General features: G+C 43.0%; 51 protein-coding genes (2 of these 51 cut by a window edge). 20 read left to right on the top strand and 31 right to left on the bottom strand.

The window, feature by feature from the left end; all coding sequences use genetic code 11:
- From cas8c to dksA, 8 genes are all read right to left on the bottom strand, one after another.
- Nucleotides 1–1608, bottom strand: the 5' portion of a protein-coding gene (gene cas8c, locus ABH008_RS07525; RefSeq protein ID WP_347989236.1) for a type I-C CRISPR-associated protein Cas8c/Csd1. 378 nt of this gene lie to the left of the window's left edge; the window shows 1608 of its 1986 coding nt (coding positions 1–1608); it begins with the start codon at nt 1606–1608; its stop codon lies off the left edge, out of view.
- Complete coding sequence (cas5c, locus tag ABH008_RS07520; RefSeq protein WP_347989235.1) at nt 1605–2312, bottom strand: type I-C CRISPR-associated protein Cas5c; 708 nt, start codon at nt 2310–2312, stop codon at nt 1605–1607. Before cas5c ends, cas8c begins: the two co-directional genes overlap by 4 nt.
- A gap of 9 nt (nt 2313–2321) precedes the next feature.
- On the bottom strand, nt 2322–4715 hold the full coding sequence (gene cas3, locus ABH008_RS07515; protein ID WP_347989234.1) for a CRISPR-associated helicase Cas3': 2394 nt from the start codon (nt 4713–4715) through the stop codon (nt 2322–2324).
- Between the two features lie 337 nt (nt 4716–5052).
- Nucleotides 5053–6123, bottom strand: a complete 1071-nt coding sequence (locus ABH008_RS07510) for an alkene reductase (protein ID WP_347989233.1) — start codon at nt 6121–6123, stop codon at nt 5053–5055.
- A gap of 180 nt (nt 6124–6303) precedes the next feature.
- Nucleotides 6304–7185, bottom strand: a complete 882-nt coding sequence (locus tag ABH008_RS07505; protein ID WP_347989232.1) for a DMT family transporter — start codon at nt 7183–7185, stop codon at nt 6304–6306.
- A gap of 3 nt (nt 7186–7188) precedes the next feature.
- Nucleotides 7189–9126, bottom strand: a complete 1938-nt coding sequence (gene acs / locus ABH008_RS07500) for an acetate--CoA ligase (protein WP_347989231.1) — start codon at nt 9124–9126, stop codon at nt 7189–7191.
- A gap of 32 nt (nt 9127–9158) precedes the next feature.
- Complete coding sequence (gluQRS, locus tag ABH008_RS07495) at nt 9159–10025, bottom strand: tRNA glutamyl-Q(34) synthetase GluQRS (protein WP_347989959.1); 867 nt, start codon at nt 10023–10025, stop codon at nt 9159–9161.
- 26 nt (nt 10026–10051) lie between these two features.
- Nucleotides 10052–10474, bottom strand: a complete 423-nt coding sequence (dksA, locus tag ABH008_RS07490) for an RNA polymerase-binding protein DksA (protein ID WP_347989230.1) — start codon at nt 10472–10474, stop codon at nt 10052–10054.
- A 107-nt stretch (nt 10475–10581) separates the two neighbouring features.
- Here dksA and ABH008_RS07485 point away from each other — a divergent pair, with 107 nt between their 5' ends.
- The 11 genes from ABH008_RS07485 (at nt 10582) to ABH008_RS07435 (ending at nt 23033) form a co-directional block, all read left to right on the top strand.
- The gene (locus ABH008_RS07485) at nt 10582–11745 is read left to right on the top strand and encodes a pyridoxal phosphate-dependent aminotransferase (protein ID WP_347989229.1); all 1164 of its coding nucleotides are present in this window, start codon (nt 10582–10584) and stop codon (nt 11743–11745) included.
- Nucleotides 11736–12059 carry a rhodanese-like domain-containing protein gene (locus tag ABH008_RS07480; RefSeq protein ID WP_347989228.1) on the top strand — a complete coding sequence of 108 codons (324 nt, stop codon included), beginning with the start codon at nt 11736–11738 and terminating at the stop codon, nt 12057–12059. The genes ABH008_RS07485 and ABH008_RS07480 overlap by 10 nt, the downstream gene beginning before the upstream one ends.
- 18 nt (nt 12060–12077) lie before the next feature.
- Entirely contained in the window at nt 12078–12812 is a 735-nt protein-coding gene (locus tag ABH008_RS07475; RefSeq protein WP_347989227.1) for a DUF3581 domain-containing protein, read from the top strand.
- Nucleotides 12813–13260: 448 nt separating this feature from the next.
- Nucleotides 13261–14430, top strand: a complete 1170-nt coding sequence (locus ABH008_RS07470) for an EAL domain-containing protein (RefSeq protein WP_347989226.1) — start codon at nt 13261–13263, stop codon at nt 14428–14430.
- Nucleotides 14431–14930: 500 nt separating this feature from the next.
- Nucleotides 14931–15407: a formate dehydrogenase subunit gamma gene (locus ABH008_RS07465; protein WP_347989958.1), complete on the top strand. Its 477-nt coding sequence runs from the start codon at nt 14931–14933 to the stop codon at nt 15405–15407.
- Entirely contained in the window at nt 15407–16951 is a 1545-nt protein-coding gene (locus tag ABH008_RS07460) for an NADH-quinone oxidoreductase subunit NuoF (protein WP_347989225.1), read from the top strand. The genes ABH008_RS07465 and ABH008_RS07460 overlap by 1 nt, the downstream gene beginning before the upstream one ends.
- A 21-nt stretch (nt 16952–16972) precedes the next feature.
- On the top strand, nt 16973–19831 hold the full coding sequence (gene fdhF, locus ABH008_RS07455) for a formate dehydrogenase subunit alpha (RefSeq protein ID WP_347989224.1): 2859 nt from the start codon (nt 16973–16975) through the stop codon (nt 19829–19831).
- 8 nt (nt 19832–19839) lie between these two features.
- On the top strand, nt 19840–20676 hold the full coding sequence (fdhD, locus tag ABH008_RS07450; protein WP_347989223.1) for a formate dehydrogenase accessory sulfurtransferase FdhD: 837 nt from the start codon (nt 19840–19842) through the stop codon (nt 20674–20676).
- A 3-nt stretch (nt 20677–20679) separates the two neighbouring features.
- On the top strand, nt 20680–20895 hold the full coding sequence (locus ABH008_RS07445) for a formate dehydrogenase subunit delta (RefSeq protein ID WP_347989222.1): 216 nt from the start codon (nt 20680–20682) through the stop codon (nt 20893–20895).
- Between the two features lie 420 nt (nt 20896–21315).
- Complete coding sequence (locus tag ABH008_RS07440; protein ID WP_347989221.1) at nt 21316–22173, top strand: formyltransferase family protein; 858 nt, start codon at nt 21316–21318, stop codon at nt 22171–22173.
- A gap of 62 nt (nt 22174–22235) precedes the next feature.
- Nucleotides 22236–23033, top strand: a complete 798-nt coding sequence (locus ABH008_RS07435) for a transglutaminase family protein (protein WP_347989220.1) — start codon at nt 22236–22238, stop codon at nt 23031–23033.
- 209 nt (nt 23034–23242) lie between these two features.
- Here ABH008_RS07435 and ABH008_RS07430 read toward each other — a convergent pair whose 3' ends face one another.
- The 5 genes from ABH008_RS07430 to ABH008_RS07410 all read right to left on the bottom strand — a co-directional run bounded on the left by ABH008_RS07430 (nt 23243) and on the right by ABH008_RS07410 (nt 27806).
- Nucleotides 23243–24007: an inositol monophosphatase family protein gene (locus ABH008_RS07430; RefSeq protein WP_347989219.1), complete on the bottom strand. Its 765-nt coding sequence runs from the start codon at nt 24005–24007 to the stop codon at nt 23243–23245.
- A gap of 155 nt (nt 24008–24162) precedes the next feature.
- Nucleotides 24163–25440, bottom strand: coding sequence for an ammonium transporter (locus tag ABH008_RS07425; RefSeq protein ID WP_347989218.1), 1278 nt, complete (start codon nt 25438–25440; stop codon nt 24163–24165).
- A 132-nt stretch (nt 25441–25572) separates the two neighbouring features.
- Nucleotides 25573–25911, bottom strand: coding sequence for a P-II family nitrogen regulator (locus tag ABH008_RS07420; protein ID WP_347989217.1), 339 nt, complete (start codon nt 25909–25911; stop codon nt 25573–25575).
- A gap of 149 nt (nt 25912–26060) precedes the next feature.
- Nucleotides 26061–27422 (bottom strand): ammonium transporter, encoded by a 1362-nt coding sequence (locus ABH008_RS07415; protein ID WP_347989957.1) that lies wholly within the window; start codon nt 27420–27422, stop codon nt 26061–26063.
- Nucleotides 27423–27467: 45 nt separating this feature from the next.
- Nucleotides 27468–27806 (bottom strand): P-II family nitrogen regulator, encoded by a 339-nt coding sequence (locus ABH008_RS07410; RefSeq protein WP_347989216.1) that lies wholly within the window; start codon nt 27804–27806, stop codon nt 27468–27470.
- Nucleotides 27807–28501: 695 nt separating this feature from the next.
- Here ABH008_RS07410 and ABH008_RS07405 point away from each other — a divergent pair.
- From ABH008_RS07405 to ABH008_RS07385, 5 genes are all read left to right on the top strand, one after another.
- The gene (locus ABH008_RS07405; protein ID WP_347989215.1) at nt 28502–29917 is read left to right on the top strand and encodes a porin; all 1416 of its coding nucleotides are present in this window, start codon (nt 28502–28504) and stop codon (nt 29915–29917) included.
- A 151-nt stretch (nt 29918–30068) separates the two neighbouring features.
- Nucleotides 30069–31481 (top strand): glutamate--ammonia ligase, encoded by a 1413-nt coding sequence (glnA, locus tag ABH008_RS07400; RefSeq protein WP_347989214.1) that lies wholly within the window; start codon nt 30069–30071, stop codon nt 31479–31481.
- Nucleotides 31482–31915: 434 nt separating this feature from the next.
- Nucleotides 31916–32290 (top strand): hypothetical protein, encoded by a 375-nt coding sequence (locus ABH008_RS07395; protein WP_347989213.1) that lies wholly within the window; start codon nt 31916–31918, stop codon nt 32288–32290.
- Between the two features lie 5 nt (nt 32291–32295).
- The gene (locus tag ABH008_RS07390; RefSeq protein ID WP_347989212.1) at nt 32296–32874 is read left to right on the top strand and encodes a hypothetical protein; all 579 of its coding nucleotides are present in this window, start codon (nt 32296–32298) and stop codon (nt 32872–32874) included.
- A gap of 61 nt (nt 32875–32935) precedes the next feature.
- Nucleotides 32936–33328, top strand: a complete 393-nt coding sequence (locus ABH008_RS07385) for a hypothetical protein (RefSeq protein WP_347989211.1) — start codon at nt 32936–32938, stop codon at nt 33326–33328.
- Between the two features lie 42 nt (nt 33329–33370).
- Here the strand turns inward: ABH008_RS07385 and ABH008_RS07380 are convergent, their stop codons facing one another.
- The 6 genes from ABH008_RS07380 to ABH008_RS07355 form a co-directional block, all read right to left on the bottom strand.
- Nucleotides 33371–34267 (bottom strand): phosphoribosylaminoimidazolesuccinocarboxamide synthase, encoded by an 897-nt coding sequence (locus ABH008_RS07380; RefSeq protein ID WP_347989956.1) that lies wholly within the window; start codon nt 34265–34267, stop codon nt 33371–33373.
- A 278-nt stretch (nt 34268–34545) separates the two neighbouring features.
- Complete coding sequence (locus tag ABH008_RS07375; protein WP_347989210.1) at nt 34546–34707, bottom strand: hypothetical protein; 162 nt, start codon at nt 34705–34707, stop codon at nt 34546–34548.
- Nucleotides 34708–35193: 486 nt separating this feature from the next.
- Complete coding sequence (gene pqqA, locus ABH008_RS07370; protein ID WP_347989955.1) at nt 35194–35268, bottom strand: pyrroloquinoline quinone precursor peptide PqqA; 75 nt, start codon at nt 35266–35268, stop codon at nt 35194–35196.
- A gap of 97 nt (nt 35269–35365) precedes the next feature.
- Nucleotides 35366–36436: a cytochrome c gene (locus tag ABH008_RS07365; protein WP_347989209.1), complete on the bottom strand. Its 1071-nt coding sequence runs from the start codon at nt 36434–36436 to the stop codon at nt 35366–35368.
- A gap of 27 nt (nt 36437–36463) precedes the next feature.
- On the bottom strand, nt 36464–37321 hold the full coding sequence (locus ABH008_RS07360; protein WP_347989208.1) for a quinoprotein dehydrogenase-associated putative ABC transporter substrate-binding protein: 858 nt from the start codon (nt 37319–37321) through the stop codon (nt 36464–36466).
- 21 nt (nt 37322–37342) lie between these two features.
- Nucleotides 37343–39529, bottom strand: coding sequence for a PQQ-binding-like beta-propeller repeat protein (locus tag ABH008_RS07355; protein ID WP_347989207.1), 2187 nt, complete (start codon nt 39527–39529; stop codon nt 37343–37345).
- 676 nt (nt 39530–40205) lie between these two features.
- On the opposite strand from ABH008_RS07355, the gene ABH008_RS07350 reads away from it, so the two are divergent.
- Entirely contained in the window at nt 40206–40664 is a 459-nt protein-coding gene (locus ABH008_RS07350; protein WP_347989206.1) for an EVE domain-containing protein, read from the top strand.
- A 164-nt stretch (nt 40665–40828) separates the two neighbouring features.
- On the opposite strand, the gene ABH008_RS07345 is transcribed toward ABH008_RS07350, so the two are convergent.
- Nucleotides 40829–44215, bottom strand: a complete 3387-nt coding sequence (locus tag ABH008_RS07345) for a mechanosensitive ion channel domain-containing protein (RefSeq protein WP_347989205.1) — start codon at nt 44213–44215, stop codon at nt 40829–40831.
- 33 nt (nt 44216–44248) lie between these two features.
- On the opposite strand from ABH008_RS07345, the gene ABH008_RS07340 reads away from it, so the two are divergent.
- Both ABH008_RS07340 and grxC read left to right on the top strand, forming a co-directional pair.
- Nucleotides 44249–44914, top strand: a complete 666-nt coding sequence (locus ABH008_RS07340; protein ID WP_347989204.1) for a class II aldolase/adducin family protein — start codon at nt 44249–44251, stop codon at nt 44912–44914.
- A gap of 35 nt (nt 44915–44949) precedes the next feature.
- Complete coding sequence (gene grxC, locus ABH008_RS07335; RefSeq protein WP_347989203.1) at nt 44950–45204, top strand: glutaredoxin 3; 255 nt, start codon at nt 44950–44952, stop codon at nt 45202–45204.
- A gap of 243 nt (nt 45205–45447) precedes the next feature.
- Here grxC and nqrM read toward each other — a convergent pair whose 3' ends face one another.
- From nqrM to ABH008_RS07295, 8 genes are all read right to left on the bottom strand, one after another.
- Nucleotides 45448–45687 carry a (Na+)-NQR maturation NqrM gene (gene nqrM / locus ABH008_RS07330; RefSeq protein ID WP_347989202.1) on the bottom strand — a complete coding sequence of 80 codons (240 nt, stop codon included), beginning with the start codon at nt 45685–45687 and terminating at the stop codon, nt 45448–45450.
- Nucleotides 45688–45865: 178 nt separating this feature from the next.
- Entirely contained in the window at nt 45866–47086 is a 1221-nt protein-coding gene (nqrF, locus tag ABH008_RS07325; protein WP_347989201.1) for an NADH:ubiquinone reductase (Na(+)-transporting) subunit F, read from the bottom strand.
- Between the two features lie 10 nt (nt 47087–47096).
- Nucleotides 47097–47705, bottom strand: a complete 609-nt coding sequence (gene nqrE, locus ABH008_RS07320; RefSeq protein WP_347989200.1) for an NADH:ubiquinone reductase (Na(+)-transporting) subunit E — start codon at nt 47703–47705, stop codon at nt 47097–47099.
- Entirely contained in the window at nt 47705–48373 is a 669-nt protein-coding gene (locus ABH008_RS07315) for an NADH:ubiquinone reductase (Na(+)-transporting) subunit D (protein WP_347989199.1), read from the bottom strand. Before ABH008_RS07315 ends, nqrE begins: the two co-directional genes overlap by 1 nt.
- 10 nt (nt 48374–48383) lie before the next feature.
- Entirely contained in the window at nt 48384–49247 is an 864-nt protein-coding gene (locus ABH008_RS07310) for a Na(+)-translocating NADH-quinone reductase subunit C (protein ID WP_347989198.1), read from the bottom strand.
- On the bottom strand, nt 49240–50439 hold the full coding sequence (locus ABH008_RS07305) for an NADH:ubiquinone reductase (Na(+)-transporting) subunit B (RefSeq protein WP_347989197.1): 1200 nt from the start codon (nt 50437–50439) through the stop codon (nt 49240–49242). Before ABH008_RS07305 ends, ABH008_RS07310 begins: the two co-directional genes overlap by 8 nt.
- A gap of 3 nt (nt 50440–50442) precedes the next feature.
- On the bottom strand, nt 50443–51789 hold the full coding sequence (locus ABH008_RS07300) for a Na(+)-translocating NADH-quinone reductase subunit A (RefSeq protein WP_347989196.1): 1347 nt from the start codon (nt 51787–51789) through the stop codon (nt 50443–50445).
- A gap of 267 nt (nt 51790–52056) precedes the next feature.
- Nucleotides 52057–52785 (bottom strand): metallophosphoesterase, encoded by a 729-nt coding sequence (locus tag ABH008_RS07295; protein WP_347989195.1) that lies wholly within the window; start codon nt 52783–52785, stop codon nt 52057–52059.
- A 110-nt stretch (nt 52786–52895) separates the two neighbouring features.
- On the opposite strand from ABH008_RS07295, the gene ispG reads away from it, so the two are divergent.
- A complete protein-coding gene (ispG, locus tag ABH008_RS07290) occupies nt 52896–54116 on the top strand; it encodes a flavodoxin-dependent (E)-4-hydroxy-3-methylbut-2-enyl-diphosphate synthase (protein ID WP_347989194.1) in 1221 nt (406 codons plus the stop codon).
- A 63-nt stretch (nt 54117–54179) separates the two neighbouring features.
- Here the strand turns inward: ispG and ABH008_RS07285 are convergent, their stop codons facing one another.
- The 3 genes from ABH008_RS07285 to nhaD all read right to left on the bottom strand — a co-directional run.
- The gene (locus ABH008_RS07285) at nt 54180–54881 is read right to left on the bottom strand and encodes a response regulator (protein ID WP_347989193.1); all 702 of its coding nucleotides are present in this window, start codon (nt 54879–54881) and stop codon (nt 54180–54182) included.
- Between the two features lie 9 nt (nt 54882–54890).
- Nucleotides 54891–56426, bottom strand: coding sequence for a DUF4118 domain-containing protein (locus ABH008_RS07280; protein ID WP_347989192.1), 1536 nt, complete (start codon nt 56424–56426; stop codon nt 54891–54893).
- A 137-nt stretch (nt 56427–56563) separates the two neighbouring features.
- A protein-coding gene (nhaD, locus tag ABH008_RS07275; RefSeq protein WP_347989191.1) for a sodium:proton antiporter NhaD crosses the window boundary here: on the bottom strand, nt 56564–57671 show its 3' portion. Its footprint extends 344 nt past the window's final position; the window shows 1108 of its 1452 coding nt (coding positions 345–1452); its start codon lies beyond the right edge, outside the window; the stop codon is at nt 56564–56566.

Below are 57671 nucleotides of genomic sequence, written 5' to 3'. Positions count from 1 at the left end.
ATCACGAGATTGGTAAGTTTCTTCTATTGCCATAGCGTATTCTCTCCGTTCAGTTACATTAGGGTGTCGCATGTGATAGCCTTTATAAAGTGCACAGGCTATACCTAAATTTTTTTCCCATAACCACTGGGCATCACTCGCATAGCCAACTCGATTGGTTGCTTTACGAACACAACTATTCACCAGATCCAAAGGAAATGGCTGACTATCAATAATGCAAGGTATCAGTCGTTCAATGACTTTTTTCTTTAAATTGTCAGTGACATTTTCACCATAAGCTGCTTTGGCAATGGCTGCAGGTACAGGCGAACTAATCGGCCAAATGACGTTGGTTTTATGCTTTTTGCCTGCAACATTGACTATTTCTTTTGTATGGCGCTGTGGCCAAGAAAATTGGTAATGCCAGTCTTCTAGCCGCCTAATAAAGTCATGACTAAATAACTCGCGGTAATAGATGACACCCATCCGCCCCGGTGTTGCCGAATCAATACCCATGATAATAATTTGCTCATTCGGTTTTAATTTAGCTGCATAACCAGCCATATAGTTTTTAAGCTTTAGTGCAAACGACTGTCCTAAATTAATTGCGTGATCTAGACCTGCTTCAGGCAAGTCGCTACTATTTTCGTCTTCATCAAGCTCAGGGCTTTCAAGAAATGCCCATGTATCGACTAAGGGATCAGGTATCGGCTTACCGGAAACAGCCCAAGACACGAAGGCTTGATCGCCATTTCTAAATCCCTGTCGGGTAATTAGCCAACGTAAAGCATTATGGGCTTTTTGAGAAACGTCAAAACCGATTACACAGGCTTGCATATCATCAAAAAATCTACCGCGATAAGTATATCCACTAGCATCATTGGATGATATTAGTTTAGCTTTGTCTCCAGAATGGCGTATTTTAGCTGGATGATTGGTTGAGATCGATTGTTCATATCCAGTGATAAAACATATTTCCATTTTATTCGCATCTAATGTATCGTAGGAAATCCAGCTCAATTGGATTGAAATATCTTTCCAAGTATCTGCATTAGGGTCTGAATATTTTTCTACCGACCAACATACCAAAGCAGAACCTTGATCTAAAAAGCCTTTTTCTTTTGGCAACACCTTAAATAAGGCAGGTATATCGCCATTATCACCATCCCATTTTGTTAAAAGAATATTATCGGCGTCCACAATGACAATATTATTAGCAATTAAATCTCGAATAACATTACCTTGGCTGATATATTTAAATATAGCTTTCACTTTTTGATGTGCGTACTCCGATGAACACCACCCCTGTAACTGCTTTTTATATCCATCAAAATACGCCTTTTTCTTGCCACCAAACTCTTCATAATCCTTGGCAACATATTGCAATTTGTCAGCTAAGGGATGTGGTGCTTCACCACTGCTTCTACTGGCAGAACTCTCAGTTGCAGGCAAAATAATCTGCGATTTTTCTAGAACACATGCCCGTTTAAAATTACCATCTATATCAATAACTATATTGATATGCGCATTCTGAAGCGTATGACTGGTTGGCATTGGCAATTGCTCTTGAGGTAAATCAAGTAAAACACCTGCTTCATAGGTTTGATAAAGCTTCTCCATCCAGCTCATATTGACGCCTCTTCATCAGCAACTGCCAATAAGTTCTCTCCAATCCCAAATTGTTTAGCCGTCATAGGACGAACTAAACGATTGACTGTACAGATTTCAGGACGTGGAAACTCTAAAATACCTTTTCTGAGTTTAGCCTGCCAAAAATGACTATGTAATTCGTCTTTGCCTGTTTCGTCAGGATAGGCAAAACTATGAAACATCAATCCAAAAGCCAATTCATCAAGATTATCGTAAGCCCCCTGTCCTGAACCAAACTCGCAAGGTTCTACATATCCTTGACAATCACGCGTTCCTAAAAAAATATCTTGTCTACCACCTTTTTCTAAGGTGCGATTAAAGATACTGAAATGTTTGCCATCAATTCTGTCGGATACTAATTCTGGACGATGTTGATTCCATTCAAAATGAGCTTGAACCTGATATTCTACATCCCGTAAAAAAGTATAAATTGCCAAACTATTACCACCATTCCATACTAACGGCTTAGTACCTTTGGTTTGGGTACGAAGTGGTTTTATAACTCTAACTTTATCGACATACCAAATCAGTGTAGGCTTCCAGTAAATAGATTTGAGTACACCTTTAATTGCTTCATAAGTTGGCAACTGATACGAACATTTTTCACCTCCCACTTTTGTAATAGGATCGGTAAATAATGCATACTTGCCCCATAATCGAAAACTGATACTATTTTTTATCATGATTTTCCTTTATAAAATGATTACTTCTGCTTTACCAACTGCCTCAGTGGACAATCCAAATGCTTTGCTATAATAGTTTTTTTCAAGATAATAAACATCCGCACCTTGATGAATTTCGAATACAGCATTTTGTTCCAACAACTTTTTCCATACATTTGGAAACACGTTAACGCTAAACTTTTGCGCTTGTTTTAAACAAGCATAATAACTGGCAGCATCAAATTCTCTAGCAATTCCACAGAGTTCGACAATTAGCTTTTCACCTTGTTGGTAAGGAACAATCACAGCTTGAGTCGGTGCATCTATAGCTTTAAAGACATTGCCTGCCGTCATAAAAGATTGTTTTAAATACAAAGAAGCAGAGTTCCCAATATTAAGATTATTTTCACTGAGCAAGTTGAGCAACGTGTCTGTACTACCTATCTGTTTTTCATTCAAGGGATAGCACATTTCGTTACTCCTATCATAGAAGTAATAGCTAAAATACAACGCCATATTTTCAGGATCTAACAATGCTTTATCTTTGACTTCGCTGAAAACGCGTGTGCTTTTTTCTTTTCCGATTTTAATATCTACGAGTTGGTTAATAGTTTCCAGTGCAGGGTTAACCACATGAACAGTAGCGGTAGCTAAGCGACCATTTCTATTGCAGCGACCAGCGGCTTGAGCGATAGAATCCAATCCGGCTAAAAAACGTATCACACTAGAAAAATCAATATCGACGCCCGCCTCAATCAATTGTGTACTGAAACATAACACTGGTTGACCATTAACCAATCTTATCCGCATGCGTTGAAACAATTCGCTTCTATGGGCGGAACATTGATTAGTGCTTAAATGAAACAAAGCATCTTGTTCGACAGCTTCTGAACACCTTACATACAATGCTTGAGCCCAAGCTTTAGTATTCACCACCACTAAGCAATTACCTTTGCTATTTAGTTCGCTAATTGCTAGTTCGGCAATTTCTTCTTCCGACCAACCTTCAGATTTGATTTTATTGCTAATTTCAACACGCTTTAACTGATCAAATAATAGTCCGACATCATCAATAAGATGGTTTTCTTTGGGAATAACCAATTGCCCTTTATCCGGTGACTTTAATTGATCAAGTAATGGCTGGGTAGCTGTACACAAAACCGCCGTGGTTTTAGTATGAGTCGTTAAAAAATTAAGAGCATTACAAAACAAATGAGTGCAGTTAATCGGCAAGGTCTGTATCTCATCAAAAATGATGACGCTATTCGCAAGCTGATGTAAACGACGCACACCTCTTGTACCACCGCTAAACAATGTTTCTAAAAACTGTACCATTGTGGTCAAAATTATTGGTGCATCCCAATTTTCAGCTGCTAATTTACTATGCCAAGTTTGGTTTTCTGGCTCTAAATTAGAATGATGTTCAAGTACCCAAGGACAATCTCCCTCTTGCTCAATAACTTTCCGTATAGCTTCTGCATTTTGTTCAATGATCGAGGTGTAAGGAATTATATAAATAATCCGCTCTAATTGATGGGCCTTTGCATGATGCAAAGCGTAACGGAGACTAGCATAGGTTTTACCTCCTCCCGTAGGTACCGTCAGAGTGTAAATACCTTGATTATCTTTAGCTCTATTTTTGCAAGTATCAGAGATTCTCCGCCGCATTGCATTAATTTGCGTATCATTATTATTTATTGTCTGCTGTTCGGCTAAAAAACACTCGATCCGCTGAATAGCAATATCCCAAGATACATCTTTATTTCGAAAACTAGCATTGTTTAAATTTTCGAAATCAGCACTATTGATACGATCTGCATCAATCAGGCAACTGAACAAAAAACGCGTCAAAAATCCTATATAAAAGCATTTAACAGTTTCGTGCGTCTCATTGTTAGTGATCAGTCTAAGCTGTTTCAGCATAGCTAATAACAAAGGTTTATCAGCCAATTGCCTAGCTTGTTCCAGAATAGAGGTATCAGCATTTTGTTTACATTCAGCTAGATGCGTTCGGTCATCGTTTTTATTGATACGCACATTAAAACTATTCACACCATCTGGCGTCAGACAGTCAATTAATCCACTGTGATGAGAGGCAATACAAATAGCTAGTATTTGTCCGCATAATCTACCTTCGCCATTTTTGCCAAATTTGCTCAGTTCTTCCCATACCCACTGAGCACCCGCAGTCGAGTGATCTATTTTACCTTTTAGGGCAACTGCATTAACGTAATCCGAGTCAATATCGGGATTAAGTAATCCGGTACCCGATTGAATGTAGTTTTGGAAAACCGAGCTATATTTACCCAAATCATGCAATAAACCAATCAATTCACCTGCTTCAGGTATATTGATTTTTTGGGCCAGTTTTTTGGTAATTTCAGCCACTTCTTGCAAATGCGTAGCAACTGTTTGTTGTTTCATATCCGATGTACGAACATGAGCTATGTAATGCTGGCTTTTTATCATTGGTTGTATTCTAGAAAAATCCGAAAAGGTTCCCTGCTTCACCAAACATGATTATATAACACACAGAATTAGTTGCCTAGTTTCTTAATCTAATCCATAAACCTAGAAAAAACTTAAAATTAAAACAATACCTTAAACATTGCGTAAGAATTATAGATGCTAGCGCATAAATACCCTACCAACCACTATTAGTAATTAGAAACACGTCAAATCGCACATTGGATTCATGTGTAGAACGAACTGACCACAAATAGAATGTGCGATGAAATCGTATTAATTTTGTGTAAACTGTTTACGGCATCAACACAGGATAATCCGTATACCCCTCAGCCCCCGGCGAATAATATTTGGCCGGATCAGGCTGATTCAACGCCGCCCCTGCCTTGATACGGGCAGGCAAATCAGGATTGGCCAGAAAGCTGTTACCGAAAGCCACTGCATCCACTTTACCATCGGCTATGGCTTGTTCTGCCTCTTCTGGACTATAACCCATATTGGCAACCAACACACCATGGTAATGTGCTCGTATGGGTGTCATTACATCGCCAGTTTGCATGCTAAAAAAGTCGCCGCGCATGACATGCAGATAAGCCAGATTAAACGCATTTAAGCGCTCTGCCAACCAAGTGGACAATGCGACTGGGTCGCTATCTATCATGAAGTTATAGCTATTTAATGGCGAAATACGCACACCCACTTTATCAGCACCCCACACTTCGCTGACTGCGGTGATCACTTCCAACAGCAAGCGCGCCCGATTTTCGATGCTGCCACCATAAGGGCCATTGCGTGTATTAGCACCGTCGCGTAAAAATTCATCTAGTAGATAACCGTTGGCACCATGAACTTCCACACCATCAAAACCCGCAGCTTTTGCATTTATTGCTGCTTGTTTAAAACCTGCTACGATGCCGGGCAATTCTTCATCTGCCAGTTCGCGCGGGACCACATAAGGTTTTTTACCCTCTGGGGTATGCACTTCATCATTTTCAATTCTCAAAGCACTAGGGGCGACAGGTTGCGCACCGTTATTCAGCAAAGGATGACAAGCACGACCACCGTGCCAGATTTGCAGAAAAATTTTACCGCCTGCTGCATGTACTGCATCGGTAGTTAGCCGCCAGCCTTCTATTTGTACCTCAGAGTAGATACCCGGCACCATCCAGAATGACGAGTTGCCTTGCATAGCCATAGTGGCCTCAGCAATGATTAATCCAGCACTAGCACGTTGTGCATAATATTCGGCCATTAACGGGGTGGGATTATGTTCGGCATCTGCACGGCAACGGGTTAGCGGTGCCATAAAAATTCGATTTGGAACAGTCAATGCCCCTAGTTTTAGCGGGCTAAATAATGTAGACATAAATTTTTACTCCAGATGTGGTTACGTGGTAATTAGGTTTTATGATTAAATGCAGCTAGAAGCGTAATATCTTTTAACTATCATAAAGTTACAAGAAGTACCGAATGCTCGTGAGGCGCATCCAATACACTTATGCAAATTGAGTCAGTTTACTGCACTAATATGAATAATTTATGTACTCTATATGGTTTTTTGCCGCCGTTCTGCCAATTGATTCAACAGCAGTGCAGTCAAAATTAATCCAGTTCCCAAGGCTACTTTCAAACTGAGTGGTTCGTGATTAATGGTATGACCCAACAACAAGGATAATAAAGGCGTCATCAGGCTTAACATGGCAACCTGAGTGGCAGGTAAATGTTTTAGGATGTAGTAGTACCAGGTAAAACCTAGCGTAGTGGCAATAATACCCAGATATAAAATGGCATACAGGGTTTTATCAGAAGGGATAACGGCGGGCAGTTGCGCATCGGTCAGCACATACCAGGTTAAGACATACATGGGTAGAGAATAGAATAATCCGCCTGTTAATAGTTGTAATGGACTTAAGCCTGCATTGATACGCTTTACCCAAACCGCACTACCACCTTGCAGGAAAGTAGCCAGCAAAACGCCCAGCATACCCAACAAAGCCTGTTGGCTTAAATCCAGTGCTGACATAAACATCACCACCAATCCGGCGACACCCAGCAGATATGACGACACTTTTCGCCAGCCCAGACTCGCTTCTTTCAGAAAAATTGCAGCCAGAATGGCAGTTAAAAACGGATTTAGACCAAAGATGACCGACATCCAACCAGAGGGCAAATATTGTGCCGACCAGTAAGTGACCAGCAAACCTAGATATAGATGTGCAGAAGCGGCCAAATAGGTCTGTCTGGCCTTACGATGAAACACCAGGGGCTGACGAATCAGCAACATGACCAACAACAGGCACAAACAGCCGATACTCATGCGGGCGGTAGCTCCCAGTACATAGTTTATGCCTTCGCCAGTCCATTTAATCGCCAATGGCGTAGTAGTCCAGATTAAAACTACCCCCGCATATGCCAGCTTGATTAACACAACCTATAAATGCAGGCGGTGAGCGATAATCTCCTCAACCACACCGGGATCAGCCAATGTGGAAATATCACCCAGATTTTCAAATTCATTCGCAGCAATTTTGCGTAAAATACGTCGCATGATTTTACCGGAACGGGTTTTAGGTAAACCCGGAGCCCATTGGATAATATCGGGTAAGGCAATGGCACTCACTTCTTCTTTCACCAAGTTTGCCAAGGCTTTTTTAAGCACATCACTACCTTCAACCCCCACATTCAAGGTCACATAAGCATAGATGCCCTGCCCTTTGATTGGATGTGGAAAACCTACCACCGCAGCTTCTGCAACCAGCTCATGCATGACAAGGGCGCTTTCAATTTCAGCAGTGCCTAAACGGTGACCGGATACGTTTAATACATCATCAATACGCCCAGTAATCCAGTAATAGCCATCGGCGTCGCGACGCGCTCCATCTCCAGCCAAGTAATAGCCGGGAAATCTGGCAAAATAGGTATCGACAAAGCGCGCGTGGTCCCCATAAACGGTTCTGGCTTGCCCTGGCCAGGGCGCGCACATTACCAGTATGCCTTCGGCTTCTCCTTCCAACACCTGACCATCTGCATCTAATATCGCTGGTTGTACACCAAAGAACGGCAGTGTGGCAGAGCCTGGTTTTAAGTCAGTAGCACCGGGTAATGGTGTAATCAAAATACCGCCGGTTTCGGTTTGCCACCAAGTATCGACAATTGGGCAGCGGGCTTCGCCCACCACATGGTAATACCATTCCCATGCCTCTGGATTAATGGGTTCGCCTACACTACCTAAAATACGTAAAGAACTGCGACTGGTACGGGTTACAAAATCATCACCTTGCGCCATTAAGGCGCGGATGGCGGTAGGGGCCGTATAAAAAATATTGACTTGATGCTTGTCTATCACTTGCCAGAATCGATCGGCAGCAGGAAAAGTCGGCACCCCTTCAAACATCAGCGTGGTGGCACCATTACACAACGGACCGTATAACACATAAGAATGACCGGTTACCCAGCCTATATCAGCCGTACACCAATAAATATCACCATCTTGGTAATCAAAAATGTATTTATGCGTCATGGCGGCAAACAGTAAATATCCACCGGTAGTGTGTAACACACCTTTGGGCATACCGGTAGAACCGGAGGTGTAAAGAATAAACAGTGGATCTTCAGCATCCATCATTTCCGCAGGACATTCAGCATCTGCCTGTTGCATGGCAGTATGGTAACAAACGTCTCTTCCCTCAACCCAAGGTATGTTGTGTCCGGTATGTTTTATAACGATAACAGTGTGTAAATTAGGACATTGCTGGGCAGCTTTATCGACATTCAATTTAGAATGCACCAGTTTGCCACCACGATAACTTTCGTCAGCACAGACTAAATGCTGGCAGTCGGCATCAAGTATCCGATCACGCAACGCATCAGCGGAAAAACCGCCAAACACAATGGAATGTACCGCACCAATACGAGCACAGGCTAAGATCACCACCGCCGCTTCGCTAATCATGGGCAGATAGATACACACCCTATCGCCTTTTTTTACACCGTAGCTTTTAAGTACATTTGCAAATTTACAAACCTGAAGATGTAATTCTCTGTAGCTAATATGCTGATGATGGGCTGGATCATCGCCCTCCCAAATAATGGCAGTTTGCTCGCCACGCTCGGCCAAATGTCTGTCCAGGCAATTGACACTGACATTCAGTTTCCCGCCACTAAACCATTGTATTTCGCCTTTTGGATAGTCGTATTGCCTAACCTGCTGCCAAGGCTGTTGCCAATCCAGAAAAACCTTTGCCTGTTCTGCCCAAAACACTTCAGGTTCATTGATAGATTGTTGGTAAAGACGCTGATAGCTTTCGGCATTAATGTGCGCGGTTTTGGCAATTTCAGGTTTAACGGGATAAAGGTGATGATCTGCCATGGGCTTGTCCTTAACTATAGTTTTGAATTAAGTTACTCAATTGTGTCCTGAATTGCACTTATTTTTTTTAAATTTTGGGGTTGCCAATGTTCGACAGCCCACTCCAGTAGTTCCGCAACACTTGCTTGATCCAACTGGACGGGTGGATTTTGACCCAGTAATGCCAATAATCGCCATAAAACAGGACCAGGATTTAGAAAATTTATAGCAGTTGCATAGCTTTGCTTGCTAAGTTTTTGACCGTGGGTATCAACAATAACTGGCACATGCATGTATTCTGGATGATGATAGTTTAACAAATTTTGCAGAAACCATTGCTTAGGGGTTGAGCTCAGTAAATCAAAACCGCGTACCACATGATTAATCCGTTGAGCATGATCATCCACCACGACTGCTAATTGGTAAGCAACAATGTCATCCTTACGCTTAACGACAAAATCACCGTGCTGAATAGCTAAATTTTCAGCAATTGGGCCTTGTAATGCATCTGTAAATGCTATCAAATGCGACTGGGTTTTAACTCGTAGCGCCTGTTGGCGCGCACAAGGTGGTGCATCGCGGCAAAAACCAGGATAAACACCCGGATATTGATCAAGTATTTTACGACTGCACACACAGCCATAGATTTGTTTTTGAGCTTGTAATACGGCAAGGGCATCATCATATGCCTGAATATGTTGGCTTTGATAATAGATTTCACCATCCCAATACAAGCCAAAAGCCTCTAAACAGGCCAGTATGGCTGAAACAGCTCCTGGCCTGTTGCGTGGTGTATCCAGATCATCAATGCGTAGCAGCCAGTAACCGTTATGCCAACGGGCATCCAGATAGCTGGCTAGCGCAGTATACAACGACCCTAGATGCAGCGGACCGGTAGGCGATGGAGCAAACCGACCGATATAGGGTAAGACGCAATCAGTCAGGATTAGCCCAATTGTTTTTCCCTGATTTCATCCAGGGTTTTACAGTCTATGCATAAGGTTGCAGTAGGACGCGCTTCTAAACGACGAATACCAATTTCAATACCACAGGTTTCGCAATAACCGTAATCGCCAGATTCAATGTCTCTAAGCGATTCATCAATTTTCTTGATCAGTCTACGTTCACGATCACGGGTACGCAATTCCAGGCTAAACTCAGACTCCTGCGTGGCTCTGTCATTTGGATCTGGAAAGTTAGCGGCTTCATCTTGCATGTGATGCACCGTACGATCCACTTCCTGCATTAATTCAGATTTCCATTTATTGAGTATGTTTATGAAGTGCTGTAATTGCGCTTCATTCATGTATTCTTCACCTTCCTTTTCGACGTAAGGTTTGAAGATATATTCTGACGTGGAACTATTCATCCCTTGACTCCTGGTCAACTTTAAAAAACGGGGCTTTTTAACAGAATGCCGAGGGACAAGCAAGAAGTTTGTTATTATGACTCGGTTTTCAATAACCACTTTCAGCTATGCATCCACATATTGCACATAGAATGCAAGGCATAACTCCCTTTTATGTCATGGAGTTACTGCAACGCGCCCAACAATTGGAACAACAGGGGCGTGATATTATTCATATGGAAATTGGTGAACCCGACTTCACCACACCCAGCGCGGTTTTGGCGGCAGGAAAAGACTGCCTGAACACGGGAGAAATTAAATATACTGCTGCGGCAGGTCTACCCACATTACGCACGGCTATTGCCAAATTTTATCAACAACAATACGCTGTCAACCTAGACCCACGCCGCGTAATCGTTACTCCGGGCGCATCTGGCGCTTTTCTACTGGCTTTTGGCATCAGCCTGAATCCAGGAAACAGTGTATTAATGGCCGACCCGTGCTACCCTTGCAACGATAATTTTGTCCGCCTTTTTGATGCAGAAACGCAATTTGTGCCAGTGGGGGCTGATACGGATTATCAACTGAATGCTGAATTAATCAACAAACATTGGCGCAAAAGCACCAAAGGTGTGTTGATTGCATCACCGTCCAATCCTACTGGCACACTGATTGGAAATGCCGGGTTGCAAACGGCTATACAACAGGTTGACACTTTGGGTGGCTGTTTTTATTCAGATGAAATCTATCATGGCCTAGTATATGGGGATCAAGCGCAAACTGCGCTGGCATATAGCGATGACGCTTTTGTTATCAATAGTTTTTCCAAATTTTTTGGCATGACAGGCTGGCGCATTGGCTGGCTAGTGGTACCAGAAGCCTTTATCAATGTTGCAGAAAAATTAGCGCAAAATATTTTTATAGCCACTCCGACACATTCTCAATATGCTGCTTTAGCAGCGTTTTCCAGCGAAAATTTGCAGGAATTGTTTAGCCGCCGTGATGAATTAAAATTACGTAGAGATTTTTTATACGAAAATTTATTGCGTTTGGGGTTTAGAATACCCTGTAAACCCGAAGGCGCTTTTTATGTGTATGCCGATTGCAGTGCTTTTACCAACGATAGCTTTCAATTTGCCAAAGATTTATTGGAAGTTGAAGGCGTGGCTGTTACACCCGGCAAAGATTTTGGCTACAATCAACCCGAAAAACATATTCGGTTTGCGTATACCGCATCTATCCCTAGAATGACAACCGCTATAACCAGATTGGAACGTTTTATATGTCGATAAACCAATGGTCACCACAACAACTACAACTTAGTTTGACCGAAAACCAACCCTTGCTACTGCTGGATGTGCGAGAGCCACATGAGTATGCTTATGCCCATATTCAAGACAGTATATTAATGCCTTTGGGTACTTTGCCACAGAGCAGCGATTCTTTACCCAAGGAACAAGCCATTGTGGTAATTTGTCATCACGGGGTACGTAGTCTGCAGGCTTGCCTATTTCTTGAGCAAGCTGGCTTTAGTCAGCTTTATAATTTACAAGGCGGAATTGATGCATGGTCTGTTACTTGCGACCCTTCTATTTTACGTTATTAAAAAATAAGAATAAAAAATATGTTTCTAAAAGAATATTACGATGTTCAGGACAACTGTGTTTGTATAACTGCCGAACAAGCCAGTATATTTGCCAAAGAAGTTGCGCATGATTTCAACCCCTTACATGACGTTGATAATAAACGCTTTTGTGTGCCTGGAGACCTGCTATTTTCGTTGGTTTTGGAAAAATACGGCCTTAGTCAAAACATGCATTTTATTTTTTCCGGTATGGTTGGTCATGCGGTTTTATTAAATTTTCCCACTACAGATGCTGAACACATTGATGTGACTGACCAGCAAGGTAAAACTTATTTACAGATAACCCGTTCTGGACAACTTACCCGTAGCCAGGCCTTGATTGAAACCCTGATTCGTGATTATGTGGCGTTTTCAGGTCAAAATTTTCCCTATGTGCTAGTGCCCTTGCTTGCCAAAGAAAATGTCATGTTCAATATTGATAGACCACTGGTTATCTATGAAAGCATGACACTTAACTTACAAACGGTTGATTTCGAACAACCTAGCCTGGAAATGCTGGATCCCACCATGGAAGTAAATGGTAAACGTGCCACGGCTTTTTTACACTTTCAAATTAAGTCGGGTACCAAGGTAGTGGGTACTGGCTTTAAAAAATTGACAGTCAGCGGGCTGCGCGATTATGAAGCTGAGCCTATGCGAGTATTTGTGGAAGAGTATTTAGCTAGAAAACAAAGTTATCTGGTGGATATAGAGGTTGCCGCGTTTAATTATTAAGCTCACTGCCAATTTGCACTGTATCAGCATACCTCCGGCTTTTAGGCTTTGGTTTACTTTCGCAGATTATCTTAAATTGATGGCACTAATCCCCTTAACACGCGACCAATAAAGGGTCTTAGAAGACGGGACCCTTTAACTGTGTATTAGAAATGCGTTAAACAGCCCACAACTCTCAACTGTAATTCATTAATATCGAAGTGTTGTACTTCACTTTTGAATCCACTCTATCTATGCGACTATCGAAAACAGGCTGTTTACGCTAAACTAGTCGGTTTGCAGAATATAGGGAACTTGCCTTCCCAAGCTAACATGCTAGCGGTAAACTGCTAATATTAAGTAAAAGTTAGAAGTATGCGTTTCAACCTGACTGGACAGACTCACTTGCCTAACTCTCCTCAGCTATTTGAGCATTTCTGTCAACCCGCCCTAAGAGAATCGAATCGGTATGGATGAAAAATTTGAATTATTCCCGTATTTCCAACCTATAGTCAGTGTTGCCAGTGGTCGCATCATCGGATATGAAGCTTTAGCTAGACAATATGATAAACAAGGCAGAGTTGTATCAGCGGGTCATTTATTTGCCTCCCCCAAACTGGACACCAAACAACGTTTAGAGCTCGATCGCAAATTACGCCGACTGGCACTGCAAAAATTTTCTGAAATTGATAACAGCACCTATTTAGCCATTAATATTTCTGCAGCCTGGATCAACAATCTCAGACAATTAAATGCCTTACCAACATTAAAGATGCTGGACGAACTGAATATAGACCGGCAACGCATTATTCTGGAAATTACTGAAGCACATGCAGACATCAATAAACTGCGTGAAATTGTCAAACGTTATCGGCAACAAGGTTTGCGAGTCGCTTTAGACGACTTTGGCTCTGGCTCATCCCAACTGGAACGGGTTCTGGCCATCCATCCTGATATCATTAAAATTGATATGCAGTTGTTTAAAAAAGCCAGCAAAGGTGGTATTGCCAGCGATATTGTGCACATGCTTACCCGACTGGGCAAACGTACCGGTTGTCAGATCATTTGTGAAGGCGTGGAATCGGACAACGAATTTTTATTTGGTCTAAATTGTGGCGCACAATTTATGCAAGGTTACCTATTCTCTCCCGCGGCAGCAGAATTTAAAGCACCTAATCTTTATGAACAACATATCGGTTCATTACGCAATAAATATTTTAGAAATACCGTCAGCAAGGTACAAAAAAATATTGAAGCTATAAATGCTATTAAATCTTTCATCTATAAACTTAAAGATACCTTACAGGCCGATTTTAACCTAAATGAGCTAGCGAAATGGAATTTCAGCGAAAGCAACATTGTACGGTTTTATCTGTGTGACAATGAGGGTAAACAAATTTCCCCCAACTTTAATTTTACCGAAAACCACTGGTTTACTGACCCGCGCAAAATTGGCTTTAACTGGTCTTGGCGACCTTATTTTTTCCAGCTAATTGCTCTGGAAAGCACAGGGGATTGCGGCCGGATTGTCACCTCAGAACGTTATCACGATTTTGATACGGACTTACTTTGCAAAACACTGTCGTTACGCCTGGATGCTCAGCGAATTTTATTGACCGATATTATTGTGGGTGACTAATAGAAACTTTTGTGTTTATTAGCAATTTTAATGGCTTTTGATCACAACCCCACAAAAGACTGGTAGGCTACAACAAACGAATAAATATCCGCAATTTTGCCTAAAAGATCTCACTAATCAAAAAATTATTTAATGAAAACGATTTTCATTTAAAATAGGATCACTCCTGTTATTTTAATTTCGAACTTAGTGCGCCTTTAGTAATCAAAACAGTAACTCTCTGATTAACCCTAGAGATTTTGCGGCATACAGCTGTTAGTTATCATTGCAAAGCGCTGTTTGTTCGTGATTAAATAACAGATTACATAGTTAAAACTCAATTGAGGCTAAGAGCAAACGGAAGTAACACCTATCGTTATTGATATAGGTAAATAACCAAGGTAATCGTTACTAAAACCCCGTTAAATAGCCTATCGTTGCACGCACATTTTTTACGTAAACGATGATTGTTTTTTTACTGAATTTACCTAAATTTTTCGTCATTTTATACAGAGCTGATGATGCACGACTATCAAGATCAAAAACCCACCGTATTGGCGATACTGGATGCCCATGTATCCATGCCCGGAAATCTGTTACCGATTCTGCACGCTATACAGGATAATCTGGGTTACATTCCTACGGAAGCTGTAGCAGATATTGCCAGTACACTGCACCTTTCAAAAGCCGAAGTACATGGCGTAATCACTTTCTACCATTATTTCCGTGAAACCCCTCCTGGTCAGCATACCATCCATATTTGTCGTGCAGAATCCTGCCAATCTATGGGTAGCAAAGCACTGGAAAATCATGCCAAACAAACATTAGGAATTGATTATCACGAAACCACTGCAGACGGCCAATTCTCTTTAGAAGCTGTCTATTGCTTGGGAAACTGTGCTTGCTCGCCATCCATCACTATCGACAATGATGTTTATGGACGCGTCAGTCCCGAAAAATTCGATCAACTATTAGCCACACACCAAGGTGCCGAATAATGACCCGCCTATTTATTTCCCGTGACTCAACTGCAATATCATTAGGTGCTGAACAGGTGGTTAATGCGGTAAAACAACAAGCTGCCGCCAAAAATCTGGATATTGAAATTGTACGTAATGGTTCTCGCGGCCTATTTTGGCTAGAGCCTTTACTGGAAGTAGAAACCCCTACCGGACGCGTGGCTTATGGACCAGTACAACCAGAAGATGTGGGCTCGCTTTTAGACAGCGGATTAGTACAAGGTAAACAACACGCTTTGTATCTGGGTAATATTGAAGAATTAGCCTATTTTAAAAATCAAAACCGCCTGACATTTGCACGTGTTGGCTTAACTGATCCGGTTAGTCTGGACGATTATTTGGCTCACGACGGTTATCGTGGCCTAAAAAATGCGTTAGTCATGCAACCAGCAGAAATCGTCAAACATGTCAGCGACTCCGGCTTACGTGGACGGGGTGGTGCTGCGTTTCCGACCGGTATTAAATGGAATACCGTGATGAATGCACCAGCCGATCAAAAATACATCGTCTGTAATGCTGACGAAGGTGATTCCGGCACATTTTCTGACCGTATGATTATGGAAGGTGATCCATTTGTGCTGATAGAAGGCATGACAATCGCCGGCTTGGCAGTGGGCGCCACCCAAGGCTATATTTATTTGCGAGTAGAATACCCCCATGCAGGTATTGCCCTTAATCAAGCCATTGAAGCCGCTAAGCAACACGGTTATTTAGGCGAAAATATTCAAAATAGCGGGAAAACCTTCCATTTGGAAGTACGGCGTGGTGCGGGTGCTTATATCTGCGGTGAAGAAACTTCGCTGCTGGAAAGCTTGGAAGGCAAACGCGGACTAGTGCGATTCAAACCCCCGCTTCCGGCCATTGTCGGTTTATTTGGTAAGCCAACCATCGTAAACAATGTCATCTCGCTGGCCTCGGTTCCTATCATACTGGACAAAGGCGGTGACTATTACCGCGATTACGGCATGGGACGATCACGCGGCACTCTGCCCTTACAACTGGCTGGCAATATCAAGCATCCCGGTTTATTTGAAGTAGCGTTCGGCATGACCTTACGTGAATTACTGTATGAATATGGTGGTGGCACAGCCAGTGGCCGACCCATTCGTGCGGTGCAGGTGGGTGGTCCACTTGGCGCTTATATGCATCCAGGACAATTTGATACTCCACTGGACTATGAAGCGTTTGCCGCCATTTCTTCGGTATTAGGCCACGGTGGACTTGTGGTACATGACGATACTGTTGATATGGCAGAAATGGCACGATATGCCATGGAATTTTGTGTTGAAGAATCTTGTGGCAAGTGCACACCTTGCCGGATTGGATCAACGCGTGGCGTGGAAGTCATCGACCGGATTGTTGCTGGCATTCAAAAAGACAAAAACACGGTGTTGTTGCGGGATTTATGCGACACCATGACTTTCGGTTCTCTGTGTGCGATGGGCGGCATGACACCTTTTCCTGTGTTAAGCGCGCTGAATCATTTTCCTGAAGATTTTGGCCTTTCCCCTGCCAAACCTTAATCAATTACCTGGAGATAGCTTATGTCAGCCAATAATGAAATAGATTACGGAACCCCCGCCAGTGCATCTCAGGAAACCGTTAGCCTGAATATCGACGGGCAAAAAATCACCGTTAAAGCTGGAACTTCGGTTATGCGAGCAGCCGCAGAAGCCGGTATCAGCATCCCCAAGTTATGCGCCACCGATCACCTGGATGCTTTCGGCTCCTGTCGTATGTGTCTGGTACAAATTGATGGCGCACGAGGCTATCCTGCTTCGTGTACCACACCAGTTGCCGAAGGCATGAAAGTCTGCACCCAGAACGAAAAACTTGCCAATATTCGCCGAGGCATAGCAGAACTGTATATCTCCGATCATCCACTCGACTGCCTGACTTGTGCAGCGAATGGCGATTGCGAATTGCAAGACACCGTGGGCGCAGTCGGTCTACGCGAAGTACGTTATGGTTATGAGGGTCATAACCACCTGGATTCAGAAAAAGATACCAGCAACCCCTATTTCAGTTTTGATCCTGCAAAATGTATTGTCTGTTCGCGCTGTGTAAGAGCGTGTGAAGAAGTGCAAGGTACTTTCGCCCTCACCTTGGATGGTCGTGGTTTTGAATCCAAAGTATCGCCAGGACAAAATCAACCATTCATGGAATCGGAATGTGTGTCTTGTGGAGCTTGTGTGCAAGCTTGTCCGACCGCCACTCTGATGGAAAAATCAGTGATTGATCATGGTCAGCCAGAACATAGCACCATTACCACTTGCGCTTATTGCGGGGTAGGCTGTTCATTCCGTGCCGAAATGAAAGGTGAACAACTGATTCGTATGGTTCCGGATAAAAACGGCTATGCAAATCATGGACACTCTTGTGTAAAAGGCCGTTTTGCCTTTGGTTACGCCACACATAAAGATCGTATTACCACTCCTATGATTCGGGAAAAAATCAGTGATCCCTGGCAAGTGGTCAGCTGGGAAGAAGCGATACTACACGCCGCGAATCGTTTGAAAGGCATTCAGGCAAAATACGGTCGTGATTCTATCGGCGGTATTACTTCATCTCGCTGCACGAATGAAGAAACCTATCTGGTACAAAAACTGATCCGCGCTGGCTTTGGTAATAATAATGTTGATACCTGCGCCAGGGTTTGTCACTCACCGACTGGCTATGGTTTAAAAACCACCTTTGGTGAATCTTCGGGCACCCAAACCTTTGACTCAGTAATGAAGTCTGATGTGATTTTTGTGATTGGAGCCAACCCAACTGATGGTCATCCAGTATTCGGCTCGTTGATGAAACGTCGTTTACGTCAAGGCGCAAAACTAATCGTAGTTGATCCACGTAGCATTGATCTGGTCAGCAATAGTCCACATATCAAAGCAGATTATCATTTGAAATTACGTCCCGGCACTAATGTTGCTGTGGTCACTGCTTTAGCACATGTCATTGTTACCGAAGGTTTGGCTGATGAGGCGTTCGCATTAGAGCGCTGTGACGTAGAGTCTTACCAAAAATGGAAAACCTTTGTATCGCTACCGCAAAATTCACCGGAAGCCATGGCAGAAATCACAGGTGTAGATCCAGAATCCATGCGTGGTGCGGCACGTTTGTTTGCTAATGCGGCAAATGGTGCAATTTATTATGGCTTGGGAGTTACCGAACACAGCCAAGGTTCAACCACCGTTATCGGTATTGCCAATCTGGCTATGGCTACCGGTAATATCGGTCGTGAGGGCGTGGGCGTCAATCCACTGCGTGGACAGAACAATGTGCAAGGCTCTTGCGACATGGGTTCTTTCCCGCATGAATTTGTTGGCTACCGTCATGTTTCCGATACCAATACTCGCCATCAATTCGAAGCGGCTTGGGGAGTACCACTTCAGTCTGAACCCGGCTTACGCATCCCTAACATGTTTGCCGCCGCCATAGATGGCAGCTTTAAAGGTTTGTATGTGCAAGGTGAAGACATCGCCCAATCAGACCCAGATATCCACCATGTGCATCATGCCTTACGGGAACTGGAATGTCTGGTTGTTCAGGATATATTCCTGAATGAAACTGCTAAATTTGCACATGTATTTTTGCCAGGTTCTTCGTTTCTGGAAAAAAATGGTACATTCACCAATGCTGAACGCCGTATTTCACCAGTCAGAAAGGTAATGACTCCGCTGGCTGGCAAAGAAGATTGGGAAGTGACACAGGATTTATCTAATGCACTAGGTTATCCAATGAACTATAGTCATCCTTCAGAAATCATGGCGGAAATAGCCCGTCTGACACCTCAATTTGCGGGTGTTACTTATGAAAAAATCACGGAAATGGGTAGTATTCAATGGCCCTGTAACGATGACGCACCTGACGGTACGCCCATCATGCATACCGAGGAATTTGTGCGTGGCAAAGGCCGCTTCCTGTTGACGGAATACATCCCAACAACAGAGCGTACCAATAGTAAATATCCTTTGATTTTGACCACGGGTAGAATTTTGTCGCAATACAATGTTGGCGCACAAACCCGTCGTACGGAAAATGTGGCTTGGCATGGTGAAGACAGACTGGAAATTCATCCGCATGATGCCGAAGTATTGGGCATTGCTGATGGCGACTGGGTTGGCGTAAAAAGCCGTGCGGGTGAAACAGTGATGCATGCCTTAATTACTGAGCGCATGCAACCAGGTGTCGTTTATACCACTTTCCACTTCCCGCATTCAGGTGCCAACGTCATTACCACTGACAACTCTGACTGGGCAACTAACTGCCCCGAATATAAAGTGACTGCTGTCCATGTTGCTAAAGTAGCGCAACCGTCAGAATGGCAAAAAGAATATCAACACTTTAGCGATAATCAGCTGTCTTTATTGGAAAACCGTATTCCAGCTGTAGAAAAGGTCTAAAACTACCTATGGACGAGTTTGGTGAGTTGGGCTGGAGCAGTTATCGAAAAGCAACTTTCGATTACTGGCGTGGCTCAACTCATAGCCAAAAAGAAGATTGTGTAGCCGAAGAAGTGCCGGTGGTATTGGTCTACAATAACCAACCCCATGTAGTGATGTTAACTACTCCGCTAAATTTGGAAGATTTTGCATTAGGTTTCAGTTTAACAGAAGGCATTATTCAACACCCTGCTGAATTGCAAACTGTCAGGGTGGTACAACGCTCAAAAGGTGTAGAAGTTAGAATAACCATACCAGAACTACGTTTTGAAAAGTTACCTGGTAAAGGCCGAAATATGACCGGACGCACTGGTTGTGGCTTATGCGGTGCCAGCACATTAGAGCAAGCCATTCGCACACCAAAACCTGTTGGCAAGGGATTATTACTTGACGCAACACACTTAAGTACAGCGATGGCTGCGATGCATAAACAACAGACTCTGAATCAGCTAACGGGTGCGGTTCATGCGGCAGGCTGGCTAGACCCCGAACGTGGGGTTATAATGGTACGTGAAGATGTGGGCCGCCATAATGCACTGGATAAATTAATCGGGGGACTCGCTAAAACACCCTGCAATTTTGAAGCGGGCTGGTTATTGGTTACCAGCCGTGCAAGTTATGAAATGGTTCAAAAAGCAGCCAGTGTCGGTATTACATTACTGGCTGCCATTTCTGCCCCCACAGCTCTGGCAATCCAGCTTGCTACAGAATGCGGATTAACTTTAGTGGGTTTTACCAGAAATGAAAATCATGTTATTTATACCCACCCGCAACGTTTACAACATTATCAAGACTCAGCTACATAAATCATGGATAACAGCAATTTAGTTAAAATGGCCAATAATATCGGCGCTTTTTTCAGATCCGAACCGGATCGGGATATGGCTATTAAAGGCGTGGAACAACATATCAGAAATTTCTGGGAACCACGCATGCATCGGCAAATTATCGAATATAGCCAAACCCACGATAACGAATTAATGGATATCGTGGCGGAAGCAATACACAATATTGCTAAATCCTAAACCGACTTTAACCAGTCATGCTATGCGTATTAGTCATTCACAAAGCAGTGACCTGCCACTAAACTGACATAAAAACAACGCCCTAATATGCTGAGAATGTCGGCATATTATAGGGTTTTGTTAAGTTTTGCCGACCTCAGATCGTAGGTTTAGGTAGGCGTAAGCCGTAACGCAACATATCTGCTTACCAATAGTGTACTGCATCGATTGTTGGGTTACGCTCTGTGGAACTAACTCAACGCCAGTTACAAGTTTTTCGTAATACTTTGATTTAAATAATACACACTTAAGCAAGTGCCATTCACATCAGCCACCTTTCTGCTTTACGCAGACAGATGTGAAGAAGCTATCAGGCTTAGTTTGAGTTTGGTAGCACATACAACAATTGGTTAGTGACCAAGGAAATACTCTAAATAATTCATGAAATTTGCCATAACTGCTACAGATCGTTTTCTTGGGGTGTTTGAAGCGTTTGTCAGCGCTGGCTGGGAACCGTTGAAACTATTTACCGTCCCCATGAGCCATCCGCTTTCCAATCAGCAGGCTGTGATTAATTTCGCCCAGCAACAACAGGCTGCAATTCAGTTATCGCGCATGAGTATCCGAGACTTGGCGGACTTGCAGAGCCAGGGTTGTGAAGCATTAATCGTCGCCAGCTATGATTGGAAAATACACGATTGGCGACCCTATTTACGCTATGCGGTCAATTTTCATTCGTCACCACTCCCAGATGGACGCGGCCCCTACCCTGCATGTCGCGCTATTTTAGAAAACCGCCCCACATGGGGGATTACTTGCCATCAAGTTTCATCAGAAATTGACCAGGGTGATATTCTGGCTTCCGAACACTTTCCGTTACAAGCGGATGAATGTCACGAAAGTATGGATTTGAAAATTCAAATGGCTGCCAAAACCTTGGCTAGCCGGGTGGCTAGAGACTTTGTGCCACTATGGGAACAAGCCCAGCCACAAGCTGCAGGTCACTATTGGCAAAAAATCAGCTTTCAAGATAGATGTATTAATTTTAATCAACCTGTCGAACAGGTTTTACGCCATATTCGCGCTTATGGCAGCACAGAAAGTATGGCGAATCTCAACAATAACTGGTTTGTGGTGAAAAGAGCAGTCGGCTGGCCGGAAGTACATCATTTCCCTCCGGGCCACGTAGTCCATGTTTTTAACAGAACACTAGTCGTAGCAGCGGTCGATGGCTATCTGGGGTTGCTGGATTGCGAACATGTTCCCGCGCATATTATTGCCACTGCCATGGCGAATTAGCTCTATTAATTGCTATTAAGTAACTACAAACCACTGATTTTAACTACAAAAGGAATATAACTGTGTGGCTCCGCACTGGATGTACTATAAACTTTGATGTTTCAGTTCCAACGCCATTTATTCTAATGCTGAGACCACGTAGTGGTGATCAGCAATGGGTAGCAAGAGAATCATACACTTTTAATCCCAGTGTGCTGCCACTCGAATATACGGATAGTTATGGCAACCTCTGCCAAAGACTGATAGCCCAACCCGGTGAATTTAGCATCCGTACCTCGGCAGATATTCTAACTGCAGATAATCTGGATGTTTGTCCAGGCGCACCTTATGTTGATGTACAACATTTGCCCGACCATGTGTTGACGTACTTGTTACCAACCCGTTATTGTGAATCGGATAGATTTATAGACCTTGGTCAACAAATCGTAAATGGAGTAAACCCAGGTTACGATCAGGTTGCCGCCATTAACGAATGGATACGCAGTAATATTCGTTTCAACCCTGATTCTATGCATTTCCAGTTGTCCGCTGTTGAAGTGAATCAACAACAAGAAGGCGTGTGCCGAGAGCTGGCGCACCTAGGCATCGCTTTATGCAGAGGCTTGTGCATTCCCGCACGCATGGTCGTGGGTTATTTATATGGCCTAAAACCCATGGATTTCCATGCTTGGTTTGAAGCCTATGTAGGTGGTCGCTGGTATAGTTTTGATCCCACCCAAGCGCAACCAGTAGGTGGCAGGGTAACCATTGCCTATGGTCGTGACGCCGCTGATGTCGCAGTTTTTACACAATTCGGCCCCGCTCTGTATCCATTGAGCATGCAGGTAACTGTAGATAAATTGGTTAACGGCCCGGAATGATTCAGCAAACCTAATTGATCATCAATCGCAAACACGCGTATAACAGGGTGCGGAACACGCATCATGGTAAATCGTTAATATTGCTTGAATCGCGTAAGATACAGTTTGTTACCTACCATCCTACGCATCCTAAATCAGAAGCAGTTAGCAAACAAGAAAGTTCACTCATCCCTAAACAGACTAAGGACGAACGAACTTTCTGATGCTTATCACATTAATGGCAATAACTCAGCCAATATCTTACCGTTAGTAGCCAAAATTTGTTTAGGAAACACACCTTCCTGACCAGTAAAATCGGTAATACTGCCGCCCGCTTCTCGCGCTATCAAAGCCCCGGCAGCCACATCATACAAATTAAGCTCCTGCTCCCAAAACGCATCAACCTGACCATCGGCTACCAAACATAAATCCAACGCGGCGGAACCGAAGCGCCGTTGCCCGGTGGTCAGTTGCGCAATACGACAAAAGCGCTGTAAATTGTTTTCTTGCAAATAAGAGCGTAAGCAGGCAAAACCAGTAGAAATCATGCTATTAGCCAATTCGGTTTCTGTTGAAACATGAATGGGGCGACCATTTTTCCAACTACCCTGGCCTGCTTCTGCCGCGTAATAGTCATCCAGGGCTGGCGCATACACCACTCCTAGCTGCAAATTACCGGCAATCTCCAACGCTACACTGATACTCCAGAAATACTGGCCTTTCGAAAACGAATGTGTACCATCAATTGGATCGACGATCCAGCGGTTAATCTGGTTGGCACTTTGTCCGCTTTCCTCACCCCAAAAACCATATTCGGGACACTGATCAGCCAACGCAGACTTCAAATATTGCTCTACAGCTACATCAGCGTCAGTGACTAAATCACGAGCACTTTTTTTATTGATGGCCAGTGTGTTTAAATCCCCGAAATAAGTCATTGCCACCTGACCGGCGGCACGTACTATTTTTTCAAGTTCATTCAGAGTAATAGGCATAGTTTTTTCTTGAATCAGCAATTATGATCATAACACTTCAAATTTCGGCAGAGGTGTCGCCAGCATGGAGCTGGCGTCAAACCTGCACGGATGTATTTACGGCGTCCTCTGAGGGAACACCCCAACGCCAAATTTAATGGGCCGAGAGTATATTATTATAAGTTGTAATATCCGGTTTCCTCATGCAGAGCAATGTCCAGACCCTGTACTTCTTCATCGGCACTCACACGTAAGCCTATAAATTTATCCAGTGCTTTTAGAATCAGGTAACTAAACAAACCACTCCAAACTACCGTAACCAGTACCCCTAGTAACTGTATTTCCACCTGTTGAAATATGGATACACCATTAAGCCCCAAACCGCCCAGACTTTCTGCAGCAAACACGCCGGTCAATACCGAGCCGATTGCTCCACCTACGCCATGTACAGGAAACACATCCAAAGTATCGTCAATTTTTAAAACGCGTTTTATGTATTGGGTGGCACAAAAGCAGGCAGCGCCCGCAATTAACCCAATAACCAAGCCCCCCAAAGGCCCAACATAACCCGATGCAGGTGTAATAGTACCTAGACCTGCCACCATACCAGTCACAATACCTAACACGCTGGGTTTGCCAAATCGCACCCACTCTATGGCCATCCATGTCAATGAACCCGCTGCGGCAGCGATATGCGTTACAGCAATGGCCAAACCCGCCGAGCCATCAGCTTTAAGAGCACTACCACCATTAAAACCAAACCATCCAAACCACAACATACCCGCTCCGGTAACGACCATGGTCATATTATGTGGAGCCATTTGCGTGGTAGGAAAACCGTTACGGGAACCCAATACCAAGGCGGAAACCAGTGCGGCAACTCCCGCATTAACATGTATGACAATACCACCAGCAAAATCCTTTACCCCAAGTTGCGCCAGCCAACCATTTCCCCAGATCCAATGACAAATAGGCATATACACGATAATCAGCCATAAACCGCTAAACCAAAGCATCGCCGAAAATTTCATGCGCTCAGCAAATGCACCAACAATTAAGGCTGGGGTAATAATGGCAAACGTCATCTGAAACATAAAAAACACAGATTCAGGAATATCACCAATCAAAGCACCGGTACCCATACCGGGCAGAAAAGCTTTACTGGCTCCGCCAATAAGATTTTGTAACTCTCCACCATCGGCAAAAATAAAACTATATACACCAGCCAACCATAACAAGGAAACCAGACATGTAATAGCAAAACATTGCATCATGACAGATAGTACGTTTTTACTTCTTACCAAACCGGCATAAAATAACGATAACCCAGGCAGGGTCATAAATAACACCAGAGCTGTAGCGGTTAATACCCACGCAGTGTTAGCCTGATTAATTTCTTGTGCTGAGCTTATTGTGGGCATTAATAACAAACCCATCATTATTATTATTTTCATACTTAAATCCATATACTGAATGTTGCGTCCATTATCTGACAGCTAAAACAACAAAATCGCCGATGCCAACGGGAACGCCGCAGGCATCGGCGATTTTAATCAATCGCTCTCGAAATGGATCGAAATAAAAGATTAAATTGCTTCTGGGCCAACCTCTCCAGTTCTAATACGTATGACTTGATCCAGATTGGTAATAAAAATTTTACCATCCCCAATTTTTCCAGTATTTGCTGCTTTAACGATAGTTTCGACGGCCTGATTAACAATGTCATCAGTTACCGCTATTTCCAACTTAACTTTAGGCAGAAAATCCACCACGTACTCAGCTCCTCTATAAAGCTCGGTATGGCCTTTTTGTCTGCCAAATCCCTTAACTTCGGTAGCAGTTACACCGGCAACGCCAATTTCTGATAGTGCTTCCCGCACATCATCCAATTTAAATGGTTTGATAATCGCTGTGATTAATTTCATGTAGTCCTCTAAATAATGATAATTGTGTCGTAGTCATCTTATAATAATAAAGAATTATTACTTAAAACGCACAACTAATGTAGTAATAAATAAAAACAGCGGGGCGTCTTCCAACGAACCCGCTGCTAATTCAGGCCTAATGAAACAGCTTATGAATGATAAGCTGATTCGCCGTGTTCGTTAAGATCGAGACCTTCACGTTCAACCATTTCTGTCACTCTCAAGCCGATAGTGATATCAATCAGTTTAAAAGCTATAAAGGAGACCACAGACGACCAGACCAGAGAAATACCCACACCCCAGACTTGACTGGTTAATTGTGCAGAAAAATTATATTCAGCTACAGCATTAGCGACATAGTCCCAAACGCCAGTACCGCCAAACGCAGGGTTGGCAACCACTGCAGTACCTAATGCGCCAAAGATACCACCTACACAGTGTACACCAAACGCATCCAGTGAATCATCATAACCCAGCAGGTTTTTCAAACTGCTGACAGACCAGAAACAAATCACACCGACAGCCAGCCCCAGAAAAATGGAGCCCATAGGGCCAGCCCATCCACAAGCAGGGGTGATGGCAACCAGACCAGCTACGGCACCAGAAGCACCACCTAACATACTCGGTTTGCCACGCGCCACCCATTCAGCAGCAACCCAAGACAAGGTGGCTGCAGCAGTTGCTAACAAGGTGTTTACGAACACTAATGTTGCCAAACCATTAGCTTCCAAATTGGATCCTACGTTAAAGCCAAACCAGCCTACCCACAATAAAGAAGCACCAATCATACTCATAGTAACGCTATGTGGCGCAAAAGACTCTTTTTTAAAGCCAATACGTTTGCCCACAACCAAGCAGCCAACTAAACCAGCAATACCGGCGTTGATATGTACAACGGTACCACCCGCAAAGTCCAATGCGCCTTTCTGAAAAATAAAACCAGCAGTGGCTGTCGCTTTCTCGGCAGCAGCAGCATCGGTATAAGCATCAGGACCAGTCCAATACCAAACCATATGCGCAATGGGCAAATAAGAAAATGTAAACCATATAATGGTAAATACCAGGATGGCAGAAAATTTAACCCGCTCAGCAAAAGCACCAATTATTAATGCAGGTGTAATCGCGGAAAAAGTTAACTGGAATGCGATATAAGCATACTCAGGGATGGCAACACCTTTACTAAAGGTTGCAGCCATTGAGTCAGGTGTTACTCCTTTTAGGAATAACTTACTTAAGCCACCATAAAACGCATTACCTTCTGTAAAGGCAATACTGTAACCATAGACAGCCCATAAAATTGAGGTTAAAGCAAAAATAACAAACACTTGCATCAAAATAGACAGCATATTTTTGGCTCTTACCATACCGCCATAAAATAAAGCCAATCCAGGAATTACCATTAATATAACCAATACTGTTGAGATCATTACCCAAGCAGTATCACCTTTATTAATAGTGGGTGCAGCTACATCTTCTGCAGAACAAACGCCGGAATAAACAGCCAATGCCATTAAAGCCGAGATAGTTAACAATCGTTTCATATGTTTCTCCTAATATTAAAGCGCTTCTTCGCCGGATTCACCGGTTCTGATTCTGACTACCTGTTCCAGATCGGTAACAAAGATTTTGCCATCACCAATCTTGCCGGTATTTGCGACTTTAACAATCGCTTCTACAGCCTGTTCAAGTAAACTATCGGCTACGGCGACTTCCACTTTTGCCTTGGGCAAAAAATCAACCACGTATTCTGCACCACGATACAGTTCGGTATGCCCTTTTTGGCGCCCGAAACCTTTTACTTCAGTAACTGTAACGCCGGACACGCCTATTTCGGATAATGCTTCCCTTACATCATCCAGCTTAAAAGGCTTAACCACCGCTGTTATTAATTTCATAATTGAATACCTCACTGCTTGAGTTAATAAAATCCCGAAATCAGTCAAGCATGATTTATGCCATGAATTAAGATAATGATTTAATTGACTAATAATTTCATTTCACTGTAAAACTTCATGCATTTGCACAAATATGGTGCATAAAAAAACATCGCGCACCACAAACAAACATTTAGACTATATCACTCACTTGAGTTACGCCTAAAAACTACCCAAATCGGGGCTTAAATTCCCGGAACGCCAAAAAAACCAAATACCGCCTAATATTGGTGCAATAAAAACAAAACCAGTCAACTTAGATGCAACACTAATTATATTCAGTCGGATACGCTAATAATTATTTTCAATGCATTGATTACTAATCATAATATTAAAAATAATTCTAACTGTAAAAAAAATTCCATTATCAATTATTTCTCAATACAATAAATGTATTGACTACTATCGATTTCAAACAATTGACTTTATGTTAAAAAAATATATTCTGTCTCTTTTGGCTGACATTTTGTCGTTTTTTTCTACTAAAACACCAATAAATCATGCATTGACTTGGTGCGCCAACACAAATATGCACCATCATGAAGCAAAACACACCCCATAAGCACATGCTATCTTATTGATTATTAATAAATTAAAGTTGGCCTGAATAATGCTTTAAGTTTTTCAGTAGTTTATACAACAAGAGGAAAATCACCATGAAACGAAAATCGGTATCATCCAAACAGCTGAACAGCGCCTGTGCTGCAGGACTGTTACTTTTCACAGCCACCTCCGCTTGCGCAGATGGCGACTGGAAAAATGCTTCCGGCCTGATGGAAGCCAGTGGTTATAATATTAATGAATTGAATTTTTTTAAAAACAATAACCTGAAAATGGGTGGTTGGCTGGAAACCAGTATCAGCGCTAATGATAATGCTCGCCACGACGGCTTTAATGGCCCAGTAACTTTTCAGGATCGCACCTCTGAATTGCAACTAAATCAGCTGAATGCTTTCTTACAAAAATCGATTACCGCCAGCGGCGATGCTTTCGATTGGGGTGGTCGTTTCGATGTTATGTTTGGTAGCGACTCTATATTCACTCAGGCATATGGCAATCCATCTTTCAACCCACACTCTGGAATACCAGCTCCACGAGGAGACTGGGATCTAAAACTAACTGGCGATAGATTTTATGGTTTAGCCTTGCCAAACGCCTATGCAGAATTCAACCTACCTATGGGTGAAGGTCTTGGCGTTAAAATCGGTCATTTTTACACACCTGTCGGCTATGAAGTAGTAACGTCACCAGACAATTTCTTCGTCACCAAACCCTATACCATGCAATATGGCGAGCCTTTCACGCACACTGGGGTATTGGGCAGTTATACATTTAATCCAAATTGGAGCGCAATTGGCGGTGCCGTTACAGGCAGCGCAACTGGTGGCTGGGATGGCAACTTTAATCGCAACATGTCAACCTGGTCATTCCTCGGTGGCGGCACTTGGACAAGCGACGACACAGGTACATCATTAAATGTAACAGCAACAGCAGGTCCCCAAGCAGATAACAATAGCAGCTTCTGGGGCTTATACAGTATCGTAGGTAAACATAATATTACTGACAAATTGCACCTTATCTTGCAACATGACCATGGTTTTGCAAATAATGTGATCACTGGCAATGGAAATATTGCTGTCAACAATGGAGCGAGTAGTAATCTTCAAAATGCCGAATGGTATGGCATAAACTCCTATTTGCTTTATGATGTAACTGACAAACTAGGCGCAGGTATTCGTGCAGAATGGTTCCGTGACAACAATGGTTTCCGAGTAAATGGTCCAGGTCGCTGCGGTGCAGGGGCAAACACATATGGCTCTGGATCTAGTGCCAGCCCCTATAACTATGCATGTAACAGCACAGCGTTTGTCGCTTATGATCTACCATCAGCAGGTGGTTACAGCCAGGGTAGTGGCTATTACGAGCTAACAGCGGGCATGACTTACAAACCTATCAAGTGGTTAAATCTGCGTCCAAACGTTCGCTTTGATTATGCAAACACACCTGCTTTTGCTGGTGGTTTTCAACATACTCAAGTCTTGTTTACGGCTGACGCGGTTGTCACCTTCTAATCTTTTCAGCTGTAAAACTACTTATTCAAGCTCCCATCGCCCCCCGGCTTTGGGAGCTTGATTTTTTGTAGCTCTTGACGGCAAAAAATGCTATTGTTAATACTGTTTTAACCCATAACCATAATAATATTTTTGTAGGAGACTTTGGCCGATGTCACTAGTAGATAATGTACTAAAAATGATTCAGGAAAACGACGTAAAATTTGTTGATTTCCGTTTTTGCGATACCCGTGGCAAAGAACAACACGTTACTTTTCCTGCGCACACCATAGATGCTGATACTTTCGAAGAAGGTAACATGTTCGATGGTTCTTCTATCGCAGGTTGGAAACACATCAACGAATCCGACATGATTCTGATGCCAGACCCAAGCACAGCGGTTCTGGATCCCTTCTTTGATGACAAAACCCTGATTTTGCGTTGCGACATCATCGAACCTAAAGACATGCAAGGCTATAGCCGTGACCCACGTTCCATTGCAAAACGTGCGGAAGCCTATATGCAATCTACCGGCATCGCCGATACTGCATTCTTTGGCCCCGAAAATGAATTTTTTATATTTGATGATGTACGCTGGAACAGCAGCATGGGTGGCTGTTCTTATCAAATCGATTCCGAAGAAGCTGGCTGGAACTCTGCCAAAACCTATGACAACGGCAACACCGGCCACCGCCCAGGTATTAAAGGCGGCTATTTCCCCGTACCACCAGTCGACTCATTTCAGGATATTCGTTCTGCCATGTGCTTGGTACTGGAAGAAATTGGTCAAACCGTAGAAGTACATCACCACGAAGTAGCCACTGCGGGCCAATGTGAAATTGGCGTACGCTTCAACACACTGGTAAAAAAAGCTGACGAAGTTCTTGGCTTGAAATACGTCATTGCCAACATTGCACACGCTTATGGCAAAACAGCTACTTTTATGCCAAAACCATTGGTCGGTGACAACGGCAGCGGTATGCACGTTCACCAATCATTAGCTAAAGGCGGCGTTAACCTGTTTACTGGCAACCTGTATGGCGGCCTATCTGAAATCGCCCTGTATTACATTGGCGGTATCATTAAACACGCTAAAGCCCTTAACGCGATTACCAACGCCTCAACCAACAGCTACAAACGTTTAGTACCAGGTTTTGAAGCACCGGTAATGCTGGCTTATTCAGCGCGTAACCGTTCTGCATCTATCCGTATTCCTTACGTCACCAATCCTAAAGGTCGTCGTATCGAAGTACGTTTCCCTGATTCAACCGCTAATCCTTATCTGGCATTCAGCGCCATGTTAATGGCCGGTCTTGATGGTATCCAAAACAAAATTCACCCCGGTGAAGCAATGGATAAAGACTTATATGACTTGCCACCAGAAGAAGAAAAAGCCATCCCACAAGTTGCTTTCTCATTTGACGAAGCGCTGGATGCTTTGGATAAAGATCGTGAGTTCTTAACCAAAGGCGGCGTATTTACCGATGATGTTATTGATGGTTATATTGCTCTGAAAAAAGAAGACGTTACACGTCTGCGTATGAGCACTCATCCGGTTGAGCTGGAAATGTATTACAGCTTATAACAGTTAATCCTGTTTCAAACAGGCTCACACTGATCCAAAACCCCGCAAGTTATCTGGCTTAGCGGGGTTTTTTATATTCTAAGCATTCCCAACAAAACCCATTTAAGCCCATATTCCGCCCTAATCCAAAATCAAATAAGAATGCCAGTTGTCCAAGAAAAAATCGTACCAGCAGGGCGCAAACACTTACTGATTGAAGTTGATATCGGCAGTTACTGCAACAGAATTCAACGTACTATTCTGAATACCAATTTGAAATAGCTAATTGTTTCCTGATTACCTATAAGCTTTAGCAACACCGCCCCCCCTTTCATCTGTAACAACTAGCTGCTAAACTTTAAGTGAAAAACCAAGCTGGATTTTGCTGCGAGGCATATGGCTAATCAGGTATCGTTTTATAGTGACTACACAATCAATTTAATATAGGTAAAAACATGAAAACACTTACACTGTTACTGGCAGGCTTATTCTATTTACCTAGTGTGGCGCTAGCACAAAACTCGCAGCTGCAAAAGCTGAAGGAAATGGGTGAGTGCATGAACAAAATCGACCCAAAACAAATGGATGCGTTGGCGGATCAGGGTAAAAAAATGATGGCGGACGCTACGGTGCTTTGCAATGCTGGCAAACGTGACGAAGCCAAGGCCTTACAGGACAAATTTACTACCGAGGAAACTAACACGCCTATTTCACAAGCTATAAAAAATTGCAGCAACATCATTAAATCCGAAAAAATCGAGGAAAATTCCATTACCAAAATGCATATATGCGACCGGGTTAAAATGATTTCAGACGCTCAGCACAAATAATGCTTATGTCGATATTTAAAGCAGTGAGATATCATAAGTTTTACCTTTGCCTGATTTTTGCAGCGTTGACGACAGCCTGTGACAACCAAAATGAAACACCAAAAAAACCACAGGCTTTTACCAATCTTTGCGAATTAATAACGGCTGAAATGGTGCAATCGGCATATAATCAACCAGTTAACCTGCAAACGGCAGAGCCTAATGAGTGCACTTATACCGGCATGGGTAATTCTGCGGCCTTTATTACCCTTACCACCACTCTGCTAACAGCGGATACCGTCATCGAAGCTCAGGAGTACTACCAAACCAGTGTCAAATTATCCGGTGGTTTGAATCAAATTCTGGGTGATGTGGATAAAATGGCCAACGGCAAACCTGACCCTGCTATTGCGCAGCAAGCCAATGATGTGAACGGGATAGGCGATGAAGCCTGGCTTAAACCCGGCAGCAACAACCCCTTAGCGGTAACCAAGATCGAAGTACGTAAAGGCGTTTATGTTTTGGGTGTTGGCGCAATTGGCATGGATAGCGCACATATACCGAAGTTTAAATCGCTGGTAAAAAATTTGACCGACAAATTATAAATTTATGATTAAATAACTTTTTTTATTTTAACCACGCTCAACCCTCTTAAGGAGAATTAATATGCACAAAAGAAAATTTCTGAGTCAAATTGCCTTGTTGGGTTTAGGTCTGTACCTGTCTCACTCTGCCCTGGCAGCCGATAACCAGCCCCAAAGAAAACCGGATTTAGCCGATGTAGCGGAAGGCGTTTACTTTGGTGATGTTATCTCTGATTCCCAAGGCTCTTCCCAATCCGGCGTTACATTAACCGTTACCCGAATCGGAAAGAATCTGGTGCAAGTTACCTCTAGTTACGGCAGATTACCTGTCATTGAAGTACCGCTAACCAAAGCGATGAATTCCATTATACAAGCCAAAGGTGACTCTCCCTTTGTTCTGGACAGAACTAAATCACCAGCACAACTGGATGTCAGTTTTCATAACGAAGTAAGTTGGTCTGGTGTTAGGCAATAATTTTTTAAAATATTGGCTTTTTTACTGCATGATCTAGGGTTGTTAGGCTCCCAGCAATTTAAACTGCGCTTCCTGATATTTTTCCCCACATTTAGCACTTACTTCTGCTGGTAATTTGGGGCCGGGCGCAGTTTTATTCCAATCCAAAGTTTCTAGGTAATCGCGCAAATATTGTTTATCAAAACTGGGTGGGCTGATACCCACTTGATACTGTTCGACAGGCCAAAAACGTGAGGAGTCTGGTGTTAACGCTTCGTCAATCAAATATAACTCGTCATGAGCATCCAAACCAAATTCAAATTTAGTATCGGCAATAATAATACCGCGCTGGCGTGCATATTCGGCAGCCGCACTATAAATTTTTAAACTGGTTACACGAACTTTTTCGGCAATATCCTGCCCCATCAGCGCTACGCTATCCGCAAAACTAATATTTTCGTCATGCACACCTGCTTCTGCCTTACTGGAAGGCGTATAAATAGGCTCGGGCAATTGCTGGGCTTGTTGCAAACCAGCAGGCAAACGGATACCACATACTTCCCCGGTTTTTTGATAATCTTTCCAGCCAGAACCAATCAGATAACCTCGCACAATAGCTTCCACTGGCAACGGTTTCAAGCGTTTAACCACAATAGAGCGCCCTTCCAGAGGTTGACGAATCGCGCTATCGGGTACAACATCGGCTAAGGTTGGTGAGTTACAGAGATGATTAGGAATAATATCCTGCATTTTTTCAAACCAAAAATTGGAAACCTGAGTTAAAACACGCCCTTTACCTGGAATTGGATCTGGGAGAATAACATCAAAGGCTGACATACGATCGGTAGTCACTATTAGCAGATGCTGATCGTCTATTTCATACATATCGCGCACTTTGCCGCGCGCTAAAAGTTTTAAATGCGGTATATTCGATTCGTAAAGCGCTGCTGTGGCATTCATAGTGGCGGACGGTAACAGTAAAAATAGTAATTTTACCATTAAACTTGCTATGAATTGTCAGTAGAATAGAGGTATAAAGGGCTTTAGTAGCATAAACAAAAATGCTTAGGCAAAAAAAACCCTTCACCTTAATAAGGGAAGGGTATAGAGTTAAACAGAGCTTGAGGAGGACTGTTTCTTTTCAACGAGGTAACACAATAAAACTGGAACTATCCAATCAAAACATTTAACCCCAAAAAAATGCAAGGCAGGTAACTTGACCGAATAGCGGTAAAACGTTAAGCTTTAAAAGAGCCGTTAAAATCGATATTACTAAAAATAGTGGCGGCCCCAAACAACAATGTGGAGATGATGAACTCGCCAGACATAAAGCCGAAGACGCCCGTGGTAAAAAATAAACCCGTTGCAATGTCTCTGTACAAATTGTTCGTTTTGTTCATTTTTGCTCCCAGACTGATTACAGTCAATTCAATGAAGACAGTTACACTATACCTCTGATTTATTTATTTACAATACCCAATTTCGTGGATGAGTTGTTTCTTATTAAGAAACAATCGTGTAATAGTACTGAAATATGGATATGTTAGAACAATTGCTAAACTAGCCTATTACCCATTGATAAAAAAAGGAATATCCAGTTAGGCTGCCCACAAACGTAAAGTTAGGGTGCAAATACACGGGGTAAATACCCATTCCCCCCAAATCTGGCAAAATTACTGTTCAGTAAAAAACAAAGTAACGGTTTTATAGAATTTGCCCAAACAATAAGACACATCAATGCGAATAAATGCGCTTCATTCTGCAAAACTTTCTGTAAATACTTTATTCACCCACTTAATATTTGTTGCATAAAGTTACTGCGCCAAATAAAAAAGGGCTCACCACTCTTATTCAGTAGTGAGCCCCCTATTTTTACTACTCGATAATTAACGGTTAAAAATATACATCGTTACTTCAAATCCGAAACGCAAATCGTTGTAGCTAGGTACTTCCCATTTCATATCATTTACCTCTTTAAAATTGATTAAAGCTATTGAACAGTATCTCTACGTCATTATTTTTCAATACTTATCTCCTACTTACTTTGATTTCAGATGATTAAGGGCCTGGTACCACATTACTCGGTTTAGCTGCAGTTGATCCGTCCACAATCTTTTCAAACTGAACATCCCAGTCAAGATGCTTTTGCGTTTTGGATAGGCTGCCTAGGTAAGCCTCAAGATCCACAACATCGTTAGGACACAGAAAACCCGCAAATGAGGGCATGGCTCCTTCGCCATTCACAGCCTCAGCAACATCACCTCCGCCATCCCTAATATCCGGCCCCATACCCCCCGAAGCATCCTGTCCGTGGCAAGATACACAATTTAGGCGCATATAGGCACGACGTCCATCATCTGCTGCGTTTCCGCTTGATGCCAGAGTGCTGCAATTGAAAGGGGCCGTAACAGGGAGCTTGGTGCCACCCGCAGTATTACCATTACCGCCGCCGCTATTATTTCCACCATCACCCCCTTCATTACCGTTACCACCGCCAGCAACATGCTGAGATATATTAAAACTTTGGGTCACCTCTGGGGCTGATGCATAGTGGGTATTCCCGGCTTGATCTGCAGCAATCGTACATAAACCAGCTTTTAAGTCTTTCACAGTATTGCCACTGACAGAACAGATTGCTGGCGTCTTTGTTGTCAGAACGACTGGCAACCCAGAACTGGCTCTCGCCGTCACAACCCCGCTACCACCCAAAACAATTTTGGGTGCGCTACCGAAATTGATGGTCTGCGTCAGTTTTAGATTGACCGGTATGACTAGAACCGCCTTGGCAAAAGCGTAACTAGAATTCCCTTTCTGAGTAGCATTAATCTTGCAATTACCTATAGCCAAACCGGTGACAAATCCGGTTTTCTGATTGAACGAACAGTATTTCGTTGTGGATGCGTCTTGCGAGAGCACGACATTGAGGCCAGAGGTAGAAGTCGCTTTTACCAACAAGGTTCCTCCCACAACAATATCAGCAGAGCCAGGACTGAAAGACAATGTCTGAGCTTGCGTGGTTGTCGTTGTACTTGTATCAGTTTCGTTGTCGGTTTCGGCACTTGCCATCCCCGCATACCCGAAGGCCAGGATGCCCGCAAAGAGGCATGAAAAACTGGTTTTATATTTCATGATCAAAATCCTCAGAATTAAATTTTTTTACTGTGTTGACTGTAAAGCTTGTGGCTTAACAGTGACTGGGTCTAACTTGATAATTGGAACACCGAAGTTCTTGAGAATACCTTGGATCTTAGCTGACTGACGACGCAAACTGTCATCCAGGCTGACTAGCAAGGCTTCATCGTCGCTTCGAACTGCCGCAGCAATATCCCAGGCGAAAGGCTGATTAGGAAGCGCTGGCTCTACCGGCGCGGGTCTTACTATCAACTGACTACCAAAAGGTTTAGCAAAGTAACCCGCAAAAGGCCCCCAGACAATGGCGATGTCGATAGATCCATCTGCAACCGCTTTCACCACATCACCTTGAGGTGATTCGTCATCCGTTCCCCACATCGTATAGCCCACCACCTGACTCCCTAGATCATGCAGACCTAGAGCATGCGCTGGCGGCGAATTCGAACCATCACTACCCACACTATGCAGACCGATTTTCAATTTTTTCCAGGCAGGATCGGCATAGCTGTGAATATTCAAGTGGCTTTTCTTTCTAGTCACAATGGCGTAAATAGAGCAATAGTAAGGGGTAGTCGTCTTTACACCCTCAAGCTGGGCAGGAACGCCAATAACGACATCGCATGCACCAGAACCCAGAGTCTGACGAATAAAGCCCTCACCCTGACGCTGCCAGGTATAAACCACAGACCGATTGAGATCCTTTGCCAACAACTCCGCAATCTTGTTTTCAAATCCTTCTCCCTTGTCATTAGAAAATGGAAGGTTATTAGGTTCGGCGCAAACTTTAAGGACACCCTCTGCTTGGGTATTTTTGCTTAGCACCAGCGCCAGCAGAGAAACCATGATTAGAGACTTGCTATGCTTCATTTTGGTATTTAACATTCGGCATTCCACAGTCCATCATTACAGACCATAGATATAAATAAGACCACCTTTAGTCGCTGTATCGCTACAAGCGCCCTTGTCAGTACCCATTAACCCTGTACTTTTTGCGATACCGCTATAGATAGCCACAAACTGTTTTCCGCCATCAATAAAGGTCATCGGATTACCCACAGAACTACACTCGAGATTAGCCTTGAACAAAGCAGCGCCGTTTTCAGCATTGACGGCTTTCAAACTCTTATCCAATGTCGTGTAAAAGACAATATCGCCAGCCGTAGACAGGATTCCACCATACAGCGGATAAGTTTCATCCACTTTCCATGCAGGCTTATGGTTATAGAGATCCCAGGCCATCAAAGTACCCTGCCCTGTTGCACCTGGCTGTAAAGTCAGGGACATATCCATACCCATGTAGGGAGCACCCGAAATAAACTGTGCCTTGGTAACTGCCAGAGAAGCGCAGAAATTGAAAGTCGGCACAAAAAAGAGTCCAGCGCTACTCGCGCCATAGACCTTAGGCGAATATGAACTTGGCTCCCAACCATGAGCACCCAAGGGTGACGGACAGACCGTTGCGCCCCATTGATCAGTGTGGTTGTACTTTGGATTTGTTCCAGGAATAATTGTATTGTTGGGTCCAGTAGCTGACGTTGCCGGTGTTCCATCGGCTAGAAGGGGTAAACCAGCCGTATTAAGCTTGGTTGCAGTACTCGGTGTATTCGGATTAGAAGTGGTATCGATTCCGCCCCCTGCCCAGTTCTGATCCTTAAACTGGTCTGCCGATATTAGCGTGCCGGTTTTACGATCAAAGGTATAGACAAATCCATTCTTGTTAAATTGAACCGCTACGCTAGAAGCGCTTTTTGACGCATCAGTCGGCGAAGTGACTGCCGTATTAAGATTGACAGGCAGAATTTCCGCAATGGCATCAAAATCCCAGTTATCGTGTTGAGTCACTTGATAAACCCAAGCCACTTCACCCGCTTTAAATCCGTTGCCGTTGGCAACCGAATTACTCACCTTGCGAGCAAAAATCGAAGCGCCCCACTTATTATCGCCCGGACGCAACTCGGGATTCCAAACACCCGGCTGACTGGTTCCATACAGAACATAGTCGTTTTCAGGATCATATGTCAGGTAGGACCAAACCGAACTGCCACCCAACAAATAGCCAGGCACATTTTGAGTTGTCGCTGGCCAACTGGTTTTACCCAGATCCTTTCCTTTATCTTTATTTGGGAACGGGTATTGTGTTCCAGAAACTATCCCAACATCCGCATCAGGGCCCGTCGTATAACACTTGCCATCCGTAGTCGTTGGTCCACAGTTATTCCAAATGGGCTTTCCGGTAGCAAGATCCAAGGCCACTACATAGCCACGAGTACCCATCTCACCACTCGAAGTACCGAGTATCACCTGCCCGTTATCACCCGTAACCACGGGTTGACCGCTGGTTGTAACACCCAGACCAGTATTGGTAATGGTTGTTTTCCATACCAAAGCGCCAGTATGTGCGTTGACAGCCACCGTGTGTCCGTCAAGCAAGTTGTAAACAATTAACCCTGTCAAAACCTTGTTGATGGTTGCTTTTGCATAGGCCATACCACGATTTGTACCACCACAACAGTTGGCACCTGATTGGTTACTACTGGTAGGCAATCCCTTGGAAATGGAACTGGGTGCAGCGGCAATCGCAGTGGAACTCCAAGTAGGCGGAATAGGCGAAGTCGAACCCGCTGGCAAGCTGGATACATCCCAGGCCAAAAGCACATTTGGAGAGCCTGTCAACGCATATATCATTCTCTCGCTAGCCACGTAAAGAGGCGCTCCCATGCTGCTACCATTGCGATAAGTTGCCAAGACATATTTTTGCTTGATGGACGAAACGTTATCCTTATTGATTTCGTTAGAACCGTATCCCAATTCGCTATAGCGTATACCCTGCGGTCCACCACCATCCTGCAACCATTCGCCTGCAGCACCCGTCGACACGGCTGCACTGGCTGATTGAGTAGCCAACGCCGTAATTGAAAAAACAAACCCCAGCGTCAAGGCCATTAATTTTCCGTGCAGGAAAACATCGGCAATGACTTCATGCGCGAATTGGCTCTTGAAATCAACTGGCAACGGATTAACATCCAATCGATATAAAGGGTGTTTTGGCACTGTAAACCTACTGTGTTGCGATTTATTGATTTTTCTCATAAATTAAGCTCTCCATAAATGTAAATCTGCGGAATAACAACTTTTTTTCATTCCCATAAACGATGCAAAAAGGCGATTTTACAAGTTGGAACGCTTTCCATTTCTGCCAACATGTCACCAGAGTGCGCTCTCCTCAGTTCCTGTAGAAACGGTCAGATAGCCACAGCAAAATTATGGATATAAAACATTAACTCTTTATGTCGTATCGATTAAAGATTGGTTAGCCATTGATTAAAATTAGATTAACCGACTTACCAAAAAAACAGGCTAAGCAACATTAGCATTGCCAGAATTGCAGATCATAGTAGTGATCTTGGGAAACCCAAGCTGAGAGGGAAGTCGCATTTATGGGTTTTAAACAGCAGGTAACAGCAACTTAATTTGCCTGATTTTTAATAAAGCTAAAAATATAATGACTATCCAGCATATTTTTTATAATTTAAAATCAATTAGCTTTAGGAATTGCTAAGCGTAGAAATCTCATCTGACATAGCACTTTCGAATTGCGAACCATCCAAGCTTAAAACCTTGCTGAATTTAAAGTATCATAATTCCATTGGAAATTAATTTGCCGACCCGAAATTTCAAGTAAATTGGAAAAGTGTTTAGCGAGTTTTAATCATTTTTAAATTAACCCCACAAGTCTTAAGCATCTCAAACACACACTGGAGCACTTATGCAATATTGGCTGATGAAATCTGAACCGGACGCGTTTGGTATTGATGATTTATTCCAGCGCCCACAACAAACAGAACCCTGGGATGGTGTGCGTAATTATCAGGCGCGTAATATGCTGCGTGATGAAATGAAAACCGGCGATCAGGTATTTTTTTATCATTCCAATTGCGACGAACCGGGCATCGTCGGCATTGCCCAGATTGTTAGAGAGGGTTATCCTGATCACACCGCTTTTGATCCTGATAATAAACATTTTGATCCTAAAAGCCACCCAGATAAACCCAGCTGGTATATGGTGGATGTAAAATTCGTGCGTAAATTATCTCGTACCATCAGTCTGCGAGAATTAAAATTAAAAACCGAATTAGCAGAACTGGCTTTGTTACGCAGGGGAAATCGCTTATCGATTATGCCGGTGAATGCCGAACAATGGCAGTTTATTCTAGCGTTGGAATAAGCACTAGAAATGTTTGCCAAGACTTTATGCGCATTTTACTAAGACATGGTCTTGGTTAAATCGATCCTGATACTCAGAACAGCGATATTGGTAAGGGCAGATTGCAACCGCCCCTACCAACGGTCTTAACTTGATAAATTGACTGAAAGTTACCCGTATTTATTCTAAACTGGCAACGTCACATTAGTAAATGAACGAATATGAACATCGCGTTGTGGATACGGAATTTCTATATGATGAGTCTGTAAAGCTTCATAAATATTTTTATGCAAACTGTGTTTTACAGCAATTCTTTCGGTTAATTCGTGCACAAACACATGGATATCAAACAGCAGAGCGTTCTCACCCAGTCCCGTAAAAACCACATTAGGTGCCGGCTCTTTTAACACCGATGGCGTTTTGGCAATAGCCTCGTTAAGAATGGTATCCACCTGCTCTACATCAGAACCATAAGCTACACCCACCGATACCACCAGACGCGTGACAGTATCCGACAAGGTCCAGTTAACCAGACGGTCGGTAATGAAGATTTTATTAGGCACTACTAACTCTTTTCTATCCCAATCGATAATATGGGTAGCACGCATCTGTATCCGACTGACACGTCCGGTTACTTCGCCTACCGTCACGGTATCACCGACTCTAATGGGTCGCTCAAACAGGATAATAATACCAGACACCATATTGGCAAAGATTTCCTGTAAACCAAAACCTAAACCAACACTCAATGCCGCCACCAGCCACTGTACTTGCGACCAACTGCCACCCAATTCATTAGCAATGGATAAAAAAGCAATGCTAATCAAAAAATAACGGGTTAATTGAATCAAGGCATAGCGACTACCCGGCGTCATCTTAAACTTGCCTATGGATAACAAATCTACCAAAGCAGGAAAATTAGCAACAAATACGAAAGCCAATCCAGCATAAGCCAGCGAAATTAATAGATTAGTCAGTGTAATCGGTTGCAGGGTTTCTTTGCCATCTACCAGCATACTGTGCTGCCATAATTGAATACGGTCGAATACAGAAAAAGCAGGCAATATTTCGCTCCATATAATCCAACAACCAATCAACACCATCAACACGATCACAGTCGTGAGTAATTGATGACTTTGCTGATTAATTTTAGAAATATCCAACAGTGTTTCTTCAGGCACAAACGCTGTTTCTGCAGTATTTGTGGTGCTGGCAGTCTGTTCTATATGTTTACGAAGTTCTCGGGCATTTTGTAAAGCCAATTGCCGCTGAGTCACTGCCAGCCAACGCTGAGCCAACTCATGAAACAATATGGTGAGAAACATCAAACGCAGGGTAAATAATAGTTTTTGTTCTAACTCTAAAGCGCTCTGGTAGTAACCCTCTACAGCAAAACCAATAATAATCAGCGGGATGGCGACAGCGATAAAGTATCCCAAATAGGGTAAGGCTTTACTCCAGGTGTGTTCGTACTGGTAAAAATCTTTTCCAAGTCCTTTTTTGGGATGGGTAAGATTATGAAACAAATACATAAAGGCCAGCATCATTACAATTAATGCAGTTCTACCTAAAGCATAACTATAATCTGAATAAACGTCGTTACCCGTGGTCATGGCCACAATAAAGATACAAGGTACTAAGACAAACCGCCCCCATTTAAACTGGCTAAACACTAAATAGCTGGTTCTATGCTCCCAGTGAAACAAAGTTTCAGCAATACCATCCGGTTTGAATAATCCATAAAAAAACTGAGTCACCGTCAGGGACACCGCAGCAGAAAATAAACCGACAGAAACGGCATGACTAAAAAAATCTTTGCTGCCACTAACCGCCAAAATTGCACCTATCCATACCATCAGTAACGGGCCGGATAAAGACAATATCAAGACATAGGCTAGGGCTAACAGCGTATTGAAAAAACTGAAGATATGCTGACTACTGGTACTTTTTTTAGGTAACAGCAACAACAAGCGTTGTTTAATCGTATCTTTCAGTCGCCAATGAATACTGACAAAGCCTAAACCCAATAGTGCCACAAATGGATAGCTACCAACACCCTGCCAAAGACTGACCACTATTTGCAGCCAGTTTGTTGGTTTAACAAACCAAACCATAGAGCGTGCAATTTCTTTTAAGTAAAATTTATCAATAATTGGAGCACTGGGTACCCATAACAATCGCTGATCCAAATAAGCGCTGTATTTATCTGCGATAGTCAGCATTTGTTGTAAACTGAAATCCACATCGCCCAATACTCGCGAATACTCGCTATACACACCGGTTAGCCGCAACACTAAATCCTTTTGATCATTCAGCAACATACGTAATTCAGTACGTATTTTCAATTTTTCCACATCACTGGTATCAGCCGGCAATTCTGCATCCATACGTGTTGCCAGCTCCTGACTGACATCTGCCAGATTCTTTTTCACCTCATCCAGCTTGAAAGCTTCCAGACTAGCTTGTGCAATTTCATTTTGCACATTATCGTTGAGGGTATTGTATTGCTTATGTTGCGGTAGATTGCGGCGTTGTTCGCGGAGCAAATTACCCAAGGCAGGACTTAAACCGGCTAAATTAATTTTTTGTTCAGCCGTTTGGAAATCTTTTTCCAGTTGCTTAAATCGTTGATCCAATTCGTTACGCTGCGCGGAAAATTGCTCCATATTCTTGGTAATATCCTGCAGATTACGACTGTAAGCCATGTTCTGTTTGGTCGCAGCCTGAATCAATGGATGCTTGCCTTCAGCTGCTTTTTCAGCCAGCAACAATTCCGCCTGTTGTTTATCTATTTCCAACTGGCGTCTGTCCAACAAAAAATTATCCAGCTCGGCCACCAACATACTCAATTGTTCGCGCTGTATATTCAGTAAACTTTTACGATCTTTTAAAGCTTGCAAAGTTAAAGGTTCGCTGATGCTTTCCATTTCCAAGGTTTTCAAGGTTGCATTAAGCAACCTGCCTCGCATATCCTGGCGGATTTGTATAGCCTCCTTTTCTGGAAGACTTTCCAACCCTCGCACACTTAAGTTTTGCTGTTCCAGCTGATTACTGGCTTGCTTATTTTTAATATCGGCAATTTTTTCACGGATAAGTTGTGGGCGATTCAAATGTTCGTTAATCAATCCATCAATCCGACTAATTTCCGCATCCAAATCGCTTAAACGCGATTTCTCAATAATCAAGCGCTGTTCCAATTCGTCAGTGGGAAACAAAGCCAATTTTTCTTGCTTACGGTTTTTTAGACTTTCATCCGCATCGGTAATTTGTCGTTGCAAACGTTTACTTTCCAGGGGTGAGCTGGACAGGGATTGTTTAAAGGTTTCGGCCAACGCTTCTTGTGATATTGCTTCTTTAAGATTATCCTCACTGTCTGCATAGATTGCCAAAATACGTTTTTTTACCTCGTCAGACAAATTCTGTTTGTCAGTAATGGCTTGTATATGTTGTTGTAAATCGGCTTGCGTTAGTAGTTTAGCAGTTGGGCTCTGATTGACTGCATAGCTTATATTTATACTATTAAACAACAGTTGTATCAGGATAAAAAAGGTTAAGACTAGGTTAAGCTTCATACTAATAATAAAATACTTTATCTAAGAGATTATGTGAGTATCCAAACCATCATGCAGGAACAAGAAGGTGTTATCAAATATCAGTTACATCATCAACACCACCCGTTAGGGGCTGAAATTGATTTACTGGAAATCAATGCCTGGCGTAGCATACTGTTTCAACTTAAACTGATTGGTCAACGCACCGATAAATACGGCGGACTCGGGTTTGGCAATATTAGTCGCCGCTTGGTTCCCAGTAGTAATCAGTTTGTCATTAGTGGATCGCAAACTGGACAGTTAGCGGAACTTAACCCAGAACACTATGTACTGATACAGAGAGCCGAACCAGACACAAACAGTATTTACTCCAGAGGCTTATATCCGCCCTCGTCTGAAGCCCTTACCCACGCCTCAGTTTATCAGCAAGACGCTGACATACAAGCCGTTATTCATGTGCATAGCCCTGAGCTATGGCATAACACCTTGCCATTGAAAATACCTTATACGCATGCCAATATCGCTTATGGTACAACAGACATGGCCCAAGCAGTTGCCAATTTATTTATTAGTCGGCAACTCAATGATGTAGGCTTATTTAGCATGTTAGGACATGAGGATGGTATTGTTGCTTTCGGACCTACGTTTGCAGAAGCCAGCACTTTATTAATTAAAACATTGATTAAGTCACGTATTGAGTATCCGTACCCATATCGTTAGAATAGCAGTCTTTATCTGCAATTATTCATTACCCCATGCCGGAAATCATTATTTATACTGCTGCACTCTGCCCGTATTGCACCATGGCTAAAAAACTATTTGATAGAAAAGGGGCAAGTTATAAAGAAATCAATGTTGATAGCCAGCCCGGTTTACGTCAGGAAATGATGGAAAAAACAAAACGACGTACCGTACCACAAATCTATATCGGTGACCACCATGTGGGGGGCTATGATGATTTATACGCTCTGGAAGTACAAAAAAAACTTGACGATTTATTGCAGGCTTAAATGCCTGAGCCATTTTCTGGCGCTATAAATACACCCACATAGATTTGCGCAACAATCTAGAATAGGTCGTAATAGGCGAAGCTGTATTGCGACACTGCTGCCTTCAATCATGTACTGCATTACGCTGCAGCTTAGCGCACTAATATCGACCACATTTAGGAAGCGAAAACGGTAGATATAGGCATCAGCGCCTTCAATAGATTGGCGCGCGCCAAATACATCACAAACCCTGAATATTACCGCTCAATTTTCAGGCACTTGTTTTATCTGAAAATGTTTGTGCGGACTATTCATCTCCACATTTTCTGCCAATGCAGCTTGTTCTGCGTCCAGTTTTTTGCGTTTATCACACTTTGTTTCGCAAATACAATTACCAGTGCCACCGCATGAGCCTTTAATGGCATGTCTGCCAAATATTACGCCAACCGCCATGACAGTTAACACGATGATCATCACTAAAAATGTAGCTAGAAAAATGCCCATAGTATTTTCCTTTTCTATATAGGTGGTTAAAAACTGACCTGATACTCCTTTTTATAAAGGAGTCTTTTGTTTGGACTGATTAATTCAATAAAAATTCATCAGCAAACTATCGCCCAAAATAAAAAACGAGGAGAAATCTTAAGATCGCTCCTCGTCATTTATCAGCTACTAACTTAACTTAGCCGCCGAAGTCATCCAGGAAGATGTTTTCTGGATCAACACCGTTTGCCAGCAACATATTAATCACTGAAGAGTTCATGATTGGAGGTCCGCACATGTAGTATTCACAATCTTCAGGTGACGGATGGTTTTTCAGGAATTCTTCAAACAACACGTTATGAATAAAACCTGTGTAACCAGTCCAGTTATCTTCTGGTAACGCATCAGACAAGGCCACATGCCATTCAAAGTTATCGTTTTCTTTAGCCAGCATATCAAAATCTTCTACATAGAACATTTCGCGTTTGCTACGTGCACCATACCAGAAAGTCATTTTACGCTTAGATTTCAGCCTGCGTAATTGATCAAAGATATGTGAACGCATAGGTGCCATACCCGCACCACCGCCGACGAATACCATTTCGTTATCGGTTTCTTTAGCGTAAAACTCGCCATAAGGACCGGAAACAAATACTTTATCGCCAGGCTTCAGATTAAAAATAAATGATGACATGATACCCGGAGCTGTTCCCTCAGGCGCATTGGGTGGCGGAGTAGCAATCCGCACGTTCAACATAATTTCTTTTTCTTCTGGATAAGAAGCCATCGAATAAGCACGTAATGTGGGCTCTTTAACATCAGACACATAGCGCCACAGATTGAATTTATCCCAATCTGGACGGTATTCATCCGCCACATCCATATCAGCATATTTTGAAACATGCGGTGGACATTCGATTTGGATATAACCACCCGCACGGTAGTTAATGGCTTCACCTGCTGGCAATTCCAGTACCAATTCCTTAATAAAAGTGGCTACGTTGTCGTTAGACTTAACCGTACACTCCCATTTTTTAACCCCAAACACGCTGTCTTCAACTTCGACATTCATGTTTTGCTTGACAGATACCTGGCAAGCCAGACGTTCGCCATGTGCGGCTTCACGTTTGCTGATGTGGGACAATTCGGTAGGCAGAATATCGCCACCACCACTCAGTACCTTGACTTTACACTGCCCACAAGTACCACCACCACCGCAAGCCGATGATACAAATAATTGATTTTCGGACAGCGCCGTTAATAATTTAGAACCAACCGGGACATGGATCTTCTTTTCATTATTGATAAGAATTTCCGCATCTCCAGAGGCCACCAATTTGCTTTTCGCACCGATGATTAAAAACACCAGCGCTATCACGATAACCGTGAAGAAAATAACCCCTAATGCAATTTCCAGCATTACGATACCCTTATAATTGAATTCCAGAGAAAGCCATGAAGCCCAAAGACATCAAGCCAGCGGTAATAAAAGTGATTCCCAAACCTTGTAAGGCAGCAGGAATATCACTGTATTTGAGTTTCTCGCGCACACCAGCCATGACTGTAATTGCCAAAGCCCAGCCAAAACCACTGCCTATACCATACACCACACTTTCACTGAAGTTGTAGTCACGTTCAATCATGAACAAACTACCGGCCAGAATCGCGCAGTTAACTGTAATCAACGGCAAGAAAATACCTAAAGCTTGATATAACGCTGGAAAAAATTTATCCAGTATCATTTCCAGAATTTGCACGATAGCAGCAATCATACCGATACAGCTGAGCAAGCTTAAAAAGCTAAGGTCAACCCCGGTAATACCTATCCATGACAAAGCATCTTCTTTCAACAGTGTTTGGTAAATAAAGTTATTGGCGGGTACCGTTAAGGTTTGTACCACCATAACTGCAATACCCAAACCCATCGCAGTGGAAATTTTCTTAGATACCGCTAAAAAAGTACACATACCCAAGAAAAACGACAAGGCTAAATTTTCTATGAATACCGCTTTAATAAATAGACTGATATAGGCTTCCATTAGTGATGCCCTCCTTCACCGTGAGCAATCGACAAGATTTTAAACTCGTTATGTTCAACCTGTTTTGGTTTCCAGGTACGAAACCCCCAGATAATCAGGCCAATGATAAAAAATGCACTGGGTGGTAACAGCATTAAGCCATTTGGTACGTACCAGCCACCGTCTTTGACTAGCGGTAATACGTCGAAACCCAGTAATTTACCTGAACCCAGTGTTTCCCGAACAAATGCAACCATAATCAGAATCAAACTATAGCCCAAACCATTGCCGATACCATCAATAAAGCTCTGCCAAGGTGGGTTTTTCATCGCATACGCTTCAGCCCGACCCATGACGATACAGTTGGTGATAATCAATCCCACAAATACCGATAACTTTTTACTAACATCAAAAGCAAAGGCACGTAACAATTGATCGACCACAATAACCAGTGAAGCAATAATGATCATCTGTACAATAATACGGATACTACTAGGTGTATGTTCACGCACAAAGCTAATGGCGGCACTTGAACAAGCAGTAACCGAAGTCAAAGCTAGAGCCATAATCAATGAGGTGGACATTTGCGAAGTAACCGCCAGTGCAGAACATACCCCTAACACTTGCAAAGTGATTGGGTTATTATCGACCAAGGGTTCAAATAGTACTTTTTTAGTTTCTTTATCCATGATTTTGCCTCTAACCGTTTGTTCTAATTTTGTTTAGATACATGGCGTAACCTTCTGCACCCATCCAATACTGAATAAGATTGCTGACACCACGACTGGTTAATGTTGCACCGGCTAAACCGTCAACTTTATACACTGCATCAGGCCGACTTTCATCAACACCACCTTTAACCAAGGTTAAAGCGACATCGCCTTTGTCGGAATAGACCTTTTTACCTTTCCATAGGGCGCGCCAATTGGGATTAACTACTTCACCACCCAAGCCCGGAGTTTCAGCCTGATCATACAAATTGATACTTTGTACGGTTTGCGCGTCTGGTTCCAAAGCTAAAAAGCCATACATAGTGGACCATAAGCCATAACCATTAATTGGTAAAATAATGGATTGCAGTTTATCACCACTTTTTACAAAGTATATCTTGGTGTATTTAGCTTTAAAGCGAATACTGGCCAAATCTTTTTCGACTGGAATCGCTTCATTCTGTGCAGGATCTTTTGCCGCTTTACGCTGATCAAACTCATCAACATTAATATTATCCACATACTCGCCAGTTTTTAGATCGACAATCTTACTTTCAATTCTTTCCTTGAAAGCCTGATCGATATCCGTACCCTCATCCAGTAGACCGGCAACATCCAGAATATTACGCTTCATATCCAACGCTTTGTTGTGCGCTTGCAAGGGTCTTAAAACCACTGTTGCCAGTGATACCAATACCGCACAAACAAGACATAAAGCCAAAGCCACATTAATGGTTTTTTCCAGACTATCGTTGCTTAAAGCCAGAATGCGTTTAGCGTAGACTTTGAACTGCTCGTAATACTTACACAGCTGTTCGTTATATTTACAAGTTTTTTTCTCAGCATTAAGCATGGCGTTTAATCCTTCTTCTAATATTTGCTTGAACAACAAAGTAATCAATCAATGGTGCAAACATGTTGGAAAAAAGAATTGCAAGCATCACACCTTCAGGAAAAGCAGGATTGATAACCCGAATAATGATGATCATTAGGCCTATCATACCGCCATAAATCCAGCGCCCCAAATCGGTAACGGCGGCAGAAACTGGATCTGTTGCCATAAATACAGTACCAAAAGCAAAACCACCAACCACTAAATGCCAGTACCAAGGAATAGCAAACATCGGATTAGTCGTGCTGCCAATGATATTTAATAATGTTGCACCGCCTATCATACCCAGCAGTACGCCACCCATAATCCGATAAGAAGCTACTCGGGTGTACAACAGGAATGCCGCACCCAGTAAACAGGCCAGCGTTGATGTTTCGCCCATGGAACCAGGCACAAAACCAATAAACGCTTGTATCCAGCTAAAGCTGTTTTGAATACCTTCCAAACCGTTAACCGAAGCCAAAGACAAGGCTGTTGCACCACTATAACCATCAACAGCTACCCAGGCAGAATCGCCGGAAATGGACGCTGGATAAGCAAAGAACAGAAAGGCACGACCAGTCAAGGCAGGATTGAGGAAGTTTTTACCCGTACCACCAAACACTTCCTTACCCAACACGATACCAAAAGATATACCCAACGCAACTTGCCATAAAGGCATTTCCGCAGGCAAAATCAGGGTATACAGCATGGAGGATACCAAAAAGCCTTCGTTTACTTCGTGCTTACGCACAGTGGCAAACAATACTTCCCAAACACCACCCACCGCTAAAGTAGTGATGTAGATCGGGAAGAAATACAGCATACCATGCACAATGCAAGAGAAAGGGTTGTAAGGGTTATAGCCAAACAAGGCCATAGGGTAACTGCGCCAACCGTTAATTGCCTCAATACCCATGCCTTTCATGGCTGTATTGGCTTGATAACCTGTGTTATACCAAGCCATCAGTACACAAAATGCTGTGGCAATTACCACAAAAGTCATGGTACGTTTCAGGTCGTTGCCGTCACGAACGTGAGTTTTTCCGCGTGTTACATCAGCAGGCGTGTATATAAAAGTATCGACCATCTCGTAAAGACCGTAATACTTCTCGAACTTGCCTCCTTTTGTAAAATACGGCTCTATGCTATCTAATAAGTCTCTAGCCGACATTGATTACCCTTCCTTCTCGATTTTATTTAAATTAGCTCTGAGCACAGGTGCGAAATCGTGCTTACCTGGATCAACGAAGGTGAACAATGAAACATCTTCTTCGTCTAATTCCAGACAACCCAAGGCTTGCGCAGTATCCGTATCGCCAACAACGATGGCTTTTAACAGCGGAGTTGCCAGAATATCCAAAGGCATAACCGCTTCATAAATACCTACCGGCACGATAGCTCGATTACTACCATTTTTATCGGTGGTTAATGGGAACAAACGATTATCTTTGCGATCTTTGCTCGACACATAGACATTCAATGCAGAATACTTATCTTTGCCCGGTACTATCCAGCCAAACAGTTCACGTTCACGACCTTCTTTGATGGCCGATACCTGTAAACTATAAGCGCCCAAATAAGCTAAAGCACCGCTGGCCTCATGTCCGTATAGAACGGAACCTGAAATCACACGATTATCCACATCCTGTAGCTCTCCTGTCGTTAAATCTAGCAGATTAGCGCCAACAGAGGTACGTACCAAACGTGGATTTTTTACGGTAGGTCCAGCCAGTGAAACCACACGCTCCACATTCAAATGACCTGTTGTAAACAAAGCACCAATGGCAATAACGGCTTGATAGTCAATATGCCAAACGAATTTTTTGATATTAACAGGATCGATCAAATGGATATGTGTACTTGGCAGACCCGCTGGATGAGGACCAGTAAATTCTGCTACTTGCACTACAGGGTTATTACCGATTGCAGCACCGCTGGCTTTACACAGATAAGTTTTACCACCACTCAATTTGGCAATAACTGCTAAACCATTATTAAAATCCGTTTCTCTCTCTTTAATGATAACAGCAGGATCTGCCGCCAAAGGACGGGTATCGATAGCTGTTACAAAAATTGAGCTGGGTACACTATCAGCGGCAGGTATTTTGCCATATGGACGCGTCTGAAAGGCTGTCCATAAGCCAGAATTTAGCAGATTTTCTTTTACCTGCTCCTGAGTTAAACCCGCCAGATCGGAAGCATTGTATTTTGCAAACGTTTCTTGTTGTTTACCTTGCAATTCAATAACGACTGACAATAAAGCACGTTTATCACCACGATTAATTGCCTTGACCACACCAGCACCCGGCGCGGTGAAATTAACCCCCGGATTTTGTTTGTCGGTAAAAAGGACTTGCCCTAATTTGACTTTATCTCCTTCTGCCACATTCATTTTTGGTTTCAGGCCAACATAATCGGCACCCAAGAGTGCAACCGACTTAATGCTGTTACCTTCGGTTATTTTTTGTTCGGGTCCACCTGTGATAGGCAAATCCAAACCTTTCTTAATTGTAAATTGCATAGTTGATACGCCTGCTCTCCAGACAAATTTCACGAAAAAGCCCCTTGAGAACCACAATACCCAGAGGACAGTTCAAGACATAAAACTTTCATATTAAATCACAAGATACCTACTTTCTCAATCGGAAATCCAAGCTTGTATGCGATTAAAAGCACGGATTTCCTGTATCTGGAAAATAAGCACATGCATATCCACAACATATGGATAACTAATAAATGTGAACATTAGATAAAAATAACCACACACCAATAAACGATTTTCTATACTTCAAATCTCCACTGTTTTGTTAATATCAAACCCAGCCACCATACGTCGGGTTTTATAACCCCGCGTATTACTCAAAATCCTGGCATCCGCAATTCGGTAGTCACCTTGATTATGAACATGCCCATGAAACCAAACCGCAATTTCGTGTTCATAAATCAAGGCTTTTAAATCGTTACAATAGGCCAGTTTCCTTAAAGCGTTGGAGCGCCCTATCCAACTCCATTCGGTGGGTGCATGATGGGTAACCACCACGGTTTTTCCTGCATATGGCAGACTTAACTGGCTGTGTAACCAGCTTTTGGAAGCATGATGCAAGGCGGTAAAGTCAACCGGATTAAACGCCGCACCTGAATAAGTGATTTGGCGAAAATCATTCAAGTTTTCAGCCAGAATGGCGGCATTTTCATCACCGGCCACAAATAGATCTGACCAAAGCGTACATCCTAAAAAACGCACCCCCTGATAGACAAACTGTTCTTTCTCCAGAAAATGTATCAAGCTACCAGCGCACTCGCTACGTAACGTAGCTAAAACCTGCTGGTATTCACCACTGTAAAACTCGTGATTTCCTGCCACATAGATTACGGGTTTATGCAGAGTTTTAAGCCATGCCACCCCCTGACTAAACACACCAATATCGCCTGCTGCCACAATAATATCCGCGTCAGTGTCTGGCAAAATCTGTTCACCAAATTCAAGATGCAGGTCAGAGAAGTAATTTATGCGCACATTTTGCTCTTGCGTATCGCTGTTAAACTATTATAGGAGTATAATTTGCAATCCTAAGTGATTTACTTGGTATTTTTCCAGATAACTTTGACTATTAGCAACTAATAATTATGTCGATTAGCCTCAGAAAACAGACCCAACAAGTTTTGGTTGGGAACATCAAGGTCGGCGGCGGCGCCCCGATCGTCGTTCAATCTATGACCAACACCGATACCACTGATGTTGCAGGCAGTGTCAAACAGATTATGGAATTATCGACTGCCGGCTCAGAACTGGTCAGAATTACTGTCAATACCGAAGAAGCCGCTAAAGCTGTACCCGAAATCGTTAATCGCCTAGAACAACAAGGCTTTAATGTGCCTATTATCGGTGATTTTCACTTTAACGGGCATAAATTACTGGAAAAATATCCTGAATGTGCTCAAGCTCTAGCAAAATTTCGTATCAATCCCGGCAATGTAGGTAAAGGCAAGGCACGCGACCCCCAGTTTCAGCAAATGATAGAATTTGCCTGTCGATACAATAAGCCAGTTCGTATCGGTGTAAACGGTGGCAGCCTTGATCAAGCCGTATTAACCCGCTTGCTGGATGAGAATCGTGAGCTAGCCGCACCTAAACCTCTGGCAGCTGTCACCCGTGAAGCGATTGTCCTATCCGCATTAGAAAGCGCCGCTAAAGCACAGGAATTGGGCTTGGGCAAAGATAAAATCATACTGTCCTGTAAAATCAGTAATGTGCAGGAATTGATCAGCATCTATGAAGATTTGGCCAGCCGTTGCGAGTATGCCTTACATTTGGGATTAACCGAAGCTGGCATGGGCTCAAAAGGCATCGTCGCCTCTTCCGCGGCACTCGGCGTATTAATGCAGCAAGGTATAGGCGACACCATTCGCATTTCATTGACGCCTGAACCCGGTGCAGCACGCACCAAAGAAGTGATTGTTGCACAAGAAATATTGCAAACCATGGGCTTCCGTTCTTTTACCCCCATGGTAATTGCCTGCCCCGGCTGTGGACGCACCACCAGTGACTATTTCCAAAAACTGGCTCAAGATATTCAAGGTTACTTGCGAGACCAGATGCCCGTGTGGCGAGATAAATATAAAGGCGTAGAAACGATGGAAGTGGCCGTAATGGGCTGCGTAGTCAATGGACCTGGCGAAAGCAAAAACGCCAATATTGGCATTAGTTTGCCAGGTACTGGCGAAACACCCGTGGCTCCTGTCTTTGAAGATGGTGTTAAAACTGTCACACTTAAAGGCGATCACATTGCCGAAGAGTTTCAAGTCTTAGTAGAACGCTATATTGAATCTCATTATAGTGCGCATTGATTAATAAAAATCTACCCTGTGTTACTGCAATACAGGGTAGATTTTGCTAAGTCGCTCAGATAACTAAGACTCTTCATCATTTAATCGATACCCTACTCCCGCTTCAGTCAATATATAACGAGGACGTGCCGGATCGGATTCGAGTTTATGGCGTAATTGCCCCATGTAAATGCGTAAATAATGGCTATTACCTATATAACTGGCACCCCAGACTTTTTCCAGCAATTGCCGATGAGTAACCACAAAACCGGCATTGCGCACCAAAATACTCAATAAATTAAATTCGATAGGCGTAAGGTGCACTTCTTTCGCATCTACAAAAATCTTGCGTTTGTGCAACTCAACTTTTAAATCGCCCACTTGAAATAACTTCAGATCACTCTCAGACGTTGTCGATATCCGCCTAAGCAACGCTTTTATTCGCGATAACAATTCCCCATTATTAAAGGGCTTGGTCAAATAGTCATCAGCACCGTTATCCAGCGCCAGAGTGATGTCATTTTCCTGATTACGCGCCGAAAGCACAATGATCGGCAATTCCGACCATAAACGTAAACGACGTATCACTTCCTGCCCATCTATATCCGGCAAACCTAAATCCAGAATCGAAAGTTGGGGCGCTTGATTCCGGGCAATATGTAATCCCTCTCGCCCCGTCTCACTAGATAATACGGAATAATCCTGATTTTCCAGCGTAGTGGTCAATAATTGCCGGAAAGGAGGATCGTCTTCAATCAACAAAATTAAGGGTTTATTGGTTTTCACATCACGCTCCTATACTTCAGGATCAATAGTGGGAGGACATTCCAATAGCGGCAACTGCAATTGGAATACCGAACCGCCGCCACTGCGATTAATGACTAAAATTTCTCCACCATGCGCCTCGACAATAGCACGACAAATTGACAAACCTAATCCAACCCCACTCTGCGCACTTTCGGCATGAATTTGAAAAAACTTGTCAAAAATCCTTTGTTCAAACCCAACAGGAATGCCCAGCCCTCGATCAGCGATACTGATAAGCACGCTAGAACTTGCCGTGTTTACACTCACATCAATTGCCTGATCAACAGGCGAATATTTATCAGCATTGTCTAGCAAGTTAACCATCACTTGTTGTAACAACACTGCATCCACAAAAATTAAAGCCTGACTGGTTGCAATTTGCACATTAATTAAACGTTGTTTTAATTTTTTATCAAGTCTACGCAAAGCACTGCCAACTAGTTCTTCCGGCTCATACCATTGTCGGTTTAACTGTATTTCACCAGCTTCAAGGCGGGCCATTTCCAGAATTTTGGTAGTCAAATCAGACATACGATGCGCTTCTTCATGAATAACATGTACCAAGTTTCGGCGACTATCTATGCTTAACCGCTCTTCATCAACCGCCAAAGTACTGGCAGCACCCACAATAGTAGCTAACGGCGTTCTCAAATCATGCGAAATACTACTCAACAAGGAATTACGCAAAGTCTCAGATTGCATTTTTAGCGTAGCCTCTTTAGCTTGTTCAGCAAGACGCGCACGCTCTAGAGTATGTATAACTTGATTAACAAAGGTTTCCAGAAGCTGATGTTGTTCCACTAAAAACAGCCTTTGCCTACTGATAGGCTCCATCACTAACACGCCAACACATCCCGCTGAACCATTCATTGGCCAATAGATTGCCTCTGCATCTGGATAATGTGCCGAATGATGACCCGCTATTTTTTGGTGCCGAAATACCCAACTTGCCACCTCTAAATTTGCCCCGCGCAGAGAAATAGCAAATGCAGGCTTAACCGGATAACAAACACGCCCATGTTGCCCAGGAAATAGAATGGTGTTACGGGTGTTAAATTCGGCATAAATATGGCGAACGCCAATAGCAATTATTTCATGCTCCAAGCGGGCTTCCGCTAATTCCTTGCTCAAATAATAGAGCGCAGAAGCACGCCGCTCTCTATATTTAGCAACTAATGCTTGTGTACGTACATTTTCAGCTTGCTTACTGGTAAAAGCCCCGACAATTAACATAACCGCCAACCCCACCAGATTTTCCTGATCGGCAATTGCAAAGGAAAAAATAGGTGGCGCAAAAAAATAGGCAAAGGCCCCTGCACTGAACAACGAGGCACAAATTGAGGGCCACAACCCAAAGCGTAGCGCTATAAAAAACACCCCTAATAAATACACTAACAGTATATTACTGGGCGTTAGCATTCGTCGAAAAGGCCAATCAACCAGGGTTAATAACAACGGTATTACCATACCCAACGCCAAACCGACATAGGGTTTCGCTTGCACATGAGGCTCAGTTTTAATCATTTTGCTTTATAACCGGGAAAATTAATTGCCTTTATGCACTATTCCAGAACAAAATTAAACACGTAGTGTGTCAGCCTCAAAATTGCGTCACCGAGAATAACAAACTTAACAGTTAGTCAAAATAATGCGGATATGACTTAAAAGGTACCTCCATTGATTAAATACAGAGTACCGATACTGGCAAAAAAACCTAGTAATATAGCTGGCATCCAACGTAAATGCAGGCTAAAGGTATAGCCCTCACCTTCTTTCATTATGCCTTTCATTAAACCCAAAACATGTAAGCCGGGCGCGGAACCTATGGCTAATAAACTTCCACCCACACCCAATGTCAGTGTTAACAACAACCATTGCCCAATCGAAAAAGGTGGGTGCATATTTAATACCGCAAACATCAACGTACCATTATCAATAGACGAAGAAGCCAAACCGATCATAATGTTTGCTAATGTTGGGCTGATTTGCGTAAACAAATAATTAGCCATAGCATCTAAATACCCAATAAAACTCAAGGCACCGACTATCATCATGGCGCCATAAAAGAATAGCAAAGTATCCCAATCTACCCCCGCAATACACTTAAACACATCAAAGCCTTTATTGGCATCACTACATTCATGTGTTTCCGGAATCAGGAAATGGCTAAGTTTCTCGGATTTGGTTAGATAATAACTAAAGAATTGCAAGATCGCCAAGCCAAACATCATACCGGCTATGGCAGGCATATCCAGAAATACATTCGACAAAATGGTGATAGAAAAAGTAAGAATAAAGATAAAAATAACCCGCTTACTACCGCGTTTTAATTGCGGCGTCTCTTTACTAAAACGGGGATGTTGTTTCGGTACTGAAAATTGCATAATAAAAGCAGGCACGATAAAGTTTACGATACAAGGCAGGGTTAAATAAAAGAATTGATGGAAATGCAGCATATTTTGCTGCCAAACAAAAAAAGTAGAAATTCCACCCAAAGGACTCATGGTGCCACCCGCATTGGCCGCAACTACCGCATTTAAACCAGCCAAACCTACAAATTTGGGTTGTTCTTTGCCGATGACCAGTATGATATAACCCATCAACAAGCCTACAGTTAAACTACTGATAACTAAAGACAGTACAAAAGCCAAAAGACCGGTAATCCAAAATAATTGCCTATAATTATATTCACGGTTAGCCAAAACAATTCTTAATGCATCAAAAATACCACGCTCGGTCATGGAATTTAAGAAAGTCATGGATACAGTG

The sequence above is a fragment of the Methylomonas sp. AM2-LC genome (assembly GCF_039904985.1).
In the GTDB taxonomy this organism is placed as follows: Bacteria; Pseudomonadota; Gammaproteobacteria; order Methylococcales; family Methylomonadaceae; genus Methylomonas.
Note: the sequence above shows the minus strand (reverse complement) of the source record. Positions and strands in the feature narration are given on the sequence as shown.

Coding starts and splice junctions, on each gene's coding strand:
- cas5c (WP_347989235.1), bottom strand. CDS start 2,312: ATGATAAAAAATAGTATCAGTTTTCGATTATGGGGCAAGTATGCATTA.
- cas3 (WP_347989234.1), bottom strand. CDS start 4,715: ATGAAACAACAAACAGTTGCTACGCATTTGCAAGAAGTGGCTGAAATT.
- ABH008_RS07510 (WP_347989233.1), bottom strand. CDS start 6,123: ATGTCTACATTATTTAGCCCGCTAAAACTAGGGGCATTGACTGTTCCA.
- acs (WP_347989231.1), bottom strand. CDS start 9,126: ATGGCAGATCATCACCTTTATCCCGTTAAACCTGAAATTGCCAAAACC.
- dksA (WP_347989230.1), bottom strand. CDS start 10,474: ATGAATAGTTCCACGTCAGAATATATCTTCAAACCTTACGTCGAAAAG.
- ABH008_RS07485 (WP_347989229.1), top strand. CDS start 10,582: ATGCATCCACATATTGCACATAGAATGCAAGGCATAACTCCCTTTTAT.
- ABH008_RS07480 (WP_347989228.1), top strand. CDS start 11,736: ATGTCGATAAACCAATGGTCACCACAACAACTACAACTTAGTTTGACC.
- ABH008_RS07475 (WP_347989227.1), top strand. CDS start 12,078: ATGTTTCTAAAAGAATATTACGATGTTCAGGACAACTGTGTTTGTATA.
- ABH008_RS07470 (WP_347989226.1), top strand. CDS start 13,261: ATGGATGAAAAATTTGAATTATTCCCGTATTTCCAACCTATAGTCAGT.
- ABH008_RS07465 (WP_347989958.1), top strand. CDS start 14,931: ATGCACGACTATCAAGATCAAAAACCCACCGTATTGGCGATACTGGAT.
- ABH008_RS07460 (WP_347989225.1), top strand. CDS start 15,407: ATGACCCGCCTATTTATTTCCCGTGACTCAACTGCAATATCATTAGGT.
- fdhF (WP_347989224.1), top strand. CDS start 16,973: ATGTCAGCCAATAATGAAATAGATTACGGAACCCCCGCCAGTGCATCT.
- fdhD (WP_347989223.1), top strand. CDS start 19,840: ATGGACGAGTTTGGTGAGTTGGGCTGGAGCAGTTATCGAAAAGCAACT.
- ABH008_RS07445 (WP_347989222.1), top strand. CDS start 20,680: ATGGATAACAGCAATTTAGTTAAAATGGCCAATAATATCGGCGCTTTT.
- ABH008_RS07440 (WP_347989221.1), top strand. CDS start 21,316: ATGAAATTTGCCATAACTGCTACAGATCGTTTTCTTGGGGTGTTTGAA.
- ABH008_RS07430 (WP_347989219.1), bottom strand. CDS start 24,007: ATGCCTATTACTCTGAATGAACTTGAAAAAATAGTACGTGCCGCCGGT.
- ABH008_RS07425 (WP_347989218.1), bottom strand. CDS start 25,440: ATGAAAATAATAATAATGATGGGTTTGTTATTAATGCCCACAATAAGC.
- ABH008_RS07420 (WP_347989217.1), bottom strand. CDS start 25,911: ATGAAATTAATCACAGCGATTATCAAACCATTTAAATTGGATGATGTG.
- ABH008_RS07415 (WP_347989957.1), bottom strand. CDS start 27,422: ATGGCATTGGCTGTTTATTCCGGCGTTTGTTCTGCAGAAGATGTAGCT.
- ABH008_RS07410 (WP_347989216.1), bottom strand. CDS start 27,806: ATGAAATTAATAACAGCGGTGGTTAAGCCTTTTAAGCTGGATGATGTA.
- ABH008_RS07405 (WP_347989215.1), top strand. CDS start 28,502: ATGAAACGAAAATCGGTATCATCCAAACAGCTGAACAGCGCCTGTGCT.
- glnA (WP_347989214.1), top strand. CDS start 30,069: ATGTCACTAGTAGATAATGTACTAAAAATGATTCAGGAAAACGACGTA.
- ABH008_RS07395 (WP_347989213.1), top strand. CDS start 31,916: ATGAAAACACTTACACTGTTACTGGCAGGCTTATTCTATTTACCTAGT.
- ABH008_RS07390 (WP_347989212.1), top strand. CDS start 32,296: ATGTCGATATTTAAAGCAGTGAGATATCATAAGTTTTACCTTTGCCTG.
- ABH008_RS07385 (WP_347989211.1), top strand. CDS start 32,936: ATGCACAAAAGAAAATTTCTGAGTCAAATTGCCTTGTTGGGTTTAGGT.
- ABH008_RS07380 (WP_347989956.1), bottom strand. CDS start 34,267: ATGAATGCCACAGCAGCGCTTTACGAATCGAATATACCGCATTTAAAA.
- ABH008_RS07375 (WP_347989210.1), bottom strand. CDS start 34,707: ATGAACAAAACGAACAATTTGTACAGAGACATTGCAACGGGTTTATTT.
- ABH008_RS07365 (WP_347989209.1), bottom strand. CDS start 36,436: ATGAAATATAAAACCAGTTTTTCATGCCTCTTTGCGGGCATCCTGGCC.
- ABH008_RS07360 (WP_347989208.1), bottom strand. CDS start 37,321: ATGTTAAATACCAAAATGAAGCATAGCAAGTCTCTAATCATGGTTTCT.
- ABH008_RS07355 (WP_347989207.1), bottom strand. CDS start 39,529: ATGAGAAAAATCAATAAATCGCAACACAGTAGGTTTACAGTGCCAAAA.
- ABH008_RS07350 (WP_347989206.1), top strand. CDS start 40,206: ATGCAATATTGGCTGATGAAATCTGAACCGGACGCGTTTGGTATTGAT.
- ABH008_RS07345 (WP_347989205.1), bottom strand. CDS start 44,215: ATGAAGCTTAACCTAGTCTTAACCTTTTTTATCCTGATACAACTGTTG.
- grxC (WP_347989203.1), top strand. CDS start 44,950: ATGCCGGAAATCATTATTTATACTGCTGCACTCTGCCCGTATTGCACC.
- nqrM (WP_347989202.1), bottom strand. CDS start 45,687: ATGGGCATTTTTCTAGCTACATTTTTAGTGATGATCATCGTGTTAACT.
- nqrF (WP_347989201.1), bottom strand. CDS start 47,086: ATGCTGGAAATTGCATTAGGGGTTATTTTCTTCACGGTTATCGTGATA.
- nqrE (WP_347989200.1), bottom strand. CDS start 47,705: ATGGAAGCCTATATCAGTCTATTTATTAAAGCGGTATTCATAGAAAAT.
- ABH008_RS07315 (WP_347989199.1), bottom strand. CDS start 48,373: ATGGATAAAGAAACTAAAAAAGTACTATTTGAACCCTTGGTCGATAAT.
- ABH008_RS07310 (WP_347989198.1), bottom strand. CDS start 49,247: ATGCTTAATGCTGAGAAAAAAACTTGTAAATATAACGAACAGCTGTGT.
- ABH008_RS07305 (WP_347989197.1), bottom strand. CDS start 50,439: ATGTCGGCTAGAGACTTATTAGATAGCATAGAGCCGTATTTTACAAAA.
- ABH008_RS07300 (WP_347989196.1), bottom strand. CDS start 51,789: ATGCAATTTACAATTAAGAAAGGTTTGGATTTGCCTATCACAGGTGGA.
- ispG (WP_347989194.1), top strand. CDS start 52,896: ATGTCGATTAGCCTCAGAAAACAGACCCAACAAGTTTTGGTTGGGAAC.
- ABH008_RS07280 (WP_347989192.1), bottom strand. CDS start 56,426: ATGATTAAAACTGAGCCTCATGTGCAAGCGAAACCCTATGTCGGTTTG.